Source organism: Afipia massiliensis, assembly GCF_014203115.1.
GTDB classification, from domain to species: Bacteria; Pseudomonadota; Alphaproteobacteria; order Rhizobiales; family Xanthobacteraceae; genus Afipia; species Afipia massiliensis.
Genome location: NZ_JACHIJ010000007.1, coordinates 168311 through 224465 on the forward strand (window position 1 = coordinate 168311; position 56155 = coordinate 224465).

58 protein-coding genes (1 of these 58 only partly in view) are annotated in these 56155 nt (G+C 62.5%); 34 read left to right on the top strand and 24 right to left on the bottom strand.

All coding sequences use genetic code 11. From position 1 onward, the window contains the following. Positions 1-276: the final stretch of a redox-regulated ATPase YchF gene (gene ychF / locus HNQ36_RS21950; RefSeq protein WP_184088820.1), read on the top strand. The gene continues 822 nt to the left of window position 1, outside the view; only the last 276 of its 1098 coding nucleotides appear in the window; its start codon lies beyond the left edge, outside the window; its stop codon occupies positions 274-276. Positions 277-401: 125 nt separating this feature from the next. Here the strand turns inward: ychF and HNQ36_RS21955 are convergent, their stop codons facing one another. Beyond that, on the bottom strand, positions 402-707 hold the full coding sequence (locus HNQ36_RS21955; RefSeq protein ID WP_046827522.1) for a DUF4282 domain-containing protein: 306 nt from the start codon (positions 705-707) through the stop codon (positions 402-404). Positions 708-927: 220 nt separating this feature from the next. Between HNQ36_RS21955 and HNQ36_RS21960 the strand changes: the two genes are divergently transcribed. Together HNQ36_RS21960 and HNQ36_RS21965 are read left to right on the top strand one after the other, a co-directional pair. Further along, a complete protein-coding gene (locus HNQ36_RS21960) occupies positions 928-1386 on the top strand; it encodes a MaoC family dehydratase (protein WP_184089163.1) in 459 nt (152 codons plus the stop codon). Positions 1387-1395: 9 nt separating this feature from the next. Continuing rightward, entirely contained in the window at positions 1396-1875 is a 480-nt protein-coding gene (locus HNQ36_RS21965; RefSeq protein WP_046827521.1) for a MaoC family dehydratase, read from the top strand. A 140-nt stretch (positions 1876-2015) separates the two neighbouring features. Here the strand turns inward: HNQ36_RS21965 and HNQ36_RS21970 are convergent, their stop codons facing one another. The 4 genes from HNQ36_RS21970 to HNQ36_RS21985 all read right to left on the bottom strand — a co-directional run bounded on the left by HNQ36_RS21970 (position 2016) and on the right by HNQ36_RS21985 (position 4651). Then, positions 2016-2435, bottom strand: coding sequence for a hypothetical protein (locus HNQ36_RS21970; RefSeq protein WP_184088823.1), 420 nt, complete (start codon positions 2433-2435; stop codon positions 2016-2018). A 174-nt stretch (positions 2436-2609) separates the two neighbouring features. Further along, positions 2610-3500: a hypothetical protein gene (locus tag HNQ36_RS21975; protein ID WP_184088826.1), complete on the bottom strand. Its 891-nt coding sequence runs from the start codon at positions 3498-3500 to the stop codon at positions 2610-2612. A 236-nt stretch (positions 3501-3736) separates the two neighbouring features. Beyond that, the gene (locus tag HNQ36_RS21980) at positions 3737-4168 is read right to left on the bottom strand and encodes a nuclear transport factor 2 family protein (protein WP_046827519.1); all 432 of its coding nucleotides are present in this window, start codon (positions 4166-4168) and stop codon (positions 3737-3739) included. 237 nt (positions 4169-4405) lie between these two features. Next, positions 4406-4651, bottom strand: coding sequence for a hypothetical protein (locus HNQ36_RS21985; RefSeq protein ID WP_184088829.1), 246 nt, complete (start codon positions 4649-4651; stop codon positions 4406-4408). A 155-nt stretch (positions 4652-4806) separates the two neighbouring features. Between HNQ36_RS21985 and HNQ36_RS21990 the strand changes: the two genes are divergently transcribed. Continuing rightward, entirely contained in the window at positions 4807-6096 is a 1290-nt protein-coding gene (locus tag HNQ36_RS21990) for a serine hydrolase domain-containing protein (protein WP_184088832.1), read from the top strand. Between the two features lie 19 nt (positions 6097-6115). On the opposite strand, the gene HNQ36_RS21995 is transcribed toward HNQ36_RS21990, so the two are convergent. Together HNQ36_RS21995 and HNQ36_RS22000 are read right to left on the bottom strand one after the other, a co-directional pair. Continuing rightward, a complete protein-coding gene (locus tag HNQ36_RS21995; protein WP_184088835.1) occupies positions 6116-6571 on the bottom strand; it encodes a nuclear transport factor 2 family protein in 456 nt (151 codons plus the stop codon). A gap of 151 nt (positions 6572-6722) precedes the next feature. Further along, positions 6723-7403 (bottom strand): hypothetical protein, encoded by a 681-nt coding sequence (locus HNQ36_RS22000; protein WP_184088838.1) that lies wholly within the window; start codon positions 7401-7403, stop codon positions 6723-6725. 118 nt (positions 7404-7521) lie between these two features. On the opposite strand from HNQ36_RS22000, the gene HNQ36_RS22005 reads away from it, so the two are divergent. Together HNQ36_RS22005 and HNQ36_RS22010 are read left to right on the top strand one after the other, a co-directional pair. After that, a complete protein-coding gene (locus HNQ36_RS22005) occupies positions 7522-7701 on the top strand; it encodes a hypothetical protein (protein ID WP_184088841.1) in 180 nt (59 codons plus the stop codon). Positions 7702-7938: 237 nt separating this feature from the next. Next, the gene (locus tag HNQ36_RS22010; RefSeq protein ID WP_184088857.1) at positions 7939-8910 is read left to right on the top strand and encodes an ATP-dependent 6-phosphofructokinase; all 972 of its coding nucleotides are present in this window, start codon (positions 7939-7941) and stop codon (positions 8908-8910) included. 42 nt (positions 8911-8952) lie between these two features. Here the strand turns inward: HNQ36_RS22010 and HNQ36_RS22015 are convergent, their stop codons facing one another. The 4 genes from HNQ36_RS22015 to uvrB form a co-directional block, all read right to left on the bottom strand. After that, on the bottom strand, positions 8953-9342 hold the full coding sequence (locus HNQ36_RS22015) for a tRNA-binding protein (protein WP_246395489.1): 390 nt from the start codon (positions 9340-9342) through the stop codon (positions 8953-8955). A gap of 354 nt (positions 9343-9696) precedes the next feature. Then, positions 9697-10062 carry a hypothetical protein gene (locus HNQ36_RS22020; RefSeq protein WP_184088860.1) on the bottom strand — a complete coding sequence of 122 codons (366 nt, stop codon included), beginning with the start codon at positions 10060-10062 and terminating at the stop codon, positions 9697-9699. A gap of 110 nt (positions 10063-10172) precedes the next feature. Then, positions 10173-11153: an LLM class flavin-dependent oxidoreductase gene (locus HNQ36_RS22025; RefSeq protein ID WP_184088863.1), complete on the bottom strand. Its 981-nt coding sequence runs from the start codon at positions 11151-11153 to the stop codon at positions 10173-10175. 187 nt (positions 11154-11340) lie between these two features. Beyond that, positions 11341-14340 (bottom strand): excinuclease ABC subunit UvrB, encoded by a 3000-nt coding sequence (gene uvrB / locus HNQ36_RS22030; protein WP_184088865.1) that lies wholly within the window; start codon positions 14338-14340, stop codon positions 11341-11343. A gap of 153 nt (positions 14341-14493) precedes the next feature. On the opposite strand from uvrB, the gene HNQ36_RS22035 reads away from it, so the two are divergent. Then, positions 14494-16491, top strand: coding sequence for an alkyl/aryl-sulfatase (locus HNQ36_RS22035; protein WP_210312153.1), 1998 nt, complete (start codon positions 14494-14496; stop codon positions 16489-16491). A gap of 94 nt (positions 16492-16585) precedes the next feature. On the opposite strand, the gene HNQ36_RS22040 is transcribed toward HNQ36_RS22035, so the two are convergent. The 3 genes from HNQ36_RS22040 to HNQ36_RS22050 form a co-directional block, all read right to left on the bottom strand. Then, on the bottom strand, positions 16586-16816 hold the full coding sequence (locus HNQ36_RS22040) for a hypothetical protein (protein ID WP_184088867.1): 231 nt from the start codon (positions 16814-16816) through the stop codon (positions 16586-16588). A 93-nt stretch (positions 16817-16909) separates the two neighbouring features. Beyond that, positions 16910-17512: an SCO family protein gene (locus tag HNQ36_RS22045; RefSeq protein WP_347339996.1), complete on the bottom strand. Its 603-nt coding sequence runs from the start codon at positions 17510-17512 to the stop codon at positions 16910-16912. Between the two features lie 32 nt (positions 17513-17544). Then, the gene (locus tag HNQ36_RS22050) at positions 17545-18657 is read right to left on the bottom strand and encodes an MBL fold metallo-hydrolase (protein WP_184088869.1); all 1113 of its coding nucleotides are present in this window, start codon (positions 18655-18657) and stop codon (positions 17545-17547) included. Between the two features lie 243 nt (positions 18658-18900). Here HNQ36_RS22050 and HNQ36_RS22055 point away from each other — a divergent pair, with 243 nt between their 5' ends. Both HNQ36_RS22055 and HNQ36_RS22060 read left to right on the top strand, forming a co-directional pair. Then, positions 18901-19605, top strand: a complete 705-nt coding sequence (locus HNQ36_RS22055; RefSeq protein ID WP_184088871.1) for a glutathione binding-like protein — start codon at positions 18901-18903, stop codon at positions 19603-19605. Positions 19606-19610: 5 nt separating this feature from the next. Then, on the top strand, positions 19611-20312 hold the full coding sequence (locus HNQ36_RS22060) for a glutathione S-transferase family protein (protein WP_184088873.1): 702 nt from the start codon (positions 19611-19613) through the stop codon (positions 20310-20312). A gap of 141 nt (positions 20313-20453) precedes the next feature. Here the strand turns inward: HNQ36_RS22060 and HNQ36_RS22065 are convergent, their stop codons facing one another. Beyond that, on the bottom strand, positions 20454-20666 hold the full coding sequence (locus HNQ36_RS22065; protein ID WP_184088874.1) for a cysteine-rich CWC family protein: 213 nt from the start codon (positions 20664-20666) through the stop codon (positions 20454-20456). A gap of 125 nt (positions 20667-20791) precedes the next feature. Here HNQ36_RS22065 and HNQ36_RS22070 point away from each other — a divergent pair, with 125 nt between their 5' ends. Next, on the top strand, positions 20792-22324 hold the full coding sequence (locus HNQ36_RS22070) for a DUF1800 domain-containing protein (RefSeq protein ID WP_184088876.1): 1533 nt from the start codon (positions 20792-20794) through the stop codon (positions 22322-22324). Positions 22325-22326: 2 nt separating this feature from the next. Next, the gene (locus HNQ36_RS22075; RefSeq protein WP_184088879.1) at positions 22327-23568 is read left to right on the top strand and encodes a DUF1501 domain-containing protein; all 1242 of its coding nucleotides are present in this window, start codon (positions 22327-22329) and stop codon (positions 23566-23568) included. On the opposite strand, the gene HNQ36_RS22080 is transcribed toward HNQ36_RS22075, so the two are convergent. After that, the gene (locus HNQ36_RS22080; protein WP_184088882.1) at positions 23569-24510 is read right to left on the bottom strand and encodes an aldo/keto reductase; all 942 of its coding nucleotides are present in this window, start codon (positions 24508-24510) and stop codon (positions 23569-23571) included. It lies immediately after the preceding gene. Positions 24511-24521: 11 nt separating this feature from the next. Next, a complete protein-coding gene (olsA, locus tag HNQ36_RS22085; RefSeq protein WP_184088884.1) occupies positions 24522-25367 on the bottom strand; it encodes a lyso-ornithine lipid O-acyltransferase in 846 nt (281 codons plus the stop codon). Between the two features lie 104 nt (positions 25368-25471). On the opposite strand from olsA, the gene HNQ36_RS22090 reads away from it, so the two are divergent. Continuing rightward, positions 25472-25852 (top strand): YkvA family protein, encoded by a 381-nt coding sequence (locus HNQ36_RS22090; RefSeq protein ID WP_184088887.1) that lies wholly within the window; start codon positions 25472-25474, stop codon positions 25850-25852. 342 nt (positions 25853-26194) lie between these two features. Beyond that, positions 26195-26551 (top strand): DMT family protein, encoded by a 357-nt coding sequence (locus HNQ36_RS22095; protein WP_046827501.1) that lies wholly within the window; start codon positions 26195-26197, stop codon positions 26549-26551. Here HNQ36_RS22095 and HNQ36_RS22100 read toward each other — a convergent pair. The 5 genes from HNQ36_RS22100 to HNQ36_RS22120 all read right to left on the bottom strand — a co-directional run bounded on the left by HNQ36_RS22100 (position 26529) and on the right by HNQ36_RS22120 (position 30221). Further along, on the bottom strand, positions 26529-26681 hold the full coding sequence (locus HNQ36_RS22100) for a hypothetical protein (protein WP_184088892.1): 153 nt from the start codon (positions 26679-26681) through the stop codon (positions 26529-26531). The two genes, HNQ36_RS22095 and HNQ36_RS22100, sit on opposite strands and share 23 nt — an antisense overlap. A 70-nt stretch (positions 26682-26751) precedes the next feature. Beyond that, positions 26752-26931, bottom strand: coding sequence for a hypothetical protein (locus HNQ36_RS22105; RefSeq protein WP_019195763.1), 180 nt, complete (start codon positions 26929-26931; stop codon positions 26752-26754). Positions 26932-27092: 161 nt separating this feature from the next. Next, positions 27093-27764, bottom strand: coding sequence for a glutathione S-transferase family protein (locus tag HNQ36_RS22110; protein ID WP_184088895.1), 672 nt, complete (start codon positions 27762-27764; stop codon positions 27093-27095). 251 nt (positions 27765-28015) lie between these two features. Continuing rightward, positions 28016-29026: a glycosyltransferase family 2 protein gene (locus HNQ36_RS22115; protein ID WP_184088897.1), complete on the bottom strand. Its 1011-nt coding sequence runs from the start codon at positions 29024-29026 to the stop codon at positions 28016-28018. Then, positions 28992-30221, bottom strand: a complete 1230-nt coding sequence (locus tag HNQ36_RS22120; RefSeq protein ID WP_184088900.1) for a glycosyltransferase family 87 protein — start codon at positions 30219-30221, stop codon at positions 28992-28994. The genes HNQ36_RS22115 and HNQ36_RS22120 overlap by 35 nt, the downstream gene beginning before the upstream one ends. Before the next feature lie 196 nt (positions 30222-30417). Between HNQ36_RS22120 and HNQ36_RS22125 the strand changes: the two genes are divergently transcribed. From HNQ36_RS22125 to HNQ36_RS22165, 9 genes are all read left to right on the top strand, one after another. Beyond that, a complete protein-coding gene (locus tag HNQ36_RS22125; protein ID WP_184088903.1) occupies positions 30418-31620 on the top strand; it encodes a pyridoxal phosphate-dependent aminotransferase in 1203 nt (400 codons plus the stop codon). Positions 31621-31735: 115 nt separating this feature from the next. Then, positions 31736-32428, top strand: coding sequence for an alpha/beta hydrolase (locus HNQ36_RS22130; protein ID WP_184088906.1), 693 nt, complete (start codon positions 31736-31738; stop codon positions 32426-32428). Between the two features lie 176 nt (positions 32429-32604). Beyond that, positions 32605-33111: a DUF992 domain-containing protein gene (locus HNQ36_RS22135; RefSeq protein ID WP_184088909.1), complete on the top strand. Its 507-nt coding sequence runs from the start codon at positions 32605-32607 to the stop codon at positions 33109-33111. Positions 33112-33274: 163 nt separating this feature from the next. Beyond that, positions 33275-33757 (top strand): DUF992 domain-containing protein, encoded by a 483-nt coding sequence (locus HNQ36_RS22140; RefSeq protein ID WP_046827497.1) that lies wholly within the window; start codon positions 33275-33277, stop codon positions 33755-33757. Between the two features lie 344 nt (positions 33758-34101). Next, positions 34102-36153 carry an elongation factor G gene (locus HNQ36_RS22145; RefSeq protein WP_184088912.1) on the top strand — a complete coding sequence of 684 codons (2052 nt, stop codon included), beginning with the start codon at positions 34102-34104 and terminating at the stop codon, positions 36151-36153. Between the two features lie 114 nt (positions 36154-36267). Then, positions 36268-36540, top strand: coding sequence for a helix-turn-helix domain-containing protein (locus HNQ36_RS22150; RefSeq protein WP_184088915.1), 273 nt, complete (start codon positions 36268-36270; stop codon positions 36538-36540). Positions 36541-36603: 63 nt separating this feature from the next. Then, positions 36604-38325: a SulP family inorganic anion transporter gene (locus HNQ36_RS22155; RefSeq protein ID WP_184088919.1), complete on the top strand. Its 1722-nt coding sequence runs from the start codon at positions 36604-36606 to the stop codon at positions 38323-38325. A 63-nt stretch (positions 38326-38388) separates the two neighbouring features. Next, complete coding sequence (locus HNQ36_RS22160; protein ID WP_184088921.1) at positions 38389-39222, top strand: shikimate dehydrogenase; 834 nt, start codon at positions 38389-38391, stop codon at positions 39220-39222. 194 nt (positions 39223-39416) lie between these two features. Beyond that, a complete protein-coding gene (locus tag HNQ36_RS22165) occupies positions 39417-39722 on the top strand; it encodes a hypothetical protein (protein WP_184088924.1) in 306 nt (101 codons plus the stop codon). A 143-nt stretch (positions 39723-39865) separates the two neighbouring features. On the opposite strand, the gene HNQ36_RS22170 is transcribed toward HNQ36_RS22165, so the two are convergent. Further along, positions 39866-41041, bottom strand: a complete 1176-nt coding sequence (locus HNQ36_RS22170) for an alpha-hydroxy acid oxidase (protein ID WP_184088927.1) — start codon at positions 41039-41041, stop codon at positions 39866-39868. Between the two features lie 93 nt (positions 41042-41134). Here HNQ36_RS22170 and HNQ36_RS22175 point away from each other — a divergent pair, with 93 nt between their 5' ends. The 12 genes from HNQ36_RS22175 to HNQ36_RS22230 all read left to right on the top strand — a co-directional run bounded on the left by HNQ36_RS22175 (position 41135) and on the right by HNQ36_RS22230 (position 54847). After that, positions 41135-41308, top strand: a complete 174-nt coding sequence (locus HNQ36_RS22175; protein ID WP_184088930.1) for a hypothetical protein — start codon at positions 41135-41137, stop codon at positions 41306-41308. A gap of 89 nt (positions 41309-41397) precedes the next feature. After that, a complete protein-coding gene (locus HNQ36_RS22180) occupies positions 41398-41574 on the top strand; it encodes a hypothetical protein (protein WP_184088933.1) in 177 nt (58 codons plus the stop codon). 232 nt (positions 41575-41806) lie between these two features. Further along, positions 41807-43156: a phosphoglucosamine mutase gene (gene glmM, locus HNQ36_RS22185; RefSeq protein ID WP_184088936.1), complete on the top strand. Its 1350-nt coding sequence runs from the start codon at positions 41807-41809 to the stop codon at positions 43154-43156. Positions 43157-43452: 296 nt separating this feature from the next. Further along, positions 43453-44697 carry an MFS transporter gene (locus HNQ36_RS22190; protein ID WP_184088939.1) on the top strand — a complete coding sequence of 415 codons (1245 nt, stop codon included), beginning with the start codon at positions 43453-43455 and terminating at the stop codon, positions 44695-44697. A gap of 368 nt (positions 44698-45065) precedes the next feature. Beyond that, the gene (locus HNQ36_RS22195) at positions 45066-45884 is read left to right on the top strand and encodes an outer membrane protein (protein ID WP_184088942.1); all 819 of its coding nucleotides are present in this window, start codon (positions 45066-45068) and stop codon (positions 45882-45884) included. A 147-nt stretch (positions 45885-46031) separates the two neighbouring features. Next, entirely contained in the window at positions 46032-46838 is an 807-nt protein-coding gene (locus HNQ36_RS22200; RefSeq protein WP_184088945.1) for an outer membrane protein, read from the top strand. 121 nt (positions 46839-46959) lie between these two features. After that, a complete protein-coding gene (locus HNQ36_RS22205; RefSeq protein ID WP_184088948.1) occupies positions 46960-47538 on the top strand; it encodes a glutathione S-transferase family protein in 579 nt (192 codons plus the stop codon). 297 nt (positions 47539-47835) lie between these two features. Next, the gene (locus tag HNQ36_RS22210; RefSeq protein ID WP_184088951.1) at positions 47836-49008 is read left to right on the top strand and encodes a phosphoserine transaminase; all 1173 of its coding nucleotides are present in this window, start codon (positions 47836-47838) and stop codon (positions 49006-49008) included. 63 nt (positions 49009-49071) lie between these two features. After that, positions 49072-49410 carry an antibiotic biosynthesis monooxygenase gene (locus HNQ36_RS22215; RefSeq protein ID WP_184088954.1) on the top strand — a complete coding sequence of 113 codons (339 nt, stop codon included), beginning with the start codon at positions 49072-49074 and terminating at the stop codon, positions 49408-49410. An 11-nt stretch (positions 49411-49421) separates the two neighbouring features. Continuing rightward, complete coding sequence (gene serA / locus HNQ36_RS22220) at positions 49422-51011, top strand: phosphoglycerate dehydrogenase (RefSeq protein WP_184088958.1); 1590 nt, start codon at positions 49422-49424, stop codon at positions 51009-51011. A 212-nt stretch (positions 51012-51223) separates the two neighbouring features. Beyond that, on the top strand, positions 51224-52912 hold the full coding sequence (locus HNQ36_RS22225) for a methyl-accepting chemotaxis protein (protein ID WP_184088961.1): 1689 nt from the start codon (positions 51224-51226) through the stop codon (positions 52910-52912). 246 nt (positions 52913-53158) lie between these two features. Further along, positions 53159-54847, top strand: a complete 1689-nt coding sequence (locus HNQ36_RS22230) for a methyl-accepting chemotaxis protein (protein WP_184088964.1) — start codon at positions 53159-53161, stop codon at positions 54845-54847. Between the two features lie 194 nt (positions 54848-55041). Here HNQ36_RS22230 and HNQ36_RS22235 read toward each other — a convergent pair whose 3' ends face one another. After that, positions 55042-56046, bottom strand: coding sequence for a Bug family tripartite tricarboxylate transporter substrate binding protein (locus tag HNQ36_RS22235; protein ID WP_184088967.1), 1005 nt, complete (start codon positions 56044-56046; stop codon positions 55042-55044). Positions 56047-56155: the final 109 nt, after the last annotated feature.

The following is a 56155-nucleotide window of genomic DNA, read 5'->3' on the forward strand; positions in this document are numbered from 1 at the left end:
GGTTATGAGCTGCTTCATCTCATCACGTATTTCACGGTCGGCCCCAAGGAAGCCCGCGCCTGGACCATCACCAAGGGCACCAAAGCGCCTGCGGCGGCAGGCGTGATCCATACCGATTTTGAGAAGGGTTTCATCCGCGCCGAAACCATCGCCTATGACGACTACATCGCAAACGGCGGCGAGGCCGGCGCGCGCGACACCGGCAAGCTGCGGCTGGAAGGCAAGGAATACGTTGTCGCCGACGGCGACGTGATGCATTTCCGGTTTAATACCTGAGCACCGAACGGCGTCATCCTGAGGTGCGAGCTCTTGCGAGCCTCGAAGGATGACGATTTCAGGTTATGGCCGTCGCCCTTCGAGGCCTCGCTTCGCTCGGCTCCTCAGGGTGACGGCGTGAATCCCTAAACCTGCCCCTCACGGTCGCGGCCCTGATCGCGGATCGCGCCGAGATGTTCGTTGATCCGGAACACGATCAGGATCAACTCCGCGCTGATGCGCGAGAGAATGATTCCGACGACGATCCCTGCGAGCGCGGCCAGCAGCAGGACGAAGCCGCCGAACGGGCTGATCGCCATCATGGTCAGCGCGGAGAACACGCCTGAGATGCCGAACAGGATCACCAGTGCGATGACCAGCCAGTAGAACGCCTTGATGATGGCGGGCGTGATGAACCTGTCCCACTGGAAGAGATCCTGAAACTGAAACATGGGTTTGTCTCCAGATAAACCGCAAAGATGGATGACGGCAGGCGAACGGGCTGCCCGGAGCCGTCAGGCGATTGAGCGAATCAGCGGCCGACTGAATCGCTCCGGATGGTAAGGGTTGTCGCATATCGCCGAAAAGGACGGAAGGCGACGGCGAAACGCCTCACTTGAGGTGTCTGCAAATAACGGCCAAACTGCGCCTATCCACAACGTGATTGAAATGATGAAACTCGCATTCGAAGACTTTAAGCCCGGTCACCTCGGCACGTTCGGCCCGCATCATGTGTCCCGCGAAGATATTATTGAATTCGCCACCGAGTTCGATCCGCAGCCGATGCACCTCGACGAGGAGGCGGCCAGCCGCACCATTTTGAAAGGTCTGTCGGGCTCGGGCTGGCACATGTGCGCCCTCTGGATGCGCATGGCGTGGGACGGTTTCATCAGCGGCATCGCTTCGATGGGCGCGCCGGGGGTCGAGGAAGTCAGGTGGGTTTCGCCGCTACGGCCGGGAGACGATCTCATGCTGGATGTCGAGGTGCTCGACACGCGTGAATCGAAGAGCATGCCGGACATCGGATTTGTCCATCTCAAGCAAGAGATGCGAAACGCATCCGGGCAAGTCCTCATGTTCAGCACGATTAAGATCATGGTCCTGCGGCGACATGCCGTGGAAGCGATGTAAGGTTCCGCAATGCCGTATTTCGACGACATCAAGATCGGCGATCGCCGCGAACTGGGATCATTCACGTTTACGCCGGAGAACATCAAGGCTTTCGCCACGAAGTTCGATCCACAGCCGTTCCATCTCGATGAGGAAGCGGGCCGCAAGTCGGTGTTCGGCGGTCTCGCCGCGTCGGGATGGCACGTCGCTGCGGTCTATATGAAGCTGACGGTCGCGAGCTTTCAGCGCGAGGCGGCAGCGTTGATCGCGCGCGGCGAGAAGCCGGTGGCGTCAGGTCCGTCGCCGGGGTTTCGCGAACTGAAGTGGATCAAGCCGGTGCTCGCCGGCGACACGCTGACCTACGCGTCGGAGGTGACCTCGATGCGGCCGCTGGAATCGCGTCCGCAATTCGGTTTCGTCGGATTCTACAATACAGGCGTCAATCAGCGCGGCGAACTGGCGTTCTCGTTCATGGGTTCGGTGTTCGCGCCGAGGCGGCCCGCTGCCTGAACCTCGCAGCCATGCGATAAGAAAAAGCGCCGCCCGCTCGTGTCATGGAGAGGGCGGCGACAAGTCTCAGGGAGATTGCTTGTTTCAGAAGGCGTGATCCCGAGAGATCATGCCCGAACAAAACAGAGTTCGGTCCTTATTCAGTCCTGGCGTGGTTCGGGAGCGGTGCGCTTCCACTGCGCCAGATTGTCGGCGATCATGCGGGTCGATTTCATCGCGGTCTGGCCGAGCTGGGCATAACCGGCCAGTTCGCGCTGAATGCGCTGGCCTTCGTTGTGCATCAGCGTGCGCAGTCCTTCGAGCTCCGTGATCAGGTTTTCGATTTCCCCGAGCGATGCGCCTGCGACGCGATGGATCAGCGTGTTGACGCTGCTGACCGCGGCTTCGGCGGACGTGTCTGCCGGTGCGTCGGCGGCTGGTGTTGCTGCTGTCGGGTTGCGGCGAAGATAGGCGACGTCCTTGCGGACGAAATCGCGAATTCCGGCTTCGACATCGCTGACGGCGGCGAGGTTCTTGTCCTCATCACTGATTTCGGACTTTTCTGCCTGAATGGCGTTCATCGGCTGTTCCTTGTTTCGCAGGTTGAGCGAGCGCGGAGGTCCCCCGCACGACGAATAGAGGTACATCAGTCCAGCCGATCGTGACCGAAACGCGGCAGGGATGCGGCGAAGACCGATTCATACAGTGGACAAACCGGGAAAGGCCGGGATGGTAGCCATCCGGTTAAGCGGAACCTACCAGCGGGTCTTGAAGCCCGCGCTCAGGCTGCGATTGGCGAACCCTTCGGGCGTCTCGCTGACCGATCCCGTGACAGTGACGCCGCCGAACAGTTTCTGTTCAGCGCCGATCCGGCGCAGCCACTTGTCGTCGGCGGTCGAATGGGTCTGGCCTGCGATGAAGCTGGTGCCGGTTTCAACGATGCCAAGCCGGGCGGACTGATCGACTTCATATATACGCGACGACGCGCCGAGACCGAACACCGGCACCAGCGTCTGCTGCGTGACGTTGTAGCCGTTCTGAAGCGTAAGCGAGTATCGATCGCCGCCGAACGGCAGCGATTTGCTGAGTGACGTTGCGAGCTTGCTCTGTTCCTGCGCGGGATCGGTGCGCGCCTCGATGGCGGTCTTGTCCCAGATCGAGCCGAGGCCGGGCGCGGTCATCGCCGCCCATGCGCTGCCCGACGATTGCGAAATCTGATTGTTGTGCGCGATTTTTTCCGCGAGGACTTCCGACGAGGTCAACGGCATCTGCGTCGTGACGTTCAGGTCGGCACCGACGCGGGTGTCCCAGAATGGCGTAATCGGTTGCTTGATCGTGACCGCGGACGATCCGTCCTCTTTGTCGTTGCGGCTCCATGACCAGGGGTCGCTCAATGCAGCAGCCGTCTTGCGATCGATCTTTGACGGCTGGGCGTAAACCGACGTGGGATCGGTGTTGAGGATGCTCCAGTCGATGTCCGCTGGTTCGATAAATTCCGGCGTCGCGGTCTCGGTGGCTTCAACCGCTTCAGGTGCAGCGCCGTCTTCCGCTCGCGCGACATCGGCAACACAAAGGCCGCAGGCGAACGCCAGCGCGATCGTCGTCAAGCATCGTGATGGCGAGGAGAGCGGCATTCGCGGCGTCATTGCATTGCGTCCGGCATTTTCGCGGGTCGTTATGGCTGATCGGGAGCCATCAAGTCATCAGGCAGGTTAATATCGTCTTTCGACGCCATCGTCGCCAGCCGCAGCGACGGTGTCTCAATTGTGTTTGTCGCAATTGTGACTCGGCGGGTTCAGGTGAATGAACCTTATGTGATGCTGCACAAAAAACGGCCCCGCATCGGGGCCGCTTGCGTTTGCTGAAGGGTGCCGGAATTTGATTACGCGATTTTCGGCAGATGAATCTGACGGCCCAGCGCCTGCTCGACCAGATCGAACGTGTCGATGATGGCGCGAAGGTTGGTCAGTCGGCCGGCCTTGAACGTCGCGAAGATGGCGATCCGGACGCTGATCGGATTGCCCGAGGCCGCCGGCGTTAGCGAATAACGCATCAGCGACGCTGCCGAATCCTCGCCCAGCATGATCGATTCCCGGTCGAAACGATGAAGGCTGACGATGTCGGAGATTTCGCGAACGACATCGATCACGGCGCGCTTGCCGTGGCGGGGGCCGAGAAAGGCGAACATGTCGATCGGCCCGTAGATCGCCCAATCGACGTTCTCGTCGAGGATCGATTCGAGGTGATCGGTCTGACGCTCGTTCAGCGCACGATGAAACGCGCGAGAAAAACGCCAGAGGCTGTGCTCTGTCATTTTGAGGTCCTGAAATGTCACTTAACCAAGCAGCAAACGGCCCATGTGCGTCGCCGATGACGCCGGGCCAGGATGCTGGAATTCCAATTGATGACATCGGAAGTATCAAATTTAGCCCGGATGACAATGTATGATATTGCATTGCACAAATGTGCGAAACGCGGGTTGGGCGCTCAAAATTCAATCAGAACGTGCGCCGGCACAAAACGGCAGCAGCTCTGAAGGGCTGAAAACGCGTCACGCATCACTTTCCATGCGGATACGCGCGCGTGCGGCAGTGTAAGCGGCCCAGATGGCGCCGATCAGCCCGCCGAGAACGGCGCCGACGGGCGCGAAGGTAAAGAACACCAGCATTGCGCTGTAGCCTTCGAAATCCGTGGTCTGAAAAATGCTGACCCAAGCGATTCCCGCCAGGATGCTCAGCGCGACTCCCAGAACGAGGCCGACGACGGTCCCCAGAGCTGCCAAAACGATTGTTTTCATCATGTCCCTCGTGATCCGGGGTTGCGTCCCGGACACCGGTTCGTCGGGCGGCAAGGGCGACAGGTTCATGGCCGGGGGCGGCTTGAACGCGATACGGTCCCGCGCCATCCTCGCGGGCATAGGGTGACCAAGCGCTTTTCAGGAACGAATTGCCGATGACATGTTCATCCGCTCTCAATCGGCTGCGCGCGGCGGCATGTGTCTGCGTCCTGCTTGTCGCCGGAGCGGCGAAGGCGGAGGTGTCCGGCGCACCCGCTGCAAAGGCGTGCGGGCCGTCGTTCTCCCATTCAGGACCGGATGCGGAGGCCTATGGCGCGGGCCGGAATTACCCGCTCGGCACCATCGCCGACCGGCGGCGTCAGGACTACATGGTCGCGACGTTCAGCAATTTCGACAAGCTGCTGCCTGCTCACGCCGTGGCGCCGCCGGCTGCGCCATCATCGCTGGCGCGCGATTGCGACCGTGCCGCCTGGCACTATGACTTCGACGGCGAGCGCCGCACCATCGACCAGTATCTGGCGCGGCATCCCGCGACGGGACTGCTGATCGCGCGGGACCAGACCATCCTGTTCGAGCGCTACCAGTATGGACGCCGCGACACCGATCGTCTGCTCTCTAATTCGATGGTGAAAACCATGGTCGCGATGCTGGTCGGCATCGCCATCAAGGAGGGCAAGATCCGCTCGATCGAGGATCTGGCGCAGGACTATGTGCCCGAGATGAAGGGCAGTACCTATGGCCAGACGTCGCTGCGCGCGCTGCTCACCATGAGCGCGGGCGTCGAATTTTCCGAACGATACGACGGCACCGACGACGCCACGAAGTTAGCCCTCGATCTGCGCCGCTCCGATTTACCGAGCGCAGCCATCCTCCTGCGGCGCTACAACAACCGGCCGGTGCCGCCTGAAACGAAATTCGCCTACACCGGATCGCAGACCGAAACCCTCGGGCTGGTGCTGATGGCCGCGACCGGCAAGCGCCTGTCCGACTATCTGTCCGAGAAAATCTGGAAGCCGATGGGCGCGGAGGACGAAGCAAGCTGGACTGTCGATGGCCACAACCAGGAACTGGCCTATTGCTGTCTCGCTGCACGGCTGCGGGATTATGCGCGCTTCGGCCTTCTGCTCGCGCGCGACGGCGGCGGAATCATTCCGGAAGCATGGGTGATCGAGGCGACCACCGCGCCCGAAGGATCATTTCGCTCGCCGCGCGTGGCGACGCAGTTCTACGGCTACGGCTACCAGACCTGGATCATGCCCGCGAAGCGCCGCATGTTCGCGATGCTCGGGATCAACGGGCAGGCCATCTTTGTCGACCCCGCCTCGAAGCTGGTGCTGGTGCATACCGCTGTGCGCTTGAAGCCGAACAGGGATCCCGCGGCGCGCGAACTGACCGCGCTGTGGTTCGGGCTGGTGCGTGAGCTCGGTGTATCGGCGGCGCGTTAGTTCTGGCGGACCATCATGGCTACTGCCCCATCGCGTTTTTCAGGCGGGCCGCGAATTCGCCGGTCAGATCGCGCCCGAGCAATTGCTGCACCAGATCGAAGGTATCGAACAGCGAGCGGTGCTCCAGGATGCGGCCGTTACGCAGGGTGAAAAATTCCCCGACATTCAGCGTGATGACGCGTTGGTCGCTGCGCTTGGTCAGGGTCGCCTGTACGAATGTCGCGGCCTGCGTTTCATCCGCGACCACAAAATCAATCGTGTGACGCCGGTCGGAATAGCGCTCCTGCTGGATCTGGATCGCCTGCGCGATCCACGCCTTGCTCTGCTGGAGGCCGAGATGCGGAAAGATTTCAACGGGAGCATAGGTGACTGAAACAAATGCATCGTCGCAGCACTGCTCCATGCGCGCGACGTCACCGGAATAATAGGATTCGATAAAAGTCCGCACACATTTTTCGGACTGTTGATTGTTCATTGCGTCGTCTCCCCCAGTTGGCGGTTCCGTAGGTGGGAACCGATTGAGGATCAAGCCGCATGCGGTGCGAGGTTTAACGAAGTCTATCCAATGTGTCGATGATTGTTCATGCATGTCCCAACGACGGAGAGCGACAGCGGCGACGAAAAATTCACCGGTAGTTAATGCTCCATTGCACGATTTGCGGACGCACGCGGCGCAACACCAGATTCGTCGACGCGATCAGCACGTCGCCCGTCACCGATGCGAAGCGGGGCGGTAACGGATTAGCGATGCCGGGTTCGAACCGGATTTTCAGGGTGCAGTCACCCGGCAGATCGACGAACGGACTGTTCAGCTTCGAGGCCTCGCCGCCGCCGACGCCACCGAAGCCGGTGACGCTGAAGCCGCCGCCGTTGAGCTTTTCGAGATCCTTCAGCGTCAGGCCGTTGCGCACGCTGCCGGGGCCGGTCCAGGTGGAAGGCGCCTCGACGGTGATGGACAACGGCTTGGAGCGGGCCTTGTTATCCTTCCAGAAGACAACGAGGCGCCGGGTCGGGTCGCCGTCGAAAAGCACGGTGGCCTTGGTCAGCACGTTGTTGGTCACGTCGACGTCCTTGAAGGCGACATTCTTGACGCCGAACGCAGCCGCCAGCTTGTCGTGCGTGGTGTCTTTCGCAAACGGCCCTTCGCAGGCCAGCGACGGAGCCTTCGGCGCGTCCTTCAGATTGTTGAGCGAGGTATCCTGCGCCATCGGCTCGGCCGGCTTGGCGGCCTTCTTCGCCGCGTCAGCACCGGAGCACGCGAAAGCGCAGATCAGCAGAGCGCCGGACAGGGATCGCATACGGGTCATTCTTTGGTCCGTGAGGTATCGCCTGAACTTATGAGGTCATCCTACTACATTATACCGCAAGGTTGCGAGGAACGGTTGCCTGCAAGGCGCATTGTCTCCTCGTACACAGGAGGACTGCATGACCAAACCGATCCCGCCTGTCCCGGAAGACAACCGCAGCGACAAGGGCCCCGGCAGCGCGCCGAAGGTGACGACCGACAACACCAAGGGGCATCGTGACGACGAAAAGCAGAACATCGATGAGCAGGGCGACCACGGAAACATGAAGCAGAACACCAGCAACCGCAGGTCCGGTTGACGGGAAGCTGTCATGACCGGCTCTTGTCAGTGCCCGTCCGCATGGACGGCAAGCGAACGGCATCATAAAGTTCTAGTGATCCGGTTCTGACATTCGTACTACTTCTCAGCTTACACCTTTTGCGAATGTCAGAACCAAAGGATCACTAGAATCATGTTTGGCGAGTGTCCTTCGTATCCGACGTTCGCCCCGGGAGGCGCTGCAGAGTGAAGCGAACGTCGGATACGGGACACTAGCATGAAAGCCATTGCGATCCTGACCAGCGGCGGCGACGCCCCCGGAATGAACGCCGCCATCCGTGCGGTCACGCGCAGCGCGCTCAATCGCGATATCGCGGTGTTCGGCGTGCGCGAAGGCTGGCAGGGGCTGATCGATGACCGGATGACCCGGCTCAATGCGCGCGACGTCGGCGGCATTATCCAGATCGGCGGGACGTTCCTCGGCAGCGCGCGCTCGAAGGAATTTCGCGAGGAAAGCGGCCGCTCGAAGGCGCTGCGCAATCTGGCGGCGCGCGGCATCGACGCGCTGGTGGTGATCGGCGGCAACGGATCGCAGACCGGCTCCGCCGCGCTGCATGGTCTGGGCTTTCCCGTCGTCGGCGTCGCTTCGACCATCGACAACGATCTCTACGGCACCGACGTCACCATCGGCTGCGATACCGCCATCAACGTGACGCTGGAGGCCATCGACAATCTGCGCACCACGGGCTCGTCCCACACGCGTGCGTTTCTGGTCGAGACCATGGGACGCAATTGCGGCTATCTCGCCATGATGGCGGGCCTTGCCGGCGGCGCGGAGGTCATTTCAACGCCCGAGCTGGAAGTGTCCGCTTTTGAAATCGCCGAGCGGCTGCGCGCGGCCTATGACCGCGGCAAGACCCATGCGATCGTGGTGATCGCCGAGGGCGTCACGGAGAACGCCGCGCGTATCCTCGCTCACTTCGAGAAAGATCGAGGCATGGTGGGGTTCGAACTGCGCGCCACCGTGCTCGGTCACGTGGTGCGCGGTGCGCCGCCCACGGCTTTTGATCGGCTGCTCGCGACACGGCTTGGTGTGGCCGCGCTCACGTCGCTGGCGGAGGGTGTGTCGGGGGTTCTGGTCGGTGAGCAGCGCGGCGAAATTACCCGCACGCCGCTGGCCGAGATCGCGGGCCGCACCAAGCCGATTTCCACCAGCCTCATCGACCTCGCCCGCGTCCTGGCGCAGTAAGCGAGCGCCGCGCGCGTCATTGCGGCGTGCATAATCCGCGTGTCAGTAAACTTTCGCGCCGGGCGCGACGAGATCGTGGCCCGCGTCATCCTTGCGCGGCGACAGCAGGATGACTTTTCCATCGGCGTCCGGTGCGCCGAGGATCAGCACTTCGGACATGAAGCCCGCGATGTTGCGTGGCGAAAAATTGCAGACGCAGACCACCAGCGAGCCGACAAGCTGCTCGGCCGCGTAGTTACTGATCTGCGCGCTCGACCATTTCTCGCCGAGGTCGCCGAGATCGACCCGCACCTTCCACGACGGATTGCGGGCCTTCGGAAACGGCTGAACTTCAAGAACGCGTCCGACGCGGAGGTCGATCTTGGCGAAGTCGTCGTAGGTGATGGGGGAGGAGGTCACATTCATCGATTGCGTTCGTGCACTGGCGGACATGATGCGTCTACATCTTCAACGGGGCAGAAGGAACAGCACTGCCTCGCTACAACATCTGGTTGTCTAGATGAGCGGATTCATACGAGCAAGGTCGCACCTGCCTGTTCGCGACGTCATCGATGTTCGGGATGGACAGGATTTCTTCCGGTGCTAGTATATTTTCAGCTCCCGACGGGACGAAGGACTGCTGTCCTTACGCAGCGACAGCATGATCACTTCAACGACGTCCAGTCCGGCGCACCGAGGTTTCTCGGAGAGCCCGCGATGACGCGGTGCGAATTGAAGACGTAAATCAAGAACGTGGCGACAAACGTCGGCGGCGTAATTTGTGATGTGTGCTTGCGCCTGCGACAATCAGCCCTTGGCTTTCCTGGCCGACTTCTTAGCCACCTTCTTGGAGGTTTTCTTCGCGGTCTTTTTCGCCGGTTTGGCGGATGCAACTGCCTTCTTCGCGGCGGCCGTATCGATCGCCTGCCGGACCGACCGCGCGTAGCTGTAGGCGGCGTTGTCGGCGGACATCTGCAGCCGCTTCACGGTGGCGGTGCCGATTCCAAGAATGTCTTTCGCAAGCTGCCGCTGGCGCTGCTTGGTCTCGGCATCCTTCGCCTTGGCGGCGAGGGCGATGGTGCGGTCCCGCCGCTTCTTCACGGCAGATGTCAGAGCCTTGTTCTGCTGTTTTGCAAGCTGCCGGATGAGCGCATCGAGATCGGCGTCGGCCATTTAGTCCCCCAAAAGTGAAGTGCAATCCGAGAAGACCTAGCAGGTGAGACGGGGGAGTTGCAAATCGTGCAGACATGCCCTGCCTTCTTCGGCGTTAAGCGCCCATGACGTCAAAGCGCGGCGCTGGCAATCATCTCAAATGATTTCAGGCGCGTCGGATGGTCATAAATGTCGGAGACCACGATCAGTTCGTCGGCAGCGGTTTCCTTCACCAGCGCATCAATCCCGATGCGGACAGTCGCAGGCGATCCGACGATGGAGCGCGCCAGCATGCGCATGGCCTGCGCCTTTTCGGATGGCGACCAATAGGTATCGATATTGTCGATGGGCGGCTGGCTGAGGCCGCGCGCGCCCCGGAACATGTTGGTGAAGGACATCTGCTGCGTCGTGGCCAGCCGCCGCGCCTCGGCGTCGCTCTCGGCAGCGATGACGTTGACCCCGACCATGGCATAAGGCTTGTCGAGTTGTTCGGACGGCTTGAATCGGCTGCGGTAGATTTCCAACGCCGGGAGCAGTTCGGCGGGTGCGAAATGCGATGCGAACGCATAAGGCAGACCCAGTTCAGCCGCGAGCATCGCGCCGAAATGGCTAGATCCGAGAATCCAAAGCGGTACATTCGTGCCTGCTGCGGGCACCGCCTGGATGCGTTGGTTCGCCCCGGCGGGTGCAAGGAAAGCCTGCACCTCCAGCACGTCTTGCGGAAAATTGTCGGCGGCTTCGGGCGAGCGCCGTAACGCGCGCAGCGTGAGCTGATCGGTGCCCGGAGCGCGGCCCAGTCCAAGATCGATGCGGCCGGGGAATAGCCGTTCCAGCGTTCCGAACTGTTCGGCGATGACGTAGGGCGCATGGTTCGGCAGCATGATGCCGCCGGCGCCGACACGGATGGTCTTTGTCCCGGCGGCGATATGCGCCAGCACTAGCGAGGTTGCGGCGCTCGCAATTCCCGCCATGTTGTGATGCTCGGCCACCCAGATGCGGCGATAGCCCCAGCCTTCGGCGTGAGACGCAAGATCGCGTGCGTTGTCGAGCGCGCCGCGCGCGTCGGTTTCTTCCGTGACGCGCACAAGGTCGAGGATGGACAGGGGTGTCATGGGGACTCTCGGATTGGAAGCGGGCCGTCGGGATGATGCGCCGGATCGGCACTCAGCGAGATAGGCAGGCGGGAATATTGTGATGTGTCGCTACATATGGAGACGGATTCCGTAACCGCCATGCGGTCGCGCGCCATTCGGTCACGTTGCCGCTTAAAGGTCGGAACGATCCGGCCTTTTCGTGATCCTACCTCTTCTTCCATCCGCCGCGTTTGCCCGGCGCGCCGCCGGTCGAGCGACCTGAGAACTCCGGGCCGGACTGGCGCGAGTTGGTCGGCTGGAAGATCTTGCTCTCGGTGTCTGGACCCATTTCATCCAACGTCGGCTTGCGCGGCGTTGTGCGATCCGAGCGATACGGCTTCGATTCCGGACCCGCCATCTCATCGAGCGTAGGCTTGCGCGCCCGCGATTTGTTGCGGGCCGCGGCCTTGTCCAGTTGCGCCGGAAGATTGGCGGCGTCGCCATACTTCTTCTTGCCTGCATAGGCGCCGGCCTTCGCCGCGACGCCGCGCTGCTTGATGGTCGGATTGTCGACCACGGCCAGTTCTGTGGCGCGCAGGCGCTTCACTTCGTCGCGCAATCGCGCCGCTTCCTCGAAGTTGAGGTCGGCGGCGGCTTCGCGCATCCGTGTTTCAAGATCGCTCAGCACCGCCTCGAAGTTATGCCCGATGGCAACCGCGTCGTCGGCCATGCCGCCGTCGCCGATTTCCACCAGCACATGGTCGCGCTCGTAGACGCTGCCGAGAATATCGCCGATGTCGCGCTTGATGCTTTCCGGCGTGATGCCATTGGCGGTGTTGTACTCGACCTGCTTCTCGCGGCGGCGGTCGGTTTCGGCGATGGCGCGTTCCATCGAGCCGGTGATCTGGTCCGCATAGAGAATGACCTTGCCGTCGACGTTGCGCGCGGCACGGCCGATGGTCTGGATCAGCGATGTCTCTGAACGAAGGAAGCCTTCCTTGTCGGCGTCGAGAATGGCGACCAGCGCGCATTCCGGAATGTCGAGACCTTCGCGCAGCAGATTGATGCCGACCAGCGCGTCGAACGCGCCGAGCCGCAAGTCACGAATGATCTCGATACGCTCGATGGTGTCGATGTCCGAGTGCATGTAGCGGACGCGGATGCCCTGCTCATGCAGGTATTCGGTGAGGTCTTCCGCCATGCGCTTGGTCAATACCGTGATCAGCGAGCGATAGCCCGCCTGCGCCGTGGCGCGGACCTCGCCGACGAGATCGTCGACCTGCGTGCGGGCGGGGCGGATGTTCACCGGCGGATCGATCAGTCCGGTCGGGCGGATGACCTGCTCGACGAACACGCCACCGCTCTCGTTCAATTCCCAGCCACCCGGCGTCGCCGACACCGCGACCGACTGCGGGCGCATCATGTCCCACTCTTCAAAGCGCAGCGGGCGGTTGTCCATGCAGGAGGGCAGGCGGAAACCGTATTCGGCGAGCGTCGCCTTGCGCCGGAAGTCGCCTTTGAACATGCCACCGATCTGCGGCACGGTGACGTGGCTTTCGTCCGCGAACACCAGCGCGTTGTCCGGCACATATTCGAACAGCGTCGGCGGCGGCTCGCCCGGCTTGCGGCCGGTGAGATAGCGCGAATAGTTCTCGATGCCGGCGCAGCTGCCGGTCGCTTCCATCATTTCCAGATCGAAGGTGGTGCGTTGTTCGAGGCGCTGCGCTTCCAGCAGGCGGCCCTGCGCGTTCAGCTGCTCAAGCCGCCATTTCAGCTCGGCCTTGATGCTTTTCATCGCCTGAATCAAGGTCGGGCGTGGCGTCACATAGTGCGAGTTGGCGTAGATCTTGATGAATTCCAGCTCGTCCTGCTTGTGGCCGGTGAGCGGATCGAACTCCTCGATGCTTTCGATGGTGTCGCCGAACATGTTCACGCGCCATGAGCGGTCTTCATAGTGCGCCGGGAAAATGTCGATGGTGTCGCCGCGCACGCGGAATGTGCCGCGGGTGAAATCCGCTGAGGTGCGCTTGTACTGCAGCGCCACGAGGTCGGCGATGAGCTGGCGCTGGTCGACGCGCTCGCCCTTCTTCATCGCGAACGTCATCGCGGTGTAGGTCTCGACCGAACCGATACCGTAGATGCACGAGACCGACGCCACGATGATGACGTCGTCACGCTCCAGTAGTGCACGCGTCGCCGAGTGGCGCATCCGGTCGATCTGCTCGTTGATCGACGAATCCTTCTCGATGTAAGTGTCGGTGCGCGGCACGTAGGCTTCCGGCTGGTAGTAATCGTAATACGAAACGAAATACTCCACCGCGTTGTCGGGGAAGAAGCTCTTGAACTCGCCGTAGAGCTGCGCCGCCAGCGTCTTGTTCGGCGCGAGAATAATCGCCGGGCGTTGCGTGGCCTGGATCACCTGCGCCATGGTGTAGGTCTTGCCGGAGCCGGTGACGCCGAGCAGCACCTGCGTGCGGTCGTTGCGTGTGATGCCCTCGACCAGTTCCTTGATCGCGGTCGGCTGGTCGCCCTTCGGCTCGTATTCGGATTTCAGCTCGAAACGCACGCCGCCTTCGGATTTCTCCGGGCGGGGTGGGCGATGCGGCGCCCAGATCTTGACCTGACCGTCTTCGCCGCGAAACTCCGGGCGGCCGTCGCGCACCAGAGCTTCCAGCGCGTCGGCGGTGGCTTGCACACCCAGCGCTTCCATCTTGTTGCGCGGCGGACGGGCCATCGCGGCTTCGTCTTCTTCCTCGGTGGTGTAGCCGAGCTGCTTCGCCAGTTCGGGATCGAGGGTCGGAATCGGCGCGCTGGTGCCGTAGTTGGCCTGCGGGGCTTCGTTGAAGCCGCCTTGCTTCACCTCCCCCTTGAGGAGGGAGGTCGCCGAGCCTTGCGAGGCGGGTGGGGGTGATTGATCGTTTGACACCCCACCCCGCAGACCTTCGGTCTGCGACCCTCCCCCTCGAGGGGAGGGTGACGCATCAATATTTTTCGGCGTCGATGCACGGGTGCGATGGATCGCTGCCTCGCCGCCGGAACGCCGGTCCTTTGAGTTGTCCGGTGGCGGCTGCAAACCGGTGCCGGAGCCCATGCCTGCATCGCCGCGATTGATCGCCGGGTTTAGCAATTCCGCCAGCGCAGGTCCGATCGGCTGCACATCGGGACGATGTGCTTTCGATTTCGGGGTTTTGGGGGACTTCTTCGAGGAATCGGGGTTCTTCGTCATGGGCGGAATATGGGGCGCGAAGTGCGGAGAGAAAAGGGCATTTTCTTCGCCGCTTTCAACGAAGTTTGCGATGAAACCTACGCATTTGTCCTGATAGGCTGAAACCAACGCGTGGCGGTTGCGGAGGACCACGCGACAGTCCGGGAGTGTCCCATGTCGTCATCGCGTATCTGGTCGGCGCGCATCGCCGGCCTGCTTGCCGCCACCCTGCTTACCGTCGCGCCGCTTTCGTCCGCATTCGCGCAGTCCAAGGACGCCGAACCCGCCAGCCGCGCGGTCAACGACACTTTCCTCAAGACGCTGCCGTTCAGCGACCGCGCCGACTTCGAGGACGCCAAACGTGGCTTCATCGCCACGCTGCCCGACGGCATCATTCCCGGTCCTGCGGGCAAGCCGGCGTTCGACACCAAGCAATACGATTTCCTGAAAAGCGATCAGGTGCCTGCCACTGTGAACCCCAGCCTGTGGCGGCAGGCGCAGCTCAACGCCATCAACGGCCTTTTCAAGGTCACCGAGCGGGTCTATCAGGTGCGCGGTCTGGACATCGCCAATCTCACCATCATCGAGGGCGATAGCGGTCTGATCCTGATCGATCCGCTGCTGTCCAACGAGACCGCGAAGGCGGCGCTCGATCTTTACCTGAAGAACCGGCCCGCCAAGCCCGTCGCCGCCGTGATCTACACCCACAGCCACGCCGATCACTTCGGCGGCGCCAAGGGGGTGATCAGCGAGGACGACGCCAAGCAGGGCAAGGTCAAGGTGATCGCGCCGGACGGCTTCATGGAGCATGCGGTCGCCGAAAACGTCATTGCGGGTAATGCGATGTCACGCCGCGCGCAGTATCAGTTCGGCAGCGCATTGCCGGTGGGCGACAAGGCGCAGATCGACACAGGTCTGGGCAAGGCGCTGGCGCGGGGCTCGATTTCCCTGATCCCGCCGAACGATGTGATCAAGCAGTCCTATGAGACGCGCAGCATCGACGGCGTCGAGATCGAATTTCATCTGGTGCCGGGCTCCGAAGCCCCTAGCGAGATGATAATGTATTTCCCGCAGTTCAAATTGCTGAACATGGCGGAAGACGCCACCCACAACATGCACAATCTCTACACCATCCGCGGTGCGGAGATTCGCGACGGCCGGTTGTGGTCGCGCTACATCAACGAGGCAATCGCGCGTTACGGCGACCAGACCGACATCGTGATCGCGCAGCATCACTGGCCGATCTGGGACAATGCGCGCGTCGTCGCCTTTCTGAAGAAGCAGCGCGACCTCTACAAGTTCATCCACGACCAAAGCGTGCGGCTGCTCAACCACGGCCTGACATCGACGGAGATCGCCGAGCAACTCAAGTTGCCGCCGTCGCTGGCGAACGACTGGGCCGCGCGCGGCTATTACGGCACGCTCAGCCACAACGCCAAGGCGGTCTATCAGTTCTATCTCGGCTGGTACGACGCCAATCCCGCCGATCTCAATCCGCTGCCGCGTGCGGACCATGCGAAGAAGCAGGTCCAGTACATGGGTGGCGCGGAGGCGACGATCAAACGCGCGCGTGATGATTACAAGGCCGGGCAGTATCGCTGGGTCGCCAGCGTGATGAGCCAGGTGGTGTTCGCCGATCCCGCCAACAAGGACGCGCGCGAACTCGGCGCCGACGCGCTCGAACAGCTCGGTTACCAGAGCGAGGCGGCGACCTGGCGCAACGCCTATCTGCTCGGTGCGCTGGAGCTGCGAAGCGGCGTCGGCCCGCAGCCGCCGGCGCTGGTGAACGCGGAACTGCTGAAAGGCATCTCGATCGATCTTGCGTTCGATTTCCTCGGCGTACGGCTGAACGCAGCCAAGGCGGAAGGCAAGACCATCGTCATCAACTGGACCTTCACCGATCTCAACGAGACCTATGTGATGAATCTGGAGAACTCCGCGCTGACGCACACGTCGGGCAAGCTCTCCGACAAGGCTGATACCAGCGTGACGCTGACCCGCGCCGCGCTCGACGCCATTACGCTCAAGCAGAAGACGTTTGCCGAAAGCGTTGCGGCCGGCGCGGTGTCTCTCGGTGGCAATCCGCTGAAGCTGCGCGAACTGTTCGGGATGTTCGATGAATTTTCCACGGGCTTCGAGATCGTGGAGCCGAAAAAGGCGGCGGTGGAGTAGGGGCGTCATAGGTCAAACGCCGATCCTCACGATCGCGACGCGTGTTCATCCGGACGAAAAAGAAGGGGACACAAGTCCCCTTCTTGATGTGAAGTCAGTTCGTGGTGCAGATTTTCATGGTCTTCATTCCGGCCTCTGCTTCCGTGCGGGTCGTGAACACCTTGCCATCGCCTACGACGACGGTCGTCGTCGCGGTCGGCTTCTTGTCCACGATGGTGCATCTCTTCGTCGACGTGTCCTGCACCACATAAAATTCCGTGGCCTGTGCGTAAGCGGCGCCGGTCATGATTGCCACGGCACCAATCGAAATAACAAATTTCCTCATAACGGTTCCTCCGGTTGGTATAGTCCCCGGCGTTTGAACCCTTGAGGAAGCTAGTTGTTCCTATGGAGGATGAAGGGGCACTTCGGAAGCGCGTTATTGCTCAGTTTTTCCGTGCAAATGCGGCTGGATCATCCCGACCATCTTCGCCGCATCCGTGCCAGGCGGAAAGAAGCCGAGATATTTTCCGTCGCGGTCGATCAGATAGATGAAAGCCGAGTGATCCACGGTGTAGTCATCCGGCTTCGATCCTGTTGAGACCCGCTTGTAGTACACCCTGTAGGCGTCAGCGGCCTGCGACACGTCCTTGATGCTGCCCGTGAGTCCCAGCAGGCGCGGATGAAACAGCGGCACGTATTGCGCGAGATGCTCGACCGTGTCGCGTTCCGGATCGAGTGTGACGAACAGCGGTTGCACGCTCTTGGCGTCGTCGCCCAGTTGCTCCATCGCCAGCCCGATCTGCTGAAGGTCGGTCGGGCAGATGTCAGGGCAGTAGGTGAAGCCGAAATAGACCAGCATGAGATGGCCCCGAAAATCGGCGTCGGTGCGGGTTTTTCCGGTTTGGTCCTTGAGCGTGAACGCGCCGCCGATCGGTTCGCGATTCCACATCACCGCGTCCATCAGTTCGGCGGCTGAGCGTGAGGAGCCTTGCGCCAATGCGGGAGATGTTATCCAAAGGCCAAACAGCAGCGCGGCCACAATGGCCGCGCCGGGCTTGCGGCCGCGCGTGCTCACGCGCTGAAGGTCAGGCGGCTGCCGGTCGAGACGTTGATCACGCTGTCCGGCATCTGCGCGCGCGCTTCGAGCAGGAAGTTCAGGCCGCTGCAATGCATCGGGATGACCACGTCCGGCTGGAGCGCCTTGACCTCTCCGACGATCTGCTTGAGGTAATCGGCGGGCGCCGGTCCGAGATGGAAGCCGCCCACCACGGCGTGAACCTTCTGCACGCCGGACACTTCCTGCGCCTGCCGCACCGAATTGACGATGCCGACATGGCCGCAGGAACTGATCACCACAAGGCCCTTGCCGCGAATGTTGAAGCAGGTCGCGTGTTCATGGACATGTTCGTCCGGAACGAAGTTGCCCTGCAGCTCGGCGGCGGTGTAGTGGCCGTAGTCGCAGCCCGCGCTTTCCGGCTTGTAGTCGACGAAAGTGTTGGGCAGGATTTTCTCGACGCTGCTGCGCTTGATCTTGCCGGTGGTGAAGGCGTGGCCTTCGATCACAGTCGGCGTTTCGCAGAGTATGGTCTGGACTTTCTGTGCCGTGATCTGCTTGCGATCCAGCACGCCGCCTTCGCCGAATTGTCCCGTCGATGCGCGGCTGACGCGGTGACAGAAATTGTCTTCGCCACCCGCATAGAGCTTCAGGTCGGGCGGAAGCACGTTGCGATATTTTTCGAGGAAGCCGATCAGGCCGCCATAGTGATCGATATGTCCGTGGCTGACGATCAGCGCATTCACCTTGGCCGGATCGACCTTGAGCAGGCCGATATTGTTGATGATCGCGGGCGAGGTGTAGCCGAAGTCCAGCAGGATGTTGCGCTGTTCCTGCTCGCGCTGCGATTCCAGAAACAGCGACAGGCCCCATTCGTTATGCAGGACGTTGCGCGCATCGGCGCTGCGGCCGCCGCCTGGGCCTTCGTGCACCACGCCGTTCACGGTGCTGCCGCGCAGGAACTGGTCGTGCTGCTGGTCGACCAAGACGCGGATCGACAGCTTGTCGATGGTCGGCACCTGGATCGGCGCGGCGCTGGCGATGCCCATACATGAGAAGCCGCCGGTCGCGGCCAGCCCCATGGCGGTGGAGAGCTTCAGAAAATCACGCCGTGCGAATTCTTTTGTCATTGTCGACCTTTCTTGACCCTGAGTCCGGGCATTGCCGGAACTCTATCTGTGGGAAGCGAGAGGGACTGTTCTTAGTTTTCGTCGGAGCGATGAAAATCTTTCACGCGCACCTGTCTGGAGCGAATGAAATATACTTGATATGCGCCGCGCGGCATTGACTTCGCAAACGCGAAGCGCAAGGTTCATGCAATCGCATTGACTTTGCGCCGCCTGCACGACGCCTCCCAGTTCAAGGATAGCAAGATGATCGACCTCTATTATTGGCCCACGCCGAACGGCCACAAGATCACGATGTTCCTCGAAGAGACCGGCCTCGCGTATAAAATTCACCCAGTCAACATCGGCACCGGCGATCAGTTCAAGCCGGAATTCCTCGCGTTCTCGCCGAACAACCGCATGCCCGCGATGATCGACCATGCGCCTGCCGACGGCGGCGCGCCGGTGAAGATTTTCGAATCCGGTGCGATCCTGATCTATCTCGCGGAAAAGACCGGCAAGTTCATGCCGTCCGATCTGCGCAAGCGCTTCGACGTGATGCAGTGGTTGATGTGGCAGATGGGCGGCCTCGGTCCAATGGCCGGCCAGAACCATCACTTCAATGTCTACGCGCCGGAGAAACTTCCCTACGCGATCGATCGCTACATCAATGAGACCAACCGGCTTTACGGCGTGCTCAACAAGCGCCTCGCCGATCGCGAGTATGTCGCCGGCGATTACTCCATCGCGGACATGGCGGCTTATCCGTGGATCGTGCCGTATGAACGGCAGGGTCAGAAGCTGGAAGACTTTCCGCATCTCAAGCGCTGGTTCGAGGCCATCAAGGCGAAGCCAGCGACGGTGCGCGCTTACGCGGTCGGCCCGACGGTGAACCCCAGCCTTGGAAAGACCTTCACCGACGAGCAGAAGAAAGTTCTGTTCGGCCAGACCGCTTCCGTTGTGAAGGGCTAAGAGAGATGACCGCGTCGCGAAAGCTGTTCGAACTCTGCGGGACCGAGCCCGAGCGTGTGTTCAGCCCGTTTTGCTGGCGCACGCGGATGGCGCTGGCGCACAAGGATATCAAGGCCGAAACGATTCCGTGGCGCTTCTCGGAGAAGGACGCCATCGCGCCGCATCAGTCGGACAAGGTGCCGGTGTTCATTGACGGCGAGACATCCGTCGCGGACTCGTGGGCGATCGCCAACTATCTCGAAGACACCTATCCCGATCGCCCGTCGCTGTTCGGCGGCGAGGGCGGCCGCGCCATGGGCCGGATGCTGAACTGGTGGGGCGACACGGTTGTCCTTGGCGGCATTTTTCCGATGATCGCTGCCGACATTCATGGCCATCTGCGGCCGGCCGATCAGGCGTATTTCCGCAAGACCCGCGAGGCGCGTCTCGGTAAAACGCTGGAACAGGCGGCTGCCAATCGCGACGAGGCGGTCGAGGCGTTTCGCCAGAGCCTCAACCCGATGCGGCTGACGCTCAAGACACAGCCCTATGTCGGCGGCACGTCGCCGAACTACGCCGATTACATCGCGTTCGGACCGTTCCAGTGGGCGCGTGCGATCAGCCCGTTCAAGCTGTTGAAGGAAGACGATCCGATCTATGCTTGGCGCGAAAAGCTGTTCGATGCGTTCGGCGGCATGGCGCGGAACTCGCCGGGATATGCGGTGTAGCGATACTTGATACTGCAGCCTTCAGCCAAATTCGTCATGGCCGGGCTTGTCCCGGCCATCCACGTTTTAAACCGCCGCGACAGGAAAGACGTGGATGCCCGGCACAAAGCCGGGCATGACGAGTAGATTGGATTAGCTGCTTCACGACCTCGTCCGCCGCTCGACCGCCGCCGCCCGCAGGCAGGCTGGGCACAGGCAGTCCTCGCCCTCGGCGGGCATCGGCAGCTTCGCGGTTTCGTCCATGCACCAGCAATGCCCGGACAGGTCGCAGGTGAAGGCTGTTCCGCAACGCGGGCAATTCAGGGCACGCTGCGCCGCAGCGGCTGATGATGGGCTGTCTGGCCGATTTGTCATGAAGCGGTCCGGGAAATAGCCACTGTTTTGCGGTGTCCCTCAGGTTCATGCGCCCGGGCAGCATAGTCCGCCGTTTCGGTGTATATTGGCCGGGACGTCAGCGAGATCAACCGTGAGATCCAGTCATGGCGCGTGACCCACAGGGTGCTCTCGTCGCTCTCAACCGGTTCGGGTTTGGCGCGCGCGGCGGCGCGGCCAGCGACTTTTCCAGCGCGGCCTCCGATCCGCGCGGCTTCGTGAAGGCTGAACTGGACCGGCCCGATGCGGCGCTGCTCGATGCGCCGGGTTTACAGTCCGGGCCTGCGCTGGCGCAGGCGGTGTTCGACTATCAGCACGATATCAAGCAGCAGCGCGACGCCGTCGCGAAGATGGCGCAGGCGATGGCTGCTATTGGTGACGACCTGACCAAAAAAATGCAGAACGACTTGCCGAAGGAACTGGCGGCAGAGTCCAGGCTCGAGATGAAGCCCGGCGCGGCAACGTCGACGACGTCGCCAGATGCGATGCAGCCGGCCGCGCCTCCCAAACAACCGCCGAAGCCGCTCAACGTCATTCAGAAGACGTTCCGTTCCGAGGCGCTCGCGCGGATTCAGCGCGCCACCATGGCGGAAAGCGGATTCGTCGAACGGCTGGTGACGTTCTGGTCCAACCATTTCTGCACCTCCGCCAGCAAGGGCGAACTGGCGCGGATATGGTCCGGCGCGTTCGAGCGTGAAGCGATCCGGCCTTATGTGCTGGGAAATTTCGGCGAGATGCTCCGCGCAGTCGAGCAGCATCCGGCGATGCTGTTCTTTCTCGACAACCAGCGCTCGTTCGGCCCGCAGTCGCGCGCCGGGCAGAACCGCAAGCGGGGTCTGAACGAGAACCTCGCCCGCGAGATCATGGAATTACACACGCTCGGCGTGAACGGCGGCTACACCCAGGATGACGTCGCGGCGCTGGCGCGCATCATCACCGGCTGGACCTTTGCCGGGCGGGACGGGAAGCTCGCGCCGCCCGGCACCTTCACGTTTTTCGCCAATGCCCACGAACCGGGGCCGCAGAAACTGCTCGGCAAGGTCTATGAGGACACTGGCCTCGCGCAGGGCGAGGCGGCGCTGGCCGATATCGCCCTGCATCCGGCGACTGCAAAGTTCATCGCCACCAAATTCGTGCGCCACTTTGTGGCCGACGATCCGCCGCCTGTGCTGGTGGCGAAACTTGAAAGCACTTTCCAGAAAACCGGCGGCGATCTGCGCGCGATCACGCTGGCGCTGGTCAATGCGGATGAGGCGTGGCGCGCGCCGATGACCAAGATCCGGATGCCGTATGAATATCTGGTGGCGGCGGGACGGATGATGGGGCGCATTCCCGAAGATCCGCAGCGTTATCTCGGTGGGCTCAATGTGCTGGGCCAGCCGCTGTGGGCGCCCGCAGGCCCGAATGGCTTTGCCGACACTAACGCGGCATGGGCCGCGCCGGAAGGGATCAAGCTGCGACTCGACATCGCGTCGCAGATTTCGTCGCGCATTGCCGACAGTATCGATCCGCGCGCGCTGCTCGACGTCGTGGCGGGCGAAGCCGCATCACCCGAGACGCGGCAAACCGTCGAGCGCGCCGAGTCGCGGCAGCAGGCCTTCGCGCTGCTGCTGATGTCGCCGGAATTCCAGAGGAGATGAGCATGTCGCGCTTTCAGATCGATTGCTGCGAAAGCCACACCGCGCGCGGGCTGACGCGGCGCGCGCTGCTGATGGGCGGCGCGACCTTCGCGGCCTGGGCCTACCTGCCGAAATTCGCGCGTGCGAAAGACGGCCGCGATCCGCGCTTCGTCACCATCATCCTGCGCGGCGCGCTGGATGGTCTTGCCACGGTCGCGCCGGTTGGCGATCCGGATTACGCCGGGCTGCATAGCTCGATCGCGCTGTCGCTCGACGGCGCGCATGCCGCGAGACCGCTTGATTCCTTCTTCGCGCTGCATCCGTCGATGCCGGAGTTCGCGCGCATGTATAAAGACAAGAAGGCTGCCGTCGTTCACGCGGTGGCGACGCCATATCGCGAGCGCTCGCATTTCGACGGGCAGGATGTGCTGGAAAGCGGCTTTGGCGGGCCGGGCCGCGTGCAAAGCGGCTGGCTCAATCGCGCGCTGGAAGCGTTGCCGCGCGGCGAGCGGGTGATGAGCGGGCTGGCGGTCGGGCCCACGACGCCGCTGGTGCTGCGCGGCGCGGCGCCGACAGTCGGCTGGGCGCCGCCCTATATTCCACAAGCGGCTGACGACACGGCGATGCGCCTCGTCAATCTCTACAATCACCGCGATCCTGCGCTGGCTGCGGCGTTGTCGCAGGGTCTGCAGATCGACAGGATCGCGGCGCGCGACGACAGCATGAAACCGAAACGCGGCATGAACGGCGCGGCCGCGATGCGGCTCGCGGCCAAGGGCGCGGCGCGGCTGATGGCGGCGGATGACGGGCCGCGCATCGCGGCTTTGGCGTTCGACGGCTGGGATACCCACGCCAACGAAGGCGGGCCCGTCGGCCGTCTCGCACAGTTGCTGTCCGGCCTCGACGGCGCGCTGGCAGAATTCGAGAGCGGCCTCGGCGAACGCTGGCGCGATACGGTGATCGTGGTCGTCACCGAGTTCGGCCGCACCGCACGCATCAACGGCACCGAGGGCACCGATCACGGCACCGGTACGGTTGCGCTGCTCGCCGGCGGCGCGGTCAACGGCGGACGCGTGATTTCGGACTGGCCGGGACTGAAGCTGGCGAGCCTTTATGAAGGCCGCGATCTGAAGCCAACCACCGATCTGCGCGGCGTGATCAAGGGCGTGCTGCGCGATCACCTCGGCCTCGGCGAGCGCGTGCTGGCGGAGGCGGTGTTTCCCGACAGCGGCGCGGTGAAGGCGATGCAAGGACTGGTGGCTTAATCAGCCCTTCGTGATGGCGTCGATCTGCGCCATCTCGTCTGCCGTCAGCTTCCAGTTGATCGCCTTGGCGTTCTGCTCGATCTGTTCGGCGCTGGATGCGCCGGCGATCACGCTCGAGACCTGCGGCCGCGCCGCGAGCCATGAGAACGCCAGTTCGATCATTGTCTTGCCGTGCGCGTTGGCGAAGTCCTGAAGCTTCGCCACGATGTCGAAGTTTCTGTCGGTCATGTAGCGGTCGCCGAGCGCCGCCACCTTGCCGAACCGGGAGTCGGCGGCTGGCTTTTCGCCGCGCTTGTATTTTCCGGTGAGCAGGCTGCTGGCCAGCGGGAAGAACGGCAGCAGACCGAGATTGTAGGCCTGCGCCGCCGGCAACAGATCCTTTTCGATATCGCGCACGATCAGGCTGTATTCGTCCTGACACGACACGAAGGCGTGGGTGCTGATGCCCCGCGCGGTGAACTGCGCTTCGGTGATGCGCCAGGCCGGAAAATTCGAGCAGCCGATGTAGCGCACCTTGCCCTGACGGATCAGGTCTTCCAGCGCACGCAGCGTCTCCTCGATGGGCGTCAGCGGATCGAAGTCGTGCTGCTGGTAGAGATCGATGTAGTCGGTCTTCAGCCGGCGCAGGCTGTCTTCCACGGCGGTCATGATATAGCGCCGCGACGCGCCTTGCCTGGTGCCATCGTCGCTCATCGCCTTGGAGTATTTCGTCGCCAGCACGATGTCCTTGCGGCGGTCGCCGAGCACCTGTCCGAGCACGGTTTCGGAGCCGCCGCGCCCGGCGTAAATGTCGGCGGTGTCGAACAGCGTGATGCCGAGATCGATCGCCTTGTGAATGATCTTGCGCGAGGTCTCGAGATCGCTGCGCTGGCCGAAGTTGTTGCAGCCGATGCCGACGGCCGAGACGCGCAGGCCGGAGCCGCCGAGATTTCTGATTTCCATGATCTTATCCGTCAGGTTTGTTCGAATGCGGGAACGGCTGATGCTGTCGCCTCATCCGTACCTGACGGCTGCGCCGCAGGCGAGCGCAAAGCGCGCGCCGTCATGCGCCGCACCGCGTTTTCGGCGTCCCGCGCGATCTCCTTGCGGTTCGCGGTCATGCCGTAGCCGATGGGCTCGCCCCAACTCACCGTGACATCGACGGCGCCCGAAGAGAACACGCCGAGCAGATGCGGCACGAGATCGACATCGCCGTACCACGCCACCTTGTCGCGCAGCGCGCGGCCGACCGGAACGCCGCCGTAGCGCACATAGGCCAGCGACACCGGCTGCACGGTGACGCGGTCATGATGGGTGGAATCGCCAATGGCGTGATGCGCCGAGCCGATCAGCGCGGAGCGAAACGGCAGGATGCGGATGCCGTCGCTCGACGTGCCTTCCGGAAACAGCACGACGGCGTCGCCGCCGAGCAGGCGGTCGCCCATTGCGCGCGCCGCGTCGCCGGTCTTGTGGCGGCGTTCGCGTTCGACGAACACCGTGCGCTGCAGTTTCGCCAGCCAGCCGAACAGCGGCCAGTTCGCGACTTCGGACTTGGCGACGAACACCACCGGCGCGATCGCGCCGAGCACGATGATGTCGAGCCAGGAGGCGTGGTTGGACAGGATCAGCGCCGGGCTCTCGCGGGTGCGCTCGCCGATCTGCGTAATCCGGACGCCGATCACGGCGCAGGCGGCGCGATGAAAGAGATTCGGCACGATGCGCTGCAGTCGGGAGTTGAGCAGGATGCCGGCGGCTTGAAACGGCAACAGCAGCAAGGCGATGAAGACCATGACGATGGTCACGTAGGCGGTGCGGGTCATGATGGCGTGTCGTGAGAGTGAAAAAGCCTGACGCGGCTGCGGGGAACTTGTCGAAGGATTATAGCGGGTCGGACGCTGCTGGCAAAAGCGGGTAAGGTCGAGGCATGAGTGGAAAGCTGAGAGATTGGGCGCGTGCTCTCAAGCGCGATGTTCATGCGATCTACCTCGCCAGCCGCGATCCGCGCGTGCCTTGGTACGCGAAGGCATTGGCCGTGGCGGTGGCGGGATACGCGCTGTCGCCCATCGATCTCATTCCCGATTTCATTCCGGTCCTCGGTTATCTCGACGACATCATTCTCGTGCCGCTGGGGATCGTGTTGGTTCTGCGGCTGATCCCGCCGCAGATCATGGCCGAGCATCGCGCCTCGGCACTGGCGCAGCAGGATCGTCCGGTGAGCCGCATTGCTGCATTTGCAATCGTCTGCGTCTGGATCGTGTCCGTCGTGCTCACGGGCTGGCTTGTGTACCGTCACGTCGCGGCATGAATGTCCGCTGTCTCTTCGGAAAAAATGCGGCCCCGGCCGGATACAGCGCAGAGGGGATTTACGCGACCGGGGGCCGCCTGAACGCGCGATCGGTGACGGGGGGCATATCGCGCGCCATCGTCAGGCTAGAGGTTGGGCATTACAGGGCTGTGACAGGGCGAGTTGTCCACAGGGCATCAGGTGGGTTACCGGATTGCGCTCAAAACCTGTGTCGTTCCCGCGAAAGCGGGAACCCATGACTACAGGGTAACGTTGAAAACGCTATCGCAGACGCATGCTTGAGGATTATGGGTCCCCGCTTTCGCGGGGACGACAGTGCAGTTTATTCTCGAAAGGTCATCCATGCCCATTGCCATCTCTCCCGCGCTTCAGCCGTTCCTGCTGCTCCTCGTGTCCAATGTCTTCATGACCTTCGCTTGGTACGGGCATCTGAAATACAAGGAACACTCGCTGCCGCTGGTCATCATGGTGAGCTGGGGCATCGCCTTTTTCGAATACTGCATCGCCGTGCCGGCCAACCGCTGGGGCAGCGCGGTCTATTCGGCGGCGCAGCTCAAAACGATGCAGGAAGTCATCACGCTGGTGGTGTTCGCCGGTTTCTCGGTGCTCTACCTGAAGGAGCCGCTCGGCTGGAATCACGCCCTCGGCTTCGCGTTCATCGCCGCGGGCGCGTTCTTCATTTTCCACAAATGGTCGTGAGCTGCGTCGCGGCGCAGCCCGGCGGCTCCGCCGGGCTTTGGCCAAGCGCCTGCGTTGCGATTAAAAATCCTGCAACGAGGACGATCGCCAGCGTCAGAGTTGCTGAAACCACGACAAGCGGTGTTTTCATTCGTGTCTCTCTACCGCGCACGCCAACGCGAGGCCGCGGGATCATCTCGGTGCGCAGGGAGTAAGTGGCCTCAGCCGGCAATCGGCATGGCGGCCACGACCTTGATCGACAGCGCCGTGACAGTGACGAGCAGGCACACCGACAGCGACGCCACCGCGAGCGAGGCGGCGAGGGCGTTCGACAATCGGGCCGATGCAATGCGCGCGGACCGCAGTCCGAAACCAATTCCTGAAACCGGCGACCGGATCATGGTCGTGAATCCTCAAATCGGGCGGCGAATCACCGCTGCCCGGAATTTCTCAGGAATCGCTGTCAACATTGCGGCGCGCGCCCGTCAAACATGGCGGAAGCGAGGCAGGGCGAGCAAAATCAGCGGGTTATGCCCGCTATCCCGGCTGGAATCTGCGCGTTTCAGGCCTCGGCCGTGAGGCCGGTCTCGGTCCCCGGGACGGTTTCAGGCGCTGCGATCTCGGCCGGACGCCATGCCATCGAGACGAAGCGCGGCTCCTGTTCGATCCGCTTCAGCCAGGCGCGCACCGACGGATAGCCGGAGAGATCGAAGTCGCACTGGTTGGCGACATGGGTGTAGCCGTACATAGCGATGTCCGCGACGGTGAGATGTCCCGCCGCGAAATAATCGTGGGTCTTGAGGTGATTTTCCATCACCCGCAGCGCAGCGTAGCCACGCTCCATCCAGTCTTCCAGCGAATGGGTCTGCAGGTCGCGCCCGCCCCGCACCAGCACCAGCCAGAAATACGCGGCGCCGACGCTCGGCTCCAGCGCATGCTGTTCGAAGAACATCCATTGCAGCGCCTGCGCGCGATCGATGCGATCTTCCGGCGCGAGCGACGTGCCGATGGCAACGTACCAGAGGATCGCGTTGGACTCCGCAAGGTAACGGCCGTCGGCCACTTCCAGCAGCGGCACCTGTCCAGAGGGATTGCGCGCGAGAAATTCCGGCGTGCGGCTTTCGCCGCGCAGAATGTCGACCTCGATGGCCTTGTAGGGCGCGTTCAACAGCGACAGCGCAAGGCGGACCTTGTAGCTGTTGCCGGAACGTTGCATCGAGTAAAGTTTGTACATGCGGGCTTTCGAAAAATACCGTCCAGAATAATTGCCAGCGACCAGCGGCGCGAGCGGAGTGCCGTCCAGCCCGAACCCTCAGGCCGGTGTAACAATGAGGTTCCGGGCCGCGTGCCGCAAGGCCTCCGCGTTAGAAAAAGTCAAATCGCTCACAGCCATGCATAGACTGGCGATTTTATGCTGCGGAAGGTGAGCTGGCGCGTCAATTTCACGCAAATCGGCGTGAAAAAATGGCCTGCAATCCGTGATCGTCAGGACTTGTTCGCAACTGCGTCAAGATCGAGATAGCGCATGCGCTTCGCCTCACGGCGGCCCTGCGCGATGGCTTCGAGCACAAGGCCGATGGCGAAGCTGAGAAAGCCGAGCTGCGCGATGGCGGCGGCGAGAATCGCGGTCGGAAACCGCGGCACCAGCCCCGTTTCCAGATAGGTGACGATCAGCGGCGCGCCGAGACCGGCGCAGATGATCAGCAACATGGCGCCGATCGCGCTGAAGAAACGCAGCGGCCGGGTTTCCTTGTAGAGCTTAATCAGCGTCAGCAGGATGCGGGTGCCGTCGCGATAGGTCCGCAGCTTGCTCTGCGATCCTTCGGGCCGCGTCGCATAAGGCAGCGGCATTTCACCGGCGGCGATCTTGAGGTCGAGCGCGTGGACCGACAACTCCGCCTCGATTTCGAATCCGCTTGAGGTGACCGGAAACGATTTCGCGAAACGTCGCGACAGCACGCGGTAGCCCGAGAGAATATCGGTGAAGCCGTCGCCGAACATGTGCGCCAGAATGCGGTTGAACAGGCGGTTGCCGAAGCGATGACCGCGCGGGAACGCGCCGTCGCCGCCGTTGCGGGTGCCGACCATCATGTCGAGGTTGCGTGTCACCAGCGCCTCGATCAGCGCGCCGGCCGCGGTCGGATCGTAGGTCGCGTCGCCGTCGGCGAGAATGTAGATGTCGGCATCGATGTCGGCCAGCATGCGGCGGACGACGTTGCCCTTGCCCTGAAGCATTTCGCGCCGGACGATGGCGCCGGCCGCGACGGCGGCCTCATAGGTGCCGTCGGTGGAATTGTTGTCGTAGACGTAGATCCGCGCGCCGGGCAGCGCGCGCTTGAAGCCGTCGATCACGCTGCTGATGGCGGCTTCCTCGTTGTAGCAGGGCAGAAGCACGGCGATGGAGCGATTGCGCACCATCGCGCTGTGCGGAAACAGGTCGTCGATTTCGTCGCGGACGCGATCAAGCTTTGACAAGGCGGCTGCTCCCGATTGCATGGATGCCGAGGTCGCTCGCCGCGCGCCGCAGCGTCATGGCGTAGAGCGCGAGCATGACGAGAAGGCCGAGCGGAATGCCGCTCAGTCCGGCGATGCTGCGGGTGAGAAATGGCACGGCCCAGGCCAGCGCCAGCAAGGACAACTCATAAGAATGAAAGCCGCGCGTCAGTCCGTGACGGACCAGAAACGCAATCGCGATGCCGAGCACCACCATGTCGTAGTCCAGCACGTAGGGCGTCGCGAGGAGGCTTGCGACCGCGAGCGCCGCGGCCTTGAGTTCGAATGCCGCCTGCGAGCGCCACAGCCGGACGATGGATGCGGCCAGCGCCAGCGCCAGCGCGCCCTGCGCGGCATAGGCGGCATCGATGCTGCCGCCCCACATTCGCACCGCCGAGAACAGCGACTGGATTTTCTCCCAGCCGGTGCCGCCGGCTTCCAGCACCACGGTTCGCGTGAAGGTCGCGGACTCGGCGAAGGCGTGCCAGACGCTCATGCCGAACAGCAACGTTGATGCAAGGATCAGCGTCGCAACGGTGGCGGTGGCGCTCAGGATCGTGGTCCAGCGTCCGGTCGCGAGCAGCACGAGCGGAATCAGGAGTCCGAACTGCGGCTTGTACGACAACAGGCCAAGCAGCACGCCGGCCAGCACCGGCCGTCGGTCCAGCAGGGTGAGAAATCCGCCGAGCAATGCTGCGGTGAAAAACGCATTCTGGCCGTGACCGATATTGACGAACACCGCGGGAAACGCCGCTGTCGCAAGCCACGTCTCGCGCCGTGGCACGATGGCATAGACCGCCGCCATGAAAGCCGGGAGCGAGACCGCGAGCCAGCACAGCAATGCGAGAGGGTAGGGCATCAGCGCCAGCAGTGCTGCGACCATCAGGAAGAACGGCGGATAGTGCCAGCCGAAGAAGGGGACGTCGCGGCCTTCGAACACGGCGATCTCGGCGGCGTGCTGAAGCTGCGGATCGTAGGCATCGGGCGCTTTGCCCGATAGCGTCAGGACACCGGCGGCATAGACGTTGGAGAAATCGGTTCCGATCGGCTTGCCGTTGCGGTCGATCAAATGGCTTGAGGTCGCAAGCAAGCCGATCAGGCCGGCCAGCGAGATGGCGAGTACCAGCAGGGCATAGTTGCGGATACGGCCTAGCGTGAGCCATCTCCCGGTCCGCAGGTCTTGCCAGATATGCCGCATTTTCTCGCCAGAATTTACGAATATTGCAGGGACACTAGGGTGGGGCGCTTTAAGGTTTCCTTAGTCCGGCGTGCAATTTCGTGTGTTTCGGGCAAAGTTTCTTGCGATGCAGCGTCGCCCGTTTTAGGGTGCCCCGCCCCGCTAAATCCGCGAATCCGGGCCTTCGCGACCCTTCAGCATCCTTTAGGAGAACATGATGCCGTTTCTGTCCGCTGCGCTTGACCGTGTGAAGCCGTCCGCGACCATCGCGGTCACGGATAAAGCACGTCAGCTCAAAGCTGCGGGCCGCAATGTCATCGGCCTCGGCGCCGGCGAGCCGGATTTTGACACGCCCGCCAACATCAAGCTGGCGGCGATCCACGCCATCGAAGCCGGCAAGACCAAGTACACCGCGGTGGACGGCATTCCCGAGCTGAAAGAGGCGATCATCGCCAAGTTTCAGCGCGAGAACGGCCTGACCTACAAGCCGAACCAGATCACGGTCGGCACCGGCGGCAAGCAGGTGCTGTACAACGCGCTGATGGCGACGCTGAATCCCGGCGATGAGGTCATCATCCCGGCGCCGTACTGGGTGAGCTATCCGGAAATGGTGGCGCTGGCCGGCGGTGTGTCCGTGCCTGTGGTCTGCACCGCGGAATTCGGTTTCAAGCTGCAGCCTGCCGCGCTGGAAGCGGCGATCACGCCGAAGACCAAGTGGATCATCCTGTGCTCGCCGTCGAACCCGACCGGCTCCGCCTACAAGCGCGCGGAGTTGAAGGCGCTCACCGATGTGCTGCTGAAGCATCCGCATGTCTGGGTCATGACCGACGACATGTACGAACACCTCGTCTACGACGACTTCGAATTCACCACGCCGGCGCAGGTCGAGCCGAAACTGTTCGACCGCACGCTGACGGTGAACGGCGTCTCGAAAGCCTACTGCATGACCGGCTGGCGCATCGGTTATGCGGGCGGCCCGCAGCAGCTCATCTCGGCGATGGCGACCATTCAGTCGCAATCGACGTCGAACCCGTCGTCGATTTCGCAGTGGGCGGCGGTCGAGGCATTGACCGGTCCGCAGGAGTTCATCCCGGCGAACAACAAGGTGTTCAAGGAGCGTCGCGATCTCGTCGTGGCTATGCTCAACCAGGCCAACGGCATCGATTGCCCGCGGCCGGAAGGCGCGTTCTATGTCTATCCGTCGTGCGCGGGCACCATGGGCAAGACCGCACCGTCGGGCAAAAAGCTCGCGACCGATGAAGATTTCGTGACCGAGCTTCTGGAAACCGAAGGCGTTGCGGTGGTGCAGGGGTCCGCATTCGGCCTCGGCCCGGCGTTTCGTATCTCTTACGCCACGAAAACCTCGGATCTCGAGGAAGCCTGCAAGCGCATCCAGCGCTTCTGCGGCAACTTGCGATAAACAGGTAACTGCCACGTCTTTGCGGTGTTTTTCCGGCCCACCTTGTTTTCGACAAGGTGGGCCGTTCGCTGTACCGTGAACTGAGGGGCCAGGATTAAACCTCGGGAGGACGGTCATGACTGACAAGCCTTCAATCATTCTGGTGCACGGGTTCTGGGGCGGTGCCGCACATTGGAGCAAGGTCATCGTTGAGCTTGCGCGACGAGGCCATACCGCCCTCCACGCCGTCGAATTGCCGTTAACGTCTCTTGCCAATGATGCCGAGCGGACCCGTAAAATGATTGCGCAGCAGGCTGGGCCGGTTCTGCTGGTCGGTCACTCGTATGGTGGGGCCGTTATCACGCAGGCGGGCAACCAGCCGAATGTGGTCGGCCTGGTGTATATCGCGGCATTCGCTCCTGATGCCGGCGAAAGCCCGGGTGGCATTACGGCAAAGCACCCGCCGGTTGGCGCTGCCAATCTTGCGCCTGACAGTGATGGCTATCTCTGGGTCAAGCCGGACAAATATCACGAAAGCTTTTGTCAGGATCTGACCCCGGAGGAGGGCTTGGTCATGGGCGTGACCCAGAAGGCTCCCCTTGCCAGTACGTTCGCGGATGAAATCTCCGTGCCGGCATGGAAGAAAAAGCCGTCCTGGTATCAGATATCCAGTGAGGATCGGATGATCGCCCCGGCAAATCAGGAATGGATGTCCGGGCGGCTTGGGGCCAAGAAGGTGATTACGCTGAAAGCCAGCCACGCCTCCCTTGCATCGATGCCGCGCGAAGTGGCATCCCTCATCGAAGAAGCGGCTACCGCTGCGAGATGAATCATCCAGTTCGCAAGCGCTTCTGCGGCAATTTGCGATAACGCAGCACCACAAAAGCAACACTGCGGAAACAATGTCGGCATTTTGATATCAAATAAGGGAAGCGCCATGTTTTTGACACGGCGCTTCCCTTTTGTCCGGCCGCCAATCAAACTTGCAATCTGGAGTTCTAATTCATGCGTCTTTCATCCCTCCTCGGTGTCGCGGTCGCGGCACTCGTCGCCACAGTCGCTACGGCGAATGCACAGCAGCAGCAGGGCGTGCGCGTCGGCGTGCTCGAATGCAGCGGCGGCCAGAACGTCGGCATGGTGATCACGTCCGCGACCACGCTTGAATGCGTCTTCCGCAGCGAAGGCCGCCGGCCGGAGCCTTATCTGGCGCATGTCAGCCGCTTCGGCATCGATCTCGGCGTCACCGCGAACACCGGCCTTGCATGGGCCGTGCATGCGCCAACCCGGCGCGTTGGCCGCGGCGACCTCGCTGGTAACTATGGTGGCGTGGGCGGCAACGTCTCGTTCGGCGTCGGCGGCGGCGGCAACCTGCTGTGGGGCGGTTCGCAGAATTCCTTCGCGCTTCAGCCGCTCAGCCTGCAGGGCCAGACCGGCGTGAACGTGACCGGCGGCGTCGTCGGCCTCGACCTCGAGCCGGTCGCCTACAAGAAGAAGCGTCGCCATCGCGGTTGAGTTAATAAAACGGAATGAAAAAGGCCCGCTGATGCGGGCCTTTTTTTGTGACTCTTTAAATGCTGTCGACGGGCGGCAATTGAACATTGGCGGATGGTATGACTAGATGCGGCGACTTTTCACATCATCAGTTCTATTTGCGCCATTCAGCCGGAGACATCCCATGCGCCGCCTTTCGACTTTCCTGACCGTTGCCTCGACAGCCCTGATCGCGACGGCTGTTCTTGCTCATGCGCAGTCAGGACGCACCCAGGTCGGTGTGCTTGAGTGCCGCGGCGGTCCGAATGTCGGCATGATCGTCGGCTCGGTCACCAATCTGGGCTGCGTCTTCCGCTCGCAGGGCCGTCCGGATGATCTTTACACCGCGCGCATCACCAAGATCGGCGTCGATCTCGGCATCACCACCGAGACGGCATTGTCATGGGCCGTGTTCGCGCCGACTGTCCAACTCGGCTCGGGTGACCTGGCCGGTAATTACGCCGGCGTGAACGCCAGCGCCGCTGTCGGCGTCGGGCTTGGCGCCAACGCCATGATCGGCGGCTCGCAGAACTCGTTCGCCTTGCAGCCGCTCAGCGTGCAGGGCCAGACCGGATTGAGCGTCGCGGGCGGCGTGCAGAGCCTGGAACTGCGTCCCGGCCGCTTCTGATTTCCGCACGAAATATTTTTGCAAAGGCCCGTCGTCATGGCGGGCCTTTTGTTTTCGATAATGTCTGCAACGGGTCAGCAACTTTAGGTGATCGGGGGATGCTGCGCAGCGGCATGTTTCCCGCTTGCCAACCGCACCGCGCCTTGAGACGATCACCCTGCCGACCCGCGTGAGCGCATTCCGCAGAAGTGGGCTTGGCGCGAGCGGAATGCGCGCAACATTGAAGTAAGAGTGTTCCGGCGGCGACCGGATTCCACCTCGGGTCAAACCCATGGGGCTTGCCCAAGGACATGCTTCGCCGGAACTTGCTCGATGCGGGCCGTGCTCCAGACAGGAGACGGCAAATGGGACAAGACAACCTGAGAAGTCCCCGTGGTCCCCGGTGCATTGCGCTGGTGGGCCCATTTCAGAGTGGCAAGACCACATTACTTGAAGCGATCCTGGCCCGGACCGGGGCCATTCCCAAAGCAGGCACCATCGAAGCATGCAACACCATCGGGGATTCCTCTCCGCAGGCGCGGCACCATCGCATGAGCGTCGGTCTGACTGCTGCGACCACGACCTTCATGGGCGACAGCTACACCTTTATCGATTGTCCCGGCTCCGTCGAATTCGCCCATGACATGCGCGCGGCGCTGCCGGCGGTCGATGCCGCGGTGATCGTGTGCGAAGCCGACGAGCGCAAGCTGCCGCAGTTGCAGCTCATCATGCGCGAGCTGGAAGACCTCGGCATTCCGCGCTTCCTGTTTCTGAACAAGATCGACAAGGCGAACAAGCGCATCCGCGAAACGCTGGCGACGTTGCAGCCGGCCTCGCGCACGCCGCTGGTGCTTCGGCAAATTCCGATCTGGAAGGGCGATCTCATCGCCGGTTTCGTCGATCTCGCGCTGGAGCGCGCCTTCGTTTATCGCGAGCACATGCCCTCCGAGGTGATCGAGCTTGAGGCCGGCGATCTCGACCGTGAAAAGGAAGCCCGGCTCACGATGCTGGAAAAACTCGCCGATCATGACGACCGGCTGCTCGAACAGTTGCTGGAAGACATCCCGCCGCCGCGCGATGAGGTGTTCGACGATCTCGCCAGCGAATTGCGCGAAGGCCAGATATGCCCGGTGCTGCTCGGCTGCGCGACGCGCGAGAACGGCGTGCTGCGGTTGCTGAAAGCGCTGCGTCATGAAGCGCCCGATGTCGCCGCGACCGCCGAACGGCTCGGCGTCTCCAACGAGACCACAGCGCTCGCTTACGTCATGAAGACCACGCATCTTCAGCACGGCGGCAAGCTGTCGCTGACGCGGATTCTGCGCGGTCATATCGCCGACGGCGACACCGTGCAGTCGTCAGGTGGCGGCGCCGGCCGCATCTCGGGAATTGCTGCTCCGAATGTCGGCAGTGACACCAAGCGTGCATCGGCCGCGGCGGGCGACACGGTCTCGCTCGGCAAGCTGGATGCGGTGAAGACCGCCGATACACTGACGACGGGCAAGACCGCGCCCGAAGCGCTGGTGGACGTTGTGCCGACCGCGCCCGTGCTGGCGACGGCGCTCGCAGCAACGGATCGCAAGGACGACGTCAAGCTCGGCCAGGCCCTGACGCGCCTCGTCGAGGAAGATCCTTCGCTGAGCGTCGTGCACAATCAGCTCACCCACCAGATGGTGCTGTGGGGGCAGGGCGAGATGCATCTGCGCGTCGCGGTCGAACGGTTGCAGGACCGCTTTGGCGTCAGCGTGAAACAGCACGCGCCGCCGGTGGGTTATCAGGAGACCATCCGCAAGACGATCACCCAGCGCGGGCGTCACAAAAAGCAATCCGGCGGCCACGGCCAGTTCGGCGACGTGGTGCTGGCCATTAAGCCGCTGCCGCGCGGCAGCGGCTTTGTTTTCATCGAGAAGATCGTCGGAGGCGCGGTGCCGAAGAATTATATCGGCGCAGTCGAGGAGGGCGCCGGCGACGGTCTTGCGCGCGGGCCACTCGGCTTCCCGGTGATCGATGTGGAAGTCACGCTGACGGACGGCTCGTATCACAGTGTCGATTCGTCCGATCAGGCGTTCCGGACCGCAGCGAGGATCGGCGTCACCGAAGCTTTGCCGCAATGCGCGCCGGTGCTGCTTGAGCCGATCCACGTGGTCGAGATCGTCTGCCCGACCGATGCGACGGCGAAGATCAACTCGATCCTCTCCGGGCGGCGTGGCCAGATTCTCGGCTTCGACACCCGCGAAGGCTGGACCGGCTGGGATCTGGTGCGGGCGATGATGCCCGAAGCGGAGATCGGTGATCTGATCGTGGAGGTGCGTTCGGCAACGGCCGGCGCGGGCGGTTTCACCCGGCAGTTCGACCACATGTCCGAAGTGACCGGCCGCGCGGCGGACCAGATCATCGCAGCCCATCGCGCGGCGGCGTAGGCAGATACCCGAAGGCTCGTCCTTCGTGACTACAAAACGGTTTCAGTGATGTGTGATACATCATTGAAACCGTTTTTTAGTTGCATTATCGTCGTTCAAGATGGAATTTTGGCATTGATCACGTCATCGCAGATGCGGGCGGCTCGCGCACTTCTGGGTCTCGACCAAAAGACGCTTGCCGAACTGGCCGGTGTATCGCTTCCGACGATTCAGCGGATGGAAGCCAGCGACGGCAATGTGCGCGGCATCGTGGACTCGCTGACCAAGGTCGTCGATGCGCTGAATCGCGCGGGCGTCGAACTGATCGGCGATAAGGCTCGCAGCGAAAGTGGCGGTCGCGGCGTCCGGTTGAAGGAGCCCGCGCCGGGGCGGGTCGAACAGAGTTAGAAGCCGGCGACGCGCCGGCGAAGACAACGCGGCCAGGCCGCGTGAGACGCAGGCGCAGGACACATGGACGCATCGAGCGCGCAGTCGAAGCAGCCGCAGCCGACATTCGCCGAATTGTTCACTCCGAAATTCGTCACGGTCCTGCGCGAGGGCTACGGCTTCGATGCCTTCCGCGCCGACGTGGTCGCGGGCCTGACCGTCGCCATCGTCGCGCTGCCGCTGTCGATGGCCATCGCCATTGCTTCGGGGACAACGCCTGACCGCGGACTCTATGCCGCGATCTTCGGCGGATTTCTTGTCTCGCTGCTCGGCGGCAGCCGTTTTCAGACCGGCGGACCTGCGGGCGCGTTCATTATCCTCGTCGCCGCGTCCGTCGCGCGTCACGGCATCGATGGCGTATTGCTGGCGACCATGATCGCTGGGCTGATTCTGATCGTGGCCGGATTTCTCAAGCTCGGCACCTACATCAAGTTCATTCCCTATCCTGTCACGGTGGGATTCACCGCCGGCATCGCCGTCATCATCTTCGCCAGCCAGATCCGCGACCTGCTCGGCGTCACGTTGGCCGGCAAGGAGCCGGGTGAGTTGATCCCCAAACTCGAAGTGCTGGGGCGCGCCATCGGCAGCACGAATGTCGCAGCGGTGGCGATCTCGGCCGTGACCATTGCCATTATTGCGGGTTTACGGAAGCTGCGCCCGACCTGGCCCGGCATGCTGATCGCGGTCGTGATCACCGGCATCGTCGCAGCACTGTTGTCGCTGCCGGTGGAAACCATCGGCACGCGCTTCGGCGGCATTCCGCAGTCGTTTCCGATACCGTCGTTTCCCGCCGTGACGCTCGCAAAAATCCAGGCCGTGCTGCCCGATGCGATGGCATTCGCGCTGCTCGGCGCCATCGAGTCATTATTGTCTGCGGTTGTCGCCGACGGCATGACCGGCCGCCGCCATCGCTCCAACAGCGAACTGGTGGCACAGGGTTTTGCCAATATCGGCTCAGCCCTGTTCGGCGGAATCTGCGTCACCGGCACTATCGCGCGCACCGCGACCAACGTCCGCGCCGGCGCGCGCAGCCCGGTGGCCGGCATGCTGCATTCGGTGTTCCTGCTGGCCTTCATGCTGCTGGCAGCACCTTTGGCAAGCTACATTCCGCTGGCGACACTGGCGGGCGTGCTCGCCGTGGTGGCGTGGAACATGGCGGAGAAGCACGAGTTCATCACGCTGGTCCGTTCATCATGGGGCGATGCGGTGGTGCTGCTCGCGACATTTTTGCTCACGGTGTTCCGCGACCTCACCGAAGGTATCGTGGTCGGCTTCGCGCTCGGCGCGCTGCTGTTCATCCACCGCATGTCGCAGATCACCGGTATCGACAGCTATGCGCCGCTCACTGTCGACGACAAGGCCGACGCGTCGAACGGTGACCGCGAACGCTACGATCCCGCGCTCGCCGCCGATCCGGACATCATGGTCTATCGCATCAGCGGCGCGTTCTTTTTCGGTGCGGTGGCTGCGGTGGCATCGGTGCTTGATCGCCTTTCTGGCTACAAGGCGCTGGTGATCGACTTCAAGGCGGTGCCATTGCTGGATTCCACCGCCGCCAACGCCATTGCCCAGATCGCGGTCAAGTCGCGGCGGCAGGGCGTGCGGGTGTTCATCACAGGCGCATCGCCCGCCGTGCGGCGAACGTTGTTGTCCTACGGCGCGCGGCCGCCGCAGGCGAAATACCGTTCCGACATCGCCAGCGCGGTCTCCGAGATCAAGCGATTGACAGCGCCGGGCACCGCGTGATTTGACCCAGCGGCGAATACCAAATTGGTATATCCCGATCAGGTCGAACCGGAGTCCGTCCTCATGAGCGCCACCCCCGCCGCGTGTCTGATCGGCTGGCCGGCAGCGCATTCGCGTTCGCCGCTGATCCATAAATACTGGCTGAAGTCGTTCGGCATCGACGGCGATTACCGCATTGAGGCGGTGGAGCCTGCGGCGTTCGCGGATTTCATCGCAAATCTTTCGGCGCGCGGCTACAGGGGCGCGAACGTCACCATTCCGCACAAGGAGCAGGCGCTCGCGCTCTCCACGCCCGATGCGCGCGCGCGCGCGGTGGGCGCGGCCAACACGCTCTATTTCAATGACGATAAACTGCGCTCGACCAACACCGATGTCGAAGGCTTCATCGGCAATCTCGACGCCAGCGCGCCGGGATGGGACAGCGCGGACGAAGTGCTGGTGCTGGGCGCAGGCGGATCGTCGCGCGCGGTGATCTTCGGATTGATCGAACGCGGCATCAAGCGCGTGTATCTTGCCAACCGCACTGCCTCGCGCACGCAACTGCTGGCCGATCAGTTCGGTACGCAGGTGCAGCCGCTGGCATGGGATGCCGTCAACAGCGTGCTGCCGCGCGTGAAGCTTCTGGTGAACACCACCTCGCTCGGCATGAAGGGACAGCCGCCGCTCGATATCGATGTCGGCGCGTTGCCGGCGGGTGCGACTGTTGCTGATCTGGTTTATGTTCCGCTGGAAACCGATCTCTTGAAGGCGGCCAGGGCGCGCGGCCTGAAAACCGCCGACGGCCTCGGCATGCTGCTGCATCAGGCCGTGCGCGGATTCGAATTGTGGTTCGGGAAACGGCCGACGGTGACGCCGGAACTGCGCGCGCTGGTCGAGGCTGATCTTGTGCGGACGTGAGATGCGTTGAATGATCGCGGATTGATCACAGGCGTCGTCCCGGCGAACGCCGGGACCCATACTCCCTGTACATGCTATTCTGTTGTGAAAGCAGTATCTCATCGTTTTGAGCTCAACGAGAGAGCTCAGAGGTTATGGGTCCCGGCGTTCGCCGGGACGACGTGAGATTTATTCGTCCAGGACAAGGATCAGTCGTGAACAGAACCGGAAAATTCATTGTGCTCGCGGCGCTCGCGCTGGTGATCTACAGCGCCTGGACCGTTTATCAGGGCGCGCAGGGTTTCAATCCGCCTGCGATCGAAGACGTGAAGAAGCGCATGCAGGCGGACTTCGCCGCGAAGAACATGACGGTGACCGAGATATCGATGCTCCGCCGCAGCCCTCGCGAGCTTGCGGGCTTCGTGAAGCTGAAGGCGCAGGGTTCCGATGAGATTCAGCAGAAGACGTGCACGGCGACCATGGCCAAGGACAACGTGACCACGTCGTGGAGCTGTCAGTAACGGGAGACGCCTTAGGGTGATCCGCGTTTTCCGTCATGCCCGGGCTTGTCCCGGCATCCACGTCTTAACTTACCGTTCGCAAAAACGTGGATGGCCGGGACAAGCCCGGCCATGACGAATTAAGGCTACGTGTGCCGCGTACCTCAATTCCGCGGGCTGCTCACCGCGTTGGTCTGCATGTAATCCGTCAGCACGCGGCGGTCGATTTCGTCGATACGGTTGACGCCGCACAGGCCCATCGTCACGCTCAGCTCCTTGCCGATCAGATCGAGCGCCATGGTTACGCCGGCCTGTCCTCCGGCGCCGAGACCGTAGATATAGGCGCGGCCGATCATGCAGGACTTCGCGCCGAGCGCGAGCGCGCGCATCACGTCCTGACCGGAGCGGATGCCGCCGTCGAACATGATCTCAGTTTGCGAGCCGACATCCTGCACGATCTCCGGCAGCACCGAGATCGATGACGGTGCGCCGTCGAGTTGGCGGCCACCGTGGTTCGACACGACGATTGCTTCCGCACCGGTCTTCACTGCCTCGCGTGCATCGGCGACATCGAGGATGCCCTTGATGATGAGCTTGCCCGGCCAGATGCTGCGGATCCACTCGACGTCCTTCCAGTTCAGCGTGGTGTCGAACTGCGAGGCAACCCATTCGGAGACCGAGCCGAGATCCTGCGACCCCGAGACGTGACCGGCGATGTTGCCGAAATTCCGGCTTTTGCCCTTCAGGATGCCCGACACCCAGCCCGGCTTGGTGGCGAAGTCGATGATGTTCTTCAGCGTCAGCAGTTTCGGCGGCACCGACAGGCCGTTCTTGACGTCGGCATGCCGCTGCCCGAGCACCTGAAGGTCGACGGTGAGAACCAGCGCGCTGCATTTCGCGGCGATGGCGCGTTCAATGAGTGATTTCGCGAAGCCGCGATCTTTCATGACGTAAAGCTGAAACCAGAACGGCTTGTCGACATTCGCCGCGACGTCTTCAATTGAACAGATCGACATGGTCGAGAGCGTGTAGGGAATGCCCAGCGCCTGCGCGGCGCGGCAGGCATAGATCTCGCCGTCGCCATACTGCATGCCGGTCGAGCCGACCGGAGCCAGGATCAGCGGCATCGCGGCGGGTTCGCCGAGGATGGTGGTGTTCAGCTCACGCTTCGAGACGTCCACAAGAATGCGCTGGCGAAACTTGTACTTCTGCATGTCGCTGACATTGGCGCGCAGGGTTTCTTCCGCATAGGAGCCGCCGTCCACGTAATCGAAAAAGGGCTTCGGCACGCGGCGTTTGTGAAGCAGCCGCAGGTCCTCGATGCAGGTAATGTTCTTCATGGACGCATCCTCACGTCATTGAATTTTCTTGCGCGAAGATCATCTATCATGGTTGAGGCGCACGCAAATAGCCGCTGCGCCGTGGAGAGGCTCATGAGCAAGAAAACCTCCAGTCCCAAATCAGCTAAATCCTCGAAAGAGGCGGAAGCCGAAAAGCGCAAGCTGGACGAGGAGCTTGATGAAGCCCTGCGGGAGACTTTTCCTGCCTCCGACCCGGTCAAGCTGACCCAGCCGGACCAGCACGTCGAGCCCGATCCCGAGAAGTGATCGCGGAATGACCGCGCTGGCCGGCGGTTCGCACCGGAACATGGGCCGTCCCCGGACGTTGACCCTGCGAACCAATGCAGGAGCGCAACATGGCCGAGGCCGACACCAAGCCGAAAAACGACAACAAGCCGAAAGACCCGGAAAAGAAGAAGCTCGACGACGCCCTTGAGAAGGGGCTGGAAGAATCGTTTCCGGGGTCGGACCCGGTCAACGTGACCCAGCCGGCGCCGTCCAAGCACGATCAGGACATCAAGCGGAAAGACTGAATGGATCTCCGGGAGCCCTGCCAAGACAGGGCTTTGCGATAAAATCTTTATAGATCAATTAGATAAGTACCGCCGCCCGCTTCGGGCGGCGGTAATGATTCATCATATTATTTGAAGGATTACCGCCCGCAGAGGCATTATAACTCGCTCTCCGCTAGAATGGGGCGTTCGCCAGAGCCAAACAGGTGCTTTTCGGGGACCTGGCCGGAGACGCGGCGGAGCAGGGGAATTCATGGTGCGCAAATATTTCGGGACCGACGGCATTCGTGGCCGCGCCAATGGCCTGATCACGCCTGAACTGGCGCTCAAGGTCGGGCAGGCTGCCGGGCTGGTGTTTCAGCGCGGCGACCATCGTCATCGCGTGGTGATCGGCAAGGACACCCGCCTGTCCGGTTACATGATCGAAAACGCCATGGTCGCGGGCTTCACCTCGGTGGGCATGGACGTGCTGTTGCTCGGCCCGATGCCGACGCCGGCGGTCGCCATGCTGACCAAGTCGATGCGCGCCGATCTCGGCGTGATGATTTCAGCGTCGCACAACCTGTTCGACGACAACGGCATCAAGCTGTTCGGCCCTGCCGGATTCAAGCTGTCCGACGATGTCGAAACCCAGATCGAACAGTTGATGGACGAGAACCTCGACAAGCGGCTCGCCCAGAGTGCCAGTCTCGGCCGTGCCCGCCGCATCGACGGCGTGCATGATCGTTATATCGAATTCGCCAAGCGCACCCTGCCGCGCGATCTCAGCCTCGACGGCCTGCGCGTCGTGGTCGATTGCGCCAATGGCGCTGCCTACAAGGTGGTGCCGGAAGCGCTGTGGGAGTTGGGCGCTGACGTCATTTCCATCGGCGTCGAGCCTGACGGTTTCAACATCAACAAGGATTGCGGCTCGACCTCGCCGGAAGCGCTGTCGCGCAAGGTGCGCGAGATGCGCGCCGATATCGGCATCGCGCTCGATGGCGACGCCGATCGCGTCATCATCGTTGATGAGCGTGGCCATGTGGTCGACGGCGACCAGCTTCTCGCGGTGATCGCGCAGAGCTGGAAGGACGACGGACGGCTGTCCAAGCCCGGCATCGTCGCAACGGTGATGTCCAATCTCGGCCTCGAACGCTATCTGAAAGAGCAGGGCATCGAGCTGCTGCGTACGCCGGTCGGCGACCGCTACGTGCTCGAGCAGATGCAGAAGGGCGGCTACAATCTCGGCGGCGAGCCGTCGGGTCACATCATCATGTCCGACTTCGCCACCACCGGCGACGGCTTCGTCGCAGCGCTTCAGGTTCTCGCCGTGGTGCAGCGCCTTGGCCGTCCGGTCTCGGAAGTCTGCCACCGCTTCGAGCCGATGCCGCAGATTCTCAAGAACGTGCGCTACCGCACCGGCAAGCCGCTCGACAATCCGGGCGTCAAATCCGCGATCGTCGATGCCGAGAAACGCCTCAACGGCAGCGGCCGCCTGCTGATCCGCCCAAGCGGGACCGAGCCGGTCATCCGCGTGATGGGCGAGGGCGACAACCGCGACCTCGTCGAGGAAGCCGTCGACATGATCGTCTCGGCTTTGGGAACGGCGTCCGCGGCGGCGTAAAATCTCCATGTCGTCCCGGCCAACGGGTCCGGCTTCGCCGGCTCGATGACAGGCTCCGGCCGGGACCCATACTCCCTGTCGGTGTTGTTGCAAGAAGATGTCCAGCCACGCTGCTCCATTGAGAGTGTGGTGGTTATGGGTCCCGGCATGCGCCGGGACGACATAGCGGAGCGCGTCGGTCGCCTGCGGCAGTCTGCCAATCCGGCACATCAGCCATGGTCAATCGCGACTGGTGGGATTGCCGCTGAATTTGTATTTCGTGGTTCATTCGATTTTGAATTTGCCGGGAAGCTGCCGTGAACAAGCCCGTTATCCTGTCCGAAGACACCCTCGTTGCGCCTATCGTGGTGGATGCACCGGCGACGCCGGCTCCGGCCGCGCCCGCGTTCGCGGTCATCGGCGCCATCAGCTTCTCGCATCTTCTCAACGACCTGATGCAGTCGCTGATCCCGTCGGTCTATCCGATCCTGAAGGACAACTACGCGCTCGACTTCGGCCAGATCGGTATGATCACGCTGGCCTTCATGTTCACATCGTCGCTGTTGCAGCCGCTGATCGGCGCCTACACCGACAAGTATCCGAAGCCGTTCTCGCTCGCGCTCGGCATGGGCTTCACCTTCGCCGGGCTGATCCTGCTCAGCGTCGCGCATCATTACTGGGTGATCCTGCTGGCGGCCGGCCTCGTCGGCACCGGCTCGGCGGTCTTCCATCCGGAATCCTCACGCATCGCGCGCATGGCGTCGGGCGGCCGCGTCGGCATGGCGCAATCGGTGTTTCAGGTCGGCGGCAATCTCGGCACGGCAATCGGCCCTGTGCTGGCGGCGCTGATCATCGTGCCGTTCGGGCAGGGCAGCATCGCGTGGTTCTCGCTGGTCGCAGCGCTCGCCATCGTCGTGCTGTGGCAGATCGGGCGCTGGTATCAGCCGCGCATCGCGCATCGCAAGGGCGCTCATACGTCCCTGCCGGAAGACGGGCCGTCTTCGACGCGCACCATGGTCGCGCTCACCGTGCTGATGGTGCTGCTGTTCTCGAAGACGTTCTACACCGCGAGCATCGGCAGCTACTACACCTTCTTCCTGATGCAGAAGTTTGGCGTCAGCACACAGGCGTCGCAGATCTATCTGTTCCTGTTTCTGGGGGCGAGCGCGGTCGGCGTATTCTTCGGCGGCCCGCTCGGCGATCGCTTCGGCCGCAAGTACGTGATCTGGTTTTCGATCATCGGCGCGCTCCCGTTCACGCTCGCGTTGCCTTACGTCGGTCTCTACTGGAACGCGGTGCTGAGCATCGTGATCGGCTTCATCATCTCGTCGGCGACACCCGCGATCATCGTCTACGCGCAGGAGCTGATGCCGCATCGTCTCGGCATGATCTCCGGACTGTTCTACGGCATGGCGTTCGGGTTCGGCGGCATTGGCGCTGCGGTGCTCGGTCAGGTCGCGGACTGGAAGGACATCAACTTCGTCTATCAGGTTTGCGCATTCCTGCCGGCGATCGGCCTGCTCGCGATCTTCCTGCCGCAGATGAAGCACCGCAAGCTCTGACGTTCGCTTTAAGAAGCGCAATCCCTCGACGTCATGCCCGGACTTGTTCCGGGCATCCACGTCTTTACGGCTCGTAACAAGTAAGACGTGGATGGCCGGGGCAAGCCCGGCCATGACAATGCGCAAGACCTATGCTCGGCCGCGTGTTTTTACGTCAGAGATCCTGACTCAATCGTCAACACATCGTTAGGACTTGCGGCGCGCGATGCCGCGCGCGTTGTGTAAACGTTTACCGTCTCGCTTAAGGCCGCTTAAAAATCACGGTTAAGAATTAGGGTTAAGTGGCGCTTAAGCATTTGGTGGCATCGTCCGGCCTGTGAGTTTTGTGTGTGAGGCCGTGTTGCCTCACCGGGGAAAGGACCGGACCAATGCGTACTCTCAAGAACCTGATTGCCGCAGGAGCGGCGTCATTGATTTCATCGGCCGCGCTCGCCGCCGACCTGCCGCCACCGCCCATGTATGTCCCGCCTCCGGTCGAGGACTTCGGTGGCTGGTATCTGCGCGGCGATATCGGATTCAGCAATCAGCAGGTCAAGAGCCTCGATAATGCGCTCTATCACGACCCGGGCGTCTCTGTGCAGCACACCGGCCTCGGCTTCGACACCGCGGGCATCTTCGGCCTCGGTGCCGGCTATCGCTTCAACAACTGGTTCCGCGCGGACGTGACCGGAGAGTATCGTGGCAAGTCGAATTTCCATGGCGTGGATGTCGTGACCGTCAATGGAACGCCATTCGGAACGAACACCTATACCGGCAGCAAATCCGAGTGGCTGGTTCTCGCCAACGCCTACTTCGATCTCGGCACCTGGTGGTGCATCACGCCGTTCATCGGCGCGGGCGTCGGTGGTTCTGCCAACACCATTTCGGGCTTCACCGACACCGGTCAACCCGCTGCAAGTCTCGCATTCGGCCCGACCGCTACGAAGTGGAATTTCGCCTGGGCCGTGCATGCCGGTCTCGCATACAAGGTCAATCCGAGCCTGACCATGGAACTGGCCTATCGCTACGCCGACCTCGGCGACGGCATCACCGGCGACATGTACACCTGGAACGGCGTCAACGCCGTGAACAATCCGATGCACTTCAAGAACATCACGTCGCATGACCTGAGGTTCGGCGTGCGCTGGGCGATCGATGCGGCTCCGGTTTACGCGCCGCCGATGCTGCCGCTCATGCGCAAGGGCTGATCGAAGTTTTTCTTCCCTTCAGAACATTTCAACGGCGCGGATTTTTCCGCGCCGTTTTCTTTTTCGCCACACGCGCTGTGGGAACGATTGATTAAGGTTAACGCGGCATCATCGAACGTAGTTAAGCGTTTATGACGGAGTTTGGTGATGCGTCGGACTGTGTTGGCGATGGCTCTGGTTGCGGCGGCGCACGGCGTACAGGCCGCGGATCTTCCCGATCTCCCGATCCTGCGCGGGGGCTTTAACGACGGAGTGATCCCGCGATGGCAGGGCTTTTACGTCGGCGGGCAGGCCGGAACCGGTTCGTCGGATATGAACTTCGCCGGCACGACGCAGGACATCGTAGCCAAACTTCTGGTGAACACCGCGATCGAAAACGTCGGCCGTGTTTCCGAGTGGCCGGTCATGGGCAAGAAATCGCAGCGGGGCAATGGCGCTGGCGGTTTCGTCGGCTACAACTCGCAATGGGATGACGTCGTGCTTGGCATTGAAGCCAGCTACATGCACGGCAATTTCGGCGGTAGCGATTCAGGGACGATCTCGCGGTTCTTCGATGCGGGAGGTTCCACCAACTTCGTGGATTATACCGCGTCGTCGAGTTTCAAGATCAAGGACATGGGGTCGATCCGCGCGCGCGCCGGATACGCCTGGGGCGCCTTCTTGCCCTATGCGTTCGGCGGTGTTTCGCTCGGCCGGGCCGACGTCTTCAAAAGCGCGACCGTTTCGGGCACGCAGGTGCAAATTGCTCCTCCAAACACTGTCGTTCCTTTCGCGGTCAGTCAGACCGAGGGCCAGAGCAATCGCTTCATCTACGGTTATGCAGCGGGTCTCGGGGTCGATGTGATGCTGGCCGGCGGCCTGTTCATGCGCGGTGAGTGGGAGTATCTCAAGTTCGTCGGCCCCATCGATACCAGCATCAACACCGTGCGCGGCGGTCTCGGCTACCGGTTCTGATTGATCCGTCATCGGCAATTACTTCTTCCGCAATCCCTGCGGCCGCTGTCGTTGACAGCGGCCGCATCGCCTGTTGTGCTGTTCGCCTTATGAAAGTGGCGGCCATCGGGAAGGTGCGGTCATGAAAATCTATGGCGACCTGAAATCGGGCAATTGCCTGAAGGTGAAATGGGTGTGCGACAGGCTTTCGCGCCGCTACACTTGGGTCGAGATCGATACCCAGAAGAATGAAAGCCGCACGGCGGAGTTTCTCAAGCTCAACGGAGCGGGGCAGGTGCCCGTGCTCGAACTCGACGACGGGCGCACGCTCGCGCAGTCCAACGCCATCATCCGCTATCTGGCGCGCGGCACCGACCTGATCCCCGCCGAGGCATTTCTCAGCGCAAAGATGGACGAGTGGCTGTTCTGGGAGCAGTACAGCCACGAGCCTTATCTCGCGGTCTGCCGCTTCCAGATGTTCTATCTCGGCAAGTCGCAGGGCGAGCTTGATCCCGAGAAGGTCAAGCGCGGCTATTTCGCGCTGGCGCGGATGGAACATCAGCTTCACGATACGCGGTTTCTGGTCGGCGATGCGCTGTCGCTCGCGGACGTGGCGCTGCTGGCCTATACCCGTGTCGCCCATGAAGGCGGCTTTCACCTCGACGGCTACGCCTCGGTGCGGCGCTGGATCGCGGACTCCGAGAAGGTGCTGGGGCTTTGAGACTTCCCAAGATCTGAAAGATCGCCGATCTCTCCGCGTCGTCCCGGCGAACGCCGGGACCCATAACCCCTGTCACTGATGTCGATAAATGAAACCTCCTTATTTCATTGGAGAGTCCGGCGGTTATGGGTCCCGGCGTTCGCCGGGACGACCCAATTGATGGATCATGCGCACCTCCGCATCCCAGCCTTGTGAACGGGGCCGGGCGAAGTTTCTTGACGAAGTCCAGAACCTCCCATATTCACGGCGGCGGGAAACCTCCCCCCACCGGGAGGCAGCTATCTGGAAGGATAGACTATGACTGTAGCGAAGCCCGCTTCGCGGCCTAACGTGCCGCATTTTTCGTCCGGCCCCTGCGCCAAGCGCCCCGGCTGGAACCCCCAAAATCTCAAGGACGCAGCCCTCGGCCGTTCGCATCGAGCGAAGGTCGGCAAGGCCAAGCTCAAGCTCGCGATCGATCTGACGCGCGAGGTGCTTGAAGTGCCTGCCGACTACAAGATCGGCATCGTGCCTGCGTCCGACACCGGCGCCGTCGAGATGGCGCTGTGGTCGCTGCTCGGGCCGCGCCCGGTCACCACCATCGCCTGGGAATCCTTTGGCGAAGGCTGGGTCAGCGACGTCGTCAAGGAATTGAAGCTCAAGGATGTCGTCAAGCTCCACGCGGGCTACGGCGAAATTCCCGACCTGTCGAAGGCCGACAGGAACTCGGACATCGTGTTCACCTGGAACGGCACCACCTCCGGCGTGCGGGTTCCGAACGCCGACTGGATCCGTGACGACCGCGAAGGTCTGACCATCTGCGACGCCACCTCCGCCGCGTTCGCGCAGCCGCTCGACTGGCCGAAGCTCGATGTTGTCACCTTCTCCTGGCAGAAGGCGCTGGGCGGCGAAGCTGCCCACGGCATGCTGATCCTGTCGCCGCGCGCCGTCGCACGGCTCGAGAGCTACACGCCGCCGTGGCCGCTGCCGAAGATCTTCCGCATGACCAAGGGCGGCAAGCTCAACGCCGGCATCTTCGAGGGCGAAACCATCAACACGCCGTCGATGCTCTGCGTCGAGGACTATCTCGATGCGCTGAACTGGGCGAAGTCCGTCGGCGGCCTCAAGGGGCTGATGGCGCGCGCCGACGCGAACACCAAGGTGCTCGCGGACTGGAAGGCGAAGACGCCGTGGGTGGATTTCCTCGCCGCCGATCCGGCGATCCGCTCCAACACCTCGGTGTGCATGAAGGTGGTCGATCCGGCGATCACGTCGCTGTCCGCCGATGCACAGGCTGACTTCGCCAAGAAGCTGGTTGCCGCCGTGGAAAAGGAAGGCGCGGGTTACGACTTCGCGCACTACCGCGATGCCCCCGCGGGCCTTCGCATCTGGTGCGGCGCGACGGTCGAGGCCAAGGACGTCGAGATCCTCACCGCATGGATCGACTGGGCGTTCGCCGAGACCAAGGCTTCGCTCGCCAAGGCGGCGTGATTTTCCAAAGATGACGTCTCCTCTCCCATAATGGGGGAGGGGTTCTCCGCTTCGGAGGCCTTCATGATCTCACGCATCTGGCATGGCTGGACCACGCCCGCGAACGCGGACGTTTACGAACGTCTGCTGCGGACGGAAATCTTTCCGGGAATTCTCGCTCGCAAGATCGCGGGCTTTCACGACATTCAGCTTCTGCGGCGTGACGCCGGCGCGGAGGTCGAGTTCGTCACCATCATGACGTTCGAGACGCTCGACGCGGTGATCGCTTTCGCCGGGCCGAACTACGAAGAAGGCGTCGTGCCTGACAAGGCGCGTGCCGTGCTGTCGCGCTTCGACGCGACATCGCAACACTACGAAATCATCGAGACGCGGCAGAACCGCCAGCGCCCACCAAATTTCTGATTGGAGTTTCCATGTCCAAGCCTAAAGTTCTCATTTCCGATGCGTTGTCCCCGGCTGCGGTGCAGATCTTCAAGGATCGCGGCGTCGAGGTCGATTTCCAGCCCGATCTCGGCAAGGACAAGGACAAGCTCGCCGAAATCATCGGCAACTATGACGGCCTCGCGATCCGCTCCGCCACCAAGGCCACGGCGAAGATCCTCGAGAAGGCGACCCGCCTGAAGGTGATCGGCCGCGCCGGCATCGGCGTCGACAATGTCGAGATCCCGGCTGCCACGGCCAAGGGCATCATCGTGATGAACACGCCGTTCGGCAATTCGATCACCACCGCCGAGCATGCCATCACCCTGATGCTGGCGCTGGCGCGCGAAATTCCCGCCGCCGATGCGTCGACCCAGGCCGGCAAGTGGGAGAAGAACCGTTTCATGGGCGTCGAGATCACCGCCAAAACCCTCGGCGTAATCGGCGCAGGCAACATCGGCTCGATCGTCGCCGACCGCGCGCTCGGGCTGCGCATGAAGGTCATCGCATTCGATCCGTTCCTGTCGCCGGAGCGCGCCAAGGACATCGGCATCGAGAAGGTCGAGCTTGATGATCTGTTCAAGCGCGCCGACTTCATCACGCTGCATACGCCGCTGACCGACAAGACCAGGAACATCATCGATGCGGCCTCGCTTGCCAAGATGAAGAAGGGCGTGCGCATCATCAATTGCGCGCGCGGCGGTCTGGTGGACGAGGCGGCGCTGGTCGATGCGCTGAATTCCGGTCAGGTCGCGGGCGCAGCCTTCGACGTGTTCGTTGAGGAGCCGGCCAAGACCAACGTGCTGTTCGGTCATCCCAACGTTATCTGCACGCCGCACCTTGGCGCATCCACCACGGAAGCGCAGGAAAACGTCGCGTTGCAGGTCGCCGAACAGATGTCGGATTACCTGCTGACCGGCGCGATCTCCAACGCCGTCAACTTCCCCTCGATCACGGCGGAAGAAGCGCCGAAGCTGAAGCCGTTCATTGAACTCGCCGAAAAGCTCGGCTCGTTCGCGGGCCAGCTCACCGAGACCGGCATCGCCAAGGTCACGATCACCTATGAAGGCGTGGTCGCGGACATGAAGATCAAGGCGCTGACTTCGGCGGCGCTGACCGGCCTGCTGCGGCCGATGCTGGGGGATGTCAACGTCGTTTCCGCGCCGGTGGTGGCGAAGGAGCGCGGCATGGTGGTGGACGAAGTGACCCGCGCCGCGCGCAGCGACTACGAAAGCCTGATCACGGTCACCGTCGCGACCGAACGGCAGGAGCGGTCGGTGTCCGGCACGGTCTACCACGACGGCAAGCCGCGCCTCGTCGACATCAAGGGCATCCGCGTCGATGCCGAGTTCGGCAAGTCGATGATCTACATCACCAACGAGGATAAGCCGGGCTTCATCGGCAAGTTCGCCTCGCTGCTCGGCGATGCCAAGATCAACATCGCGACCTTCCATCTCGGCCGCAACGAGCAGGGCGGCGACGCCATCGCGCTGGTCGAGGTCGACGGTGCGGTGCCGGCCGAGGTTCTCGCCAAGGTCTCGGCGTTGCCGCAGGTCAAGCAGGCCAAGGTGCTGACCTTTTAACCGCTGACGTTTGAAACACGTCCATCATCATCGTCGTCCCGGCCGGGACGACTCGAAAATAGAAGCACGGGCCGGAGTTTTCTCCGGCCCGTTTTGTTTTCGTCTAAAGAGAATCCGCGAAGGTGGCAGGGTAAGGAAGCCGAAAGGAAGTTTCGATAGTTGATGGGAACGAATCCGCGCAGAAGCGCGCGATCCCGCCCCGGAGTGTCATCGTGAAATTCCTGAATAACCTGCCCATCACCGCCAAGCTCGGTATCTTGGTCGGTGTGACCCTGCTCGGCCTCAGTGCAGCCGGCCTGTACTCCGCCTTTATGATGCAGCGTGAAATGGTGAGCGCACGCGTGGCGCAAACACACGCGCTGGTGGAAATTGCGCGTAACACTGCGGTGGGGCTGCAGAAGCAGGTCGATGCCGGGAAAATGACCAAGGACGCAGCGATCGCGGAATTTGGCCGCGTTGCGCAGACGATGACCTATGACAATGGCGACGGCTACATGTTCGTCTACACCATGGACGGCATCACCGTGGCGACGCCGAACGTCAAGCAGATCGGCACCAACCGCCTCGACATCGAAACCAACGGCCGCAAGCTGGCGCGCGAGCTGCGCGACGGCGTTGCCGCCAAGGGCGATGTCACGCTGCGCTACGAATACATGAAGCCCGGCGATGAGAAGCCGACCCGCAAGATGTCCTATGCCGTGGCTATTCCCGGCTGGAACATGTTTGTCGGCACCGGCGCCTATCTCGACGATCTCGACGCCAAGCTGAAGCCCATTATTATCGCGCTCGCGGTCGCCACTCTCCTGATCGGCGCATTCTCCGGCGCGGTTGCCTGGATGGTCGGCCGCAGCATCACCCGTCCGCTCGGCCAGCTCGGCGCCCGCATGCAGACGCTGGCCGACGGTCAGCTCGAGGAGAGCATCCCCGGCAGCGACCGCCGCGACGAAATCGGCGCGATGGCCGCGACCGTGCAGGTCTTCAAGGACAACGCTGTCCGCATCCGCGATCTCGAGAAAGTGGACGCGGAAGCCAAGGAACGCGCCGCTACGGAGCGGAAGGCGATGATGAACAGCATTGCCAGCAGCTTTGAGAGCAGCGTCAACGGCATCGTGCGTTCGGTGTCGGCATCGGCTGCCGGCATGCAGAGCACGGCGGAATCCATGACGGCGTCGGCGAGCGACGCCAGCGCTCGCGCCGCCACCGTGGGATCGGCCTCGGAGCGGGCTTCGACCAATGTCGGAACCGTCGCGGCTGCGGCGGAAGAGCTGTCGAGTTCGGTCGCCGAGATCGCGCGCCAGGTCAACCAGTCCAACGAGATCGCCAGCAAGGCTGTGGGCGATGCGGAACGTACCAACGCGACGGTTCAGGTTCTCTCCAGTGGCGCCGAGAAGATCGGCGAGGTGGTCCAGCTCATTCACTCCATCGCGGCGCAGACCAATCTGCTCGCGTTGAACGCGACCATCGAGGCGGCCCGCGCAGGCGAAGCCGGCCGCGGATTCGCGGTGGTGGCGTCCGAGGTCAAGGCGCTGGCCAACCAGACCGCCAAGGCCACCGAGGAAATCTCCGCGCAGGTTGCCGCCATGCAGGCGACCACCAGCGATGCGGTGGTGTCGATCGGCGGCATCACCGAGACCATCGCGCGGATGAGCGAGATCACCATGAACATCTCCAGCGCTGTTGAAGAGCAGGGGGCTGCGACCCGCGAGATCGCACGCAACATCCAGTCGGTGGCGGCGGGATCGAGCGAGATCAGCGATCACATCGGCGGCGTCAGCGCCGCTGCGGCTGCGACCGGCACCGCGGCGTCGGACGTTCTCACCAGCGCTCGCGATCTCGACCAGCAGTCGGGCATGCTGCGCTCGGCGGTGGACGAGTTCCTCGGCAAGGTGCGGGCGGCGTAATGTCTTAAGTCTCTCTCCGTTGAGGGTAGTGGTTCTCCGGCTCTGATCCGGAAGCACCAAATACCATCGAATGCCTGACAGGCGCGGTTGCTGAAAAGCAGCCGCGCTTTTTTGCAATCCGGACCTGCGTATTGTCTGCGAAAGCGCGGGGGGCGGCCCGGAGTAAGGAAGATTCAACAGTCTTGCTGTAAATGAAGTGAATTCTTACTTATGGCGCACCCGCGCCGAATCTCCCGGAGAAGCCGCGTGAAATTCCTGAATAACTGGCCCGTCGCCCTGAAGCTGGGCGTTCTGGTGTGCGTGACACTGATTGGTTTGTGTGCCGCAGGCTTTTTTGCCTCCCGCATGATGCAGAACGAAATGTTCAGTGCGCGGAAGGAGCAGCTGCGCGCGATCGTCGATACCGCCAGAAACATGGCAATCGGATACCAGAAGCAGGTGGAGGCCGGGAAGCTGACGAAGGACGCTGCGATCGAGCAGTGGGTTCAGCGCGTCCAGAACATGACCTATGACAACGGCGCGGGCTACATGTTCGTCTATACCATGGACGGCATTGCGGTCGCCGTGCTCAATCCGAAGCAGATCGGCACCAGCCATCTCGATAACGTTGTGAACGGACGCAAGTCGACACGCGAAATGCGCGACGGTGTCGCCGCCAAGGGCGATGTGACGATCCACTACTTCTGGCAGAAGCCCGGTCAGACGGAGCTGGCGCCGAAAATCTCCTACGCTGCCGGCATTCCGGGCTGGAACATGTTCGTCGGCACCGGCGCCTATGTCGACGATCTCGACGCCAAGCTGATGCAGATCGTGATGGCGCTGGGCGCGGCGATTCTCGGCATCGGCGTCATCTCGGGCGCGGTGGCTTGGTTCATCGGCCGCAGCATCACCAAGCCGCTCGGCCAACTCGGCGCGCGCATGAAGACGCTGGCTGATGGCCAGCTCGAAGAGGAGATACCGGGCATCGGCCGGCGCGACGAAATCGGCGCCATGGCGGAGACGGTGCAGGTGTTCAAGGACAATGCCGTGCGCATGCGCGACCTTGAAAGCGCCGACGCCGAGACGCTGAAGCGTGCGGCGGACGAGCGCAAGGCCGCGATGCATGCGATCGCCCTGGAGTTCGAGAGCAGCGTCAACGGCATCGTGCGTTCGGTGGCATCGTCTGCGGCCGGCATGCAGACCACGGCGCAATCGATGACTCATTCGGCGAGCGACGCGAGCGCCCGCGCGGCGACCGTGGGATCGGCTTCGGAGAAGGCATCGAACGACGTCGGTACCGTAGCTGCGGCCGCCGAGGAACTGTCCAGCTCGGTCGCTGAGATCGCGCGCCAGGTCAACCAGTCCAGCGAGATCGCCAGCAAGGCCGTGGGCGACGCGGAGCGCACCAACGCGACGGTGCAGGTTCTGTCCAGCGGCGCGGAAAAGATCGGCGAGGTGGTGCAGCTTATTCACAGCATCGCGGCGCAAACCAATCTGCTCGCGCTCAACGCAACCATCGAGGCGGCGCGCGCCGGTGAGGCGGGTCGCGGTTTCGCCGTCGTCGCATCGGAAGTGAAGGCACTGGCGACCCAGACCGCCAAGGCAACGGAAGAGATTTCGGCTCAGGTCGCAGCGATGCAGGCGACCACCAGCGATGCGGTGACGTCGATCGGAGGCATCACCGAGACCATCGCGCGCATGAGCGAGATTACGTTGAATATCTCCAGCGCCGTTGAAGAGCAGGGCGCTGCCACGCGGGAGATCGCGCGCAACATCCAGTCGGTGGCGGCGGGCTCGGCCGAGATCAGCGATCACATCGGCGGCGTCAGCGCGGCGGCCTCCGCTACCGGCAATGCGGCGTCGGTTGTTCTCACCAGCGCGCGCGATCTCGACCAGCAGTCGGGTATGCTGCGTTCGGCAGTGGACGAATTCCTCGGCAAGGTGCGGGCGGCGTAACGCTCGCCTCTCCCCGTTTTAGGGGTCGCGGTTATCTATCCCTCCCCCTTGTGGGGAGGGAAGACCGGCGTAGCCGGTCAGGGTGGGGGCCGTGTTCCTGCGAGCGTGATCGTTCTGATCTGAAAGCGCCCCCCACCCGGTTGGCCCAAAAGAATTTGGGCCAGCCACCCTCCCCACAAGGGGGAGGGATAAAACTACTGCTTCTCGATCTTGGCTTCGCGGATCAGCTTTTCCCACACCGCAAGCTGCTCCTTCAGGAACTTGTCGAAGCTCTCGGGCGTGCCGGAAAACGCTTCCATGCCGCGTTCGGCAAGCTCGTTCTTGACGCTTGGCGTTTCGACGATCTTGCGGATTTCGGCGTTGAGCTTGGTGACGATGTCCTTCGGCAGATTGGCCGGGCCGAGATAACCCTGCCAGGACGTGATGTCGAAGCCCTTCACGCCCGCTTCGTCCATTGACGGCAGTTCCGGCAGCAGTGCGGAGCGCTGCTTCGTCGTCACCGCGAGCGCCTTCAGCGCGCCGCCCTTGACGTGGGGCAGGCCGGTCAGCACGTCCACGAACATCATCGAGACCCGGCCGGCGATCACATCGGTTAGCGCCGGCGGCGAACTCTTGTAGGGCACATGCAGCAGGTCGATCCCCGCGAGCGTCCCGAATGTCGCGCCGGAGACGATGGCCGACGAACTGCCGCTGGCGTAGGACAGCTTGCCGGGCTCTTTCTTCGCCAACGCGATCAGTTCTGCGACCGAATTGACCGGCAGCTTCGGATCGATCACCAGCATGAAGGGCAGGTCGCCGGTGCGCGCGACCGGCGTGAAATCCTTGATCGGATCGTACGTCATGTTCTTCAAGAGGTACGGATTGGCCGAGTGCGACGTATTGGTGGTGACGAAAATCGTGTAGCCGTCCGGCTCGGCGCGCGCGACGTAGCTGGCGGCGATCGAGCCGTTGGCGCCGGGCTTGTTTTCGATCACGATGCCGGTGCCCAGCGCCTTGCCGAGATCCTTCGAGATGATGCGGGTGGTGGTGTCGGTGCCGCTGCCGGCCGCGAACGGCAGCACCAGCGTGATGTTCTTGCCCGGCGCCGGCCACGGTGTTTGCGCGGCCGATGGTCCGGCAGCCAGAACGCCGGCCGTGATGGCAAGCACCGGCGCAATCAATCCGGCAATCGACGATGTCGTTGGTCTTGGAAAGTTCATTTTCGTTGTCTCCGCCCCTGTCAGTTTTTTTTGACACGCCGGTCGTCATGTCACCGAGGCGGTGACCTGCGCCGTTGTTCAGGGGGAGATTGCGCGAACTCGTGACGAA

Coding starts and splice junctions, on each gene's coding strand:
- HNQ36_RS21955 (WP_046827522.1), bottom strand. CDS start 707: ATGTTTCAGTTTCAGGATCTCTTCCAGTGGGACAGGTTCATCACGCCC.
- HNQ36_RS21960 (WP_184089163.1), top strand. CDS start 928: ATGAAACTCGCATTCGAAGACTTTAAGCCCGGTCACCTCGGCACGTTC.
- HNQ36_RS21965 (WP_046827521.1), top strand. CDS start 1,396: ATGCCGTATTTCGACGACATCAAGATCGGCGATCGCCGCGAACTGGGA.
- HNQ36_RS21970 (WP_184088823.1), bottom strand. CDS start 2,435: ATGAACGCCATTCAGGCAGAAAAGTCCGAAATCAGTGATGAGGACAAG.
- HNQ36_RS21975 (WP_184088826.1), bottom strand. CDS start 3,500: ATGACGCCGCGAATGCCGCTCTCCTCGCCATCACGATGCTTGACGACG.
- HNQ36_RS21980 (WP_046827519.1), bottom strand. CDS start 4,168: ATGACAGAGCACAGCCTCTGGCGTTTTTCTCGCGCGTTTCATCGTGCG.
- HNQ36_RS21985 (WP_184088829.1), bottom strand. CDS start 4,651: ATGAAAACAATCGTTTTGGCAGCTCTGGGGACCGTCGTCGGCCTCGTT.
- HNQ36_RS21990 (WP_184088832.1), top strand. CDS start 4,807: ATGACATGTTCATCCGCTCTCAATCGGCTGCGCGCGGCGGCATGTGTC.
- HNQ36_RS21995 (WP_184088835.1), bottom strand. CDS start 6,571: ATGAACAATCAACAGTCCGAAAAATGTGTGCGGACTTTTATCGAATCC.
- HNQ36_RS22000 (WP_184088838.1), bottom strand. CDS start 7,403: ATGACCCGTATGCGATCCCTGTCCGGCGCTCTGCTGATCTGCGCTTTC.
- HNQ36_RS22005 (WP_184088841.1), top strand. CDS start 7,522: ATGACCAAACCGATCCCGCCTGTCCCGGAAGACAACCGCAGCGACAAG.
- HNQ36_RS22010 (WP_184088857.1), top strand. CDS start 7,939: ATGAAAGCCATTGCGATCCTGACCAGCGGCGGCGACGCCCCCGGAATG.
- HNQ36_RS22015 (WP_246395489.1), bottom strand. CDS start 9,342: ATGTCCGCCAGTGCACGAACGCAATCGATGAATGTGACCTCCTCCCCC.
- HNQ36_RS22020 (WP_184088860.1), bottom strand. CDS start 10,062: ATGGCCGACGCCGATCTCGATGCGCTCATCCGGCAGCTTGCAAAACAG.
- HNQ36_RS22025 (WP_184088863.1), bottom strand. CDS start 11,153: ATGACACCCCTGTCCATCCTCGACCTTGTGCGCGTCACGGAAGAAACC.
- uvrB (WP_184088865.1), bottom strand. CDS start 14,340: ATGACGAAGAACCCCGATTCCTCGAAGAAGTCCCCCAAAACCCCGAAA.
- HNQ36_RS22035 (WP_210312153.1), top strand. CDS start 14,494: ATGTCGTCATCGCGTATCTGGTCGGCGCGCATCGCCGGCCTGCTTGCC.
- HNQ36_RS22040 (WP_184088867.1), bottom strand. CDS start 16,816: ATGAGGAAATTTGTTATTTCGATTGGTGCCGTGGCAATCATGACCGGC.
- HNQ36_RS22050 (WP_184088869.1), bottom strand. CDS start 18,657: ATGACAAAAGAATTCGCACGGCGTGATTTTCTGAAGCTCTCCACCGCC.
- HNQ36_RS22055 (WP_184088871.1), top strand. CDS start 18,901: ATGATCGACCTCTATTATTGGCCCACGCCGAACGGCCACAAGATCACG.
- HNQ36_RS22060 (WP_184088873.1), top strand. CDS start 19,611: ATGACCGCGTCGCGAAAGCTGTTCGAACTCTGCGGGACCGAGCCCGAG.
- HNQ36_RS22065 (WP_184088874.1), bottom strand. CDS start 20,666: ATGACAAATCGGCCAGACAGCCCATCATCAGCCGCTGCGGCGCAGCGT.
- HNQ36_RS22070 (WP_184088876.1), top strand. CDS start 20,792: ATGGCGCGTGACCCACAGGGTGCTCTCGTCGCTCTCAACCGGTTCGGG.
- HNQ36_RS22075 (WP_184088879.1), top strand. CDS start 22,327: ATGTCGCGCTTTCAGATCGATTGCTGCGAAAGCCACACCGCGCGCGGG.
- HNQ36_RS22080 (WP_184088882.1), bottom strand. CDS start 24,510: ATGGAAATCAGAAATCTCGGCGGCTCCGGCCTGCGCGTCTCGGCCGTC.
- olsA (WP_184088884.1), bottom strand. CDS start 25,367: ATGACCCGCACCGCCTACGTGACCATCGTCATGGTCTTCATCGCCTTG.
- HNQ36_RS22090 (WP_184088887.1), top strand. CDS start 25,472: ATGAGTGGAAAGCTGAGAGATTGGGCGCGTGCTCTCAAGCGCGATGTT.
- HNQ36_RS22095 (WP_046827501.1), top strand. CDS start 26,195: ATGCCCATTGCCATCTCTCCCGCGCTTCAGCCGTTCCTGCTGCTCCTC.
- HNQ36_RS22100 (WP_184088892.1), bottom strand. CDS start 26,681: ATGAAAACACCGCTTGTCGTGGTTTCAGCAACTCTGACGCTGGCGATC.
- HNQ36_RS22105 (WP_019195763.1), bottom strand. CDS start 26,931: ATGATCCGGTCGCCGGTTTCAGGAATTGGTTTCGGACTGCGGTCCGCG.
- HNQ36_RS22110 (WP_184088895.1), bottom strand. CDS start 27,764: ATGTACAAACTTTACTCGATGCAACGTTCCGGCAACAGCTACAAGGTC.
- HNQ36_RS22115 (WP_184088897.1), bottom strand. CDS start 29,026: ATGCAATCGGGAGCAGCCGCCTTGTCAAAGCTTGATCGCGTCCGCGAC.
- HNQ36_RS22120 (WP_184088900.1), bottom strand. CDS start 30,221: ATGCGGCATATCTGGCAAGACCTGCGGACCGGGAGATGGCTCACGCTA.
- HNQ36_RS22125 (WP_184088903.1), top strand. CDS start 30,418: ATGCCGTTTCTGTCCGCTGCGCTTGACCGTGTGAAGCCGTCCGCGACC.
- HNQ36_RS22130 (WP_184088906.1), top strand. CDS start 31,736: ATGACTGACAAGCCTTCAATCATTCTGGTGCACGGGTTCTGGGGCGGT.
- HNQ36_RS22135 (WP_184088909.1), top strand. CDS start 32,605: ATGCGTCTTTCATCCCTCCTCGGTGTCGCGGTCGCGGCACTCGTCGCC.
- HNQ36_RS22140 (WP_046827497.1), top strand. CDS start 33,275: ATGCGCCGCCTTTCGACTTTCCTGACCGTTGCCTCGACAGCCCTGATC.
- HNQ36_RS22145 (WP_184088912.1), top strand. CDS start 34,102: ATGGGACAAGACAACCTGAGAAGTCCCCGTGGTCCCCGGTGCATTGCG.
- HNQ36_RS22155 (WP_184088919.1), top strand. CDS start 36,604: ATGGACGCATCGAGCGCGCAGTCGAAGCAGCCGCAGCCGACATTCGCC.
- HNQ36_RS22160 (WP_184088921.1), top strand. CDS start 38,389: ATGAGCGCCACCCCCGCCGCGTGTCTGATCGGCTGGCCGGCAGCGCAT.
- HNQ36_RS22170 (WP_184088927.1), bottom strand. CDS start 41,041: ATGAAGAACATTACCTGCATCGAGGACCTGCGGCTGCTTCACAAACGC.
- HNQ36_RS22175 (WP_184088930.1), top strand. CDS start 41,135: ATGAGCAAGAAAACCTCCAGTCCCAAATCAGCTAAATCCTCGAAAGAG.
- HNQ36_RS22180 (WP_184088933.1), top strand. CDS start 41,398: ATGGCCGAGGCCGACACCAAGCCGAAAAACGACAACAAGCCGAAAGAC.
- glmM (WP_184088936.1), top strand. CDS start 41,807: ATGGTGCGCAAATATTTCGGGACCGACGGCATTCGTGGCCGCGCCAAT.
- HNQ36_RS22195 (WP_184088942.1), top strand. CDS start 45,066: ATGCGTACTCTCAAGAACCTGATTGCCGCAGGAGCGGCGTCATTGATT.
- HNQ36_RS22200 (WP_184088945.1), top strand. CDS start 46,032: ATGCGTCGGACTGTGTTGGCGATGGCTCTGGTTGCGGCGGCGCACGGC.
- HNQ36_RS22205 (WP_184088948.1), top strand. CDS start 46,960: ATGAAAATCTATGGCGACCTGAAATCGGGCAATTGCCTGAAGGTGAAA.
- HNQ36_RS22210 (WP_184088951.1), top strand. CDS start 47,836: ATGACTGTAGCGAAGCCCGCTTCGCGGCCTAACGTGCCGCATTTTTCG.
- HNQ36_RS22215 (WP_184088954.1), top strand. CDS start 49,072: ATGATCTCACGCATCTGGCATGGCTGGACCACGCCCGCGAACGCGGAC.
- serA (WP_184088958.1), top strand. CDS start 49,422: ATGTCCAAGCCTAAAGTTCTCATTTCCGATGCGTTGTCCCCGGCTGCG.
- HNQ36_RS22235 (WP_184088967.1), bottom strand. CDS start 56,046: ATGAACTTTCCAAGACCAACGACATCGTCGATTGCCGGATTGATTGCG.